Source organism: Streptodolium elevatio, from assembly GCF_040649515.1.
Classification (GTDB): Bacteria; Actinomycetota; Actinomycetes; order Streptomycetales; family Streptomycetaceae; genus Yinghuangia; species Yinghuangia elevatio.
In genome coordinates this window covers 1-43,217 of record NZ_JBEZFP010000079.1, presented here as the reverse complement: position 1 = coordinate 43,217, position 43,217 = coordinate 1, and the positions used below count along the sequence as shown (strand labels likewise).

Sequence of the window (43,217 nt, the reverse complement as noted above, 5' to 3'; positions counted from 1 at the left end):
GGCACCGGCCTGGCCCCGGCTGGTCCGGGCTCTCCCGCGGGGGGTTAGTCCCCTCGGCCTGGGGCGCGCGGCGCGCCCCCCCCCCGGCCCCCCCGCCGGGCCGTTTCGCGGGCGGAGGGGAACGCCGGGTCGGTCGTCGGGGGGCCGGAGGCCGGGTGGCGGGTGGCCGGTCGCGCATCGGTCGAGGGCCGGTCAGCCCACGAACTCCCGGGCGCCGTAGTGGACCGCCGCCGCGGACCAGTCGGCGCCGAGGGTGGCGACGAAGCGCCGCACGACCTCGGTGTCGGTGCGGTCGGCGACGAGAATGAGCTTGCCGCCGCGTACGGTGACCGAGCCGCCGTACAGGACCTCGCGCGCCTCGGGATCAGCGAGCAGCCCGTCGTGCAGCCGGGTGACGTCCACGCCCGGCACCTCCACCTCGATCGCGGTCGCGCGCGGCGACGACGCGGGCAGGTAGTCGAACGTCAGGACGGATTCCTGCCGGAAGCGCTCGCGGACGATCTCCGCGACGGTGCGCAGTTGCTCGGGGGTGACGGCTTCGACGTCGAAGGCGCGGGACCGCTCGTACGTGGCCGCTTGCAGGTCGGTGGACCAGAACACCCCGTCCAGCAGCGACGATCCCTCCGGGTCCGCCCCGTGGGCCCGGATGATGCCGCGTACTTCGCAGGCGAATCCCAGCAGGTGCGCGTCGAGCCGGGGGTCGCCCGGGTCCGTGATGACCGCCGTGTTGTCCGTCGCGAAGATCTCGGCGTCCGGCAGTTCGGCACGGGTGTGCCCGGGTGACGCGTCCGCCGCGCAGCCGTACGGCGACGTGGCGGCCGACCGCGCGGCCGGCTCCGCCGCAGCCGTGCCCACGCTGCCCGTCGCGCCGGCCGTGACCCCCAGCGTCAGCATCAGCGCGGCGGACAGCCGCTTCGCCCTGGTCAGGCGCGTCGTCGAACTCATCGGCTGGTTCCCCATCCTGCGGTTGCGGGCGGACCGACGCGCAACGCTACCGACAAGTTGGGAGGTGGCCCGGGCAGCGACCCGGTATGACTAACGGGGAGCCGGCTATGTGTCGCGTGCGGGTCGACACCGACGGGCAGCCTGACGCGCTGTCAGTACGGCCGTTCGCCGAGGATGGCCGCGCGTTCCATCACGCGTACGTTCGGGTGGTAGTCGTTCGTGGCGTAGTGCACGGTGGCGCGGTTGTCCCAGATCGCCACCGAGTCGGGCTGCCAGCGGAAGCGGACCTGGTACTCGGGGTACGTGGCCTGCTTGCACAGCAGGGCGAGCAGTTCCTCGCTCTCGTCGTCGGCCAGTCCCACGATGTGGTCGGTGAAGACCTCGTTGACGAACAGGGTCTTGCGGCCGGTGACCGGGTGGGTTCGCACCACCGGGTGCTCGGCGGGCGGGTATTGGGCGCGCATCGCGGCAAAGCGGTCGGGGTCCATCGCCCGGCCGAAGGAGAAAGCGAAGTCGTGCACGGCGGTCAGGCCCTCGATGCGCTCCTGCACGTCGGCCGGGAGGTTGTCGTACGCGGCGGCCATGTCCGCCCACAACGTGTCGCCCCCGAATTCGGGTACCTCGACCGCGCGCAACACGGAGCCCAGCGCGGGTTCCTGACGCCAGGTCACGTCGGTGTGCCAGACGTTCTCCACGCCGACCATCGCGGCGTCCTTGGCGAATCGCACCACCTCAGGCACGTCGCCCTGTGCGAGGAACGGATGCACCTCCAACTCGCCCCACAGGCGCGCGAAGGCACGGTGCCGGCCCGAGTCGATCGGCTGGTCGCGGAAGAACAGCACCTTCCACTCCAGCAGTGCCCGGTCCAGCTCGGCGAACAGTTCCGGGCCGACCGGCTCGCGCAGGTCGACGCCGTGGACCTCGGCCCCGATCAGCGGTCCGCACGGCCGCAGGTCGAACAGCTCATACGGCGCCGACTGCGCGCCGATCGGCAGTCGGCGCAACACCCGTGCGCCCATGGACGTGCCGCGTTCGGCGACGCGATTGCGAATGGTCGTCATGAGAGTGCCCTCCAGGAGTGAGTGGAGCCGCCGAGAGCGCACGTTAAGACAGATGACTTAAACATGGAAGGGGCACGCATTCCTCGGTCGGATCTGATTCGACCGGAGTCGGTCGGGCGTCGCCTCGCGGCGACCCCCGGCTGCTCGGGCGACCGGGCTGGGCTGCGACCACCGCGTCGTCCCTGCGCCGGGGTCGTCGAGACGGTGGGATGAGGCTTGCATATATATGTAAAGAGTCTTTAGTCTTGTAAGCATGGCACTGACGGACAGAGAACGGGAGATCGTCGACCTGCTGCGCGGCGACCCCCGGCTCTCGCCTGGCGAGATCGCCGGGCGGCTGGGCACCACGCGTGCGGCGGTGAACGTCCACTTGTCGAATCTGACGCGCAAGGGCGTCGTGCTGGGGCGCGGCTACATCCTCAGCGAGGAGCCGTCCGTCGTTGTCGTCGGAGGCGCCAACCTCGACATCAAGGCGCGGAGCGCCGCCACCGCGATCCTCGGCACCAGCAATCCGGGCTCAGGCTCGATGGCGGCCGGCGGCGTGGGCCGAAACATCGCGGAGAACCTGGCCCGGCTGGGCACCCCCACGTACCTGATCGCCGCGGTGGGCGTCGACGCGACGGGGGAGCGGCTGCTCGCCGACACCGCGGCGGCGGGCGTACGGCTCGACCACATGCATCGCAGCAGGCATCCGACCGGCACGTACACGGCGGTGCTCGACGCGGGCGGCGAACTGGTGCTGGCCGTGGCCGACATGACCGCCACCGAGCACCTGCTGCCCGAACACCTAAGTCCACTGCGCGAGTTGCTGGCCCACGCGGGATTGCTCGTGCTGGACGGCAACCTGACCGCGGCCACCGCTTCGCATGCCCTGGACCTCGGGCAGGCGGCCGGAGTTCCGACGCTCATGGAACCGGTGAGCGTGCCCAAGGCGGCGACGCTCGCACCGCTGATCGCGGCGGACCGCCCGTTGTACGCCGTCACCCCCAACCGGGAGGAACTCACCGCGCTCACCGGCCTCCCCACCGGATCCGACGGTGAACTGCTGGCTGCGACGGGGAACTTGCACGAGCGCGGCGTCAGCCACGTCTGGGTCCGGCTCGGTGCCCGAGGGAGCCTGCTGAGCAGCCTCGACGAGGGACATGTGTTCGTTCCGGCACTGCCCGCCGGGGTGAAGGACGTCACCGGAGCCGGTGACGCCATGCTCGCCGCCTTCGCCCACGCGCTGTTGGCCGGACACCCGGTCCGCTCCGCCGTCGAACACGGTACGGCGGCCGCGGCCCTGACCATCGAGAGCGCGCACACTGTGCGTCCCGACCTCTCACCGCGTCTGCTGGCACAGGCCCTCGCCGAGCGCGGCGGCAGCGGCCGTCCGGGTGACCCGCGGGCCAGTGCCGCACCCACGGGCACGCCGCGTTCCAGCACGCCGCGTTCCAGTACGCCGAATTAGAGCAAGCCGGCTCAGAGCACGCCGACACCGACTTCGAGCACGACCACGAGCACCAGGAGCACGCAGTGACCAGCACCCCTCACCCCGACCTCGTGCTGACCGATGAGGTCCGCGACGCCCTGGCGGACGGGCGTCCCGTCGTCGCGCTGGAGAGCACGATCATCAGCCACGGCATGCCGTACCCGCAGAACGTCGCCATGGCCACCGAGGTCGAGGACATCATCCGCGGCCACGGCGCGGTGCCCGCCACCATCGCGGTGCTGGGCGGCCGCCCCTGCGTCGGTCTCACCCCGGCCGACCTGGAACTGCTCGCCACCAGCCCGGACGTGGCCAAGGCCAGCGTGCGCGACCTGCCGTACGTCATCGCCCGCGGCGGACACGGCGCCACCACCGTCGCCGCCACCATGCGCCTGGCCGCCCTCGCCGGGATCCGGGTCTTCGTCACGGGCGGACTCGGCGGCGTGCACCGCGGTGCGCCGGAGAGCTTCGACATCAGCGCCGACCTGGCCGAACTGACCCGCAGCGATGTCGCCGTGGTCAGTGCGGGCGTCAAGAGCATCTTGGATATCGGACTGACGCTGGAACACCTGGAGACCGGCGGCGTGCCGGTGATCGCCTTCGGCACCGACGAGTTCCCCGCGTTCTTCTCCCGCGTCAGCGGCTTCAAGGCCCCGATGCGCGCCGACTCTGCCGAGGAGATCGCGGCGATGATGCGGATCAAGTGGGACCTGGGCATCGCCGGCGGCCTGAACATCGCCAACCCCGTTCCGGAGGGCGACGAGATCCCGGCGGAGCGAATCTCCGCGATCATCGAGCAGGCGCTGACCGACATGGCCGCGCTCGGCGTCACGGGCAAGGACGCCACTCCGTATTTGCTCGGCCGGATCGTCGAGATCAGCGGCGGCGACAGCCTCAAGACCAACATCGCCCTGGTCAAGAACAACGCGCACCTCGGCGCGAAGATCGCCGCCGAGTACGCCGCGCACCCGGCGCGCTGACCGCCGCCACGCGGGTGGCGCCCGACAGGATCGGTTTTGTCGCGAACGGGGTATCCGGTCGGGACTGTCGGGGTGGTCGAGGATACGGCCGCCCGCATGCGAGGAGGACGAACAGATGCCCACGTCGATCCGCAGTGTCGTGGTCCCGGTGTCGGACCTGGAGGCCGCCAAGGCGATCTACACCGCACTGCTCGGGACGCCGCACACCGACGAGCCCTACTACGTCGGGTACAACGTCGACGGCTTCGAGGTCGCGCTGAACCCCCAGGGCCCCGCGGCGGACGGCCCGGTCGTCTACACCGACGTCGACGATCTCGACGGGGTACGCGCCACCCTGCTCGGCGCGGGCGCCACCGAGCGGACCGCCCCGATGGAGGTCGCCCCCGGGGCGCGCGTCTGCGTCCTCGAGGACACCGACGGCAACGCGGTCGGCCTGCGGGGCGAGTAGCCGTTCGTCGGACCCGGCGACCCGCGTCGGGCGACCCGGGTCGGGCGACCGGCGTCGGGCGCAAGGGGTCGGGTGCAAGGGGTCGGCCGAGCCCCGTTGAGCGTGCGGAGCCGGACGTCGGGCGCCGCACGGTTGAACGGCTTCCGGGACGGGGCCGCGTGGCGCCGCGCCACGCTGCCCCGGCCCGGCCGAAGGCCGCCGTACCGATCGACCGCTGTCGGCCCCCGGGCCCGGTCTCGGTCCTCGGCCTCGGGGCCCTGGTCCTCGGCCTCAGTCCGCGGCCTCACTCCTCCAGTGTCAGCAGCGGTGCCACCTCGGCGTCGTCCCTACGCGCGGCCGCCGGCGCGGGAAAGGCGTACTCGGCCACCGCCCCGTCCGGGCCGTGCGTGGTCATCCACGGGTTCCGGCTCACGTTGACGCGCAGGTCGAAGACGTCGGGGCGCGAGTACTGCCCGACGATGTCGATGAACGACTTCGCGGCGAGGATGTCGTTGAGATCGAGGTCGGCGTACACGATCCCCTCGGAATGCGGGTCGAGTTCCTTGGCGATGCTCATGCCGGTGGGGTGGAAGATCCGCGCGAATCCGCCGCCGGTGCCCAGCAGTTTGCGCTGGCCCGCGTCGTCGCCCACCAACATGTCGACGGCGTTCTGCGAGACCACCTGGGTGGCGCACAGGACAAACGATCCGGTCTCGATGGCGTGCATGCGCGTCGCCGCCTCGTTCGGTTCGATGCGGCCCAGGTAGAACCCGTTGGGGTTGGTGGACGCGAAGCTGGGCCAGCAGGCGACGTGGACCTGCTCGTGCATGGCCGCCAGCGTGAAGCGCTCCAGCGGCTGGAAGTGCTCCCAGCAGTTCAGGGCCCCGATCCGGCCGATCCGGGAGCCCCACACCTGGAGGTCGCCGCCGTTGCCGTCCCCGAAGATGCCGCGCTCCACGTGCGTCGGCTTCAGCTTGCGCCGGTTGCCCACGAGGTTGCCGCGGTCGTCGATGAACATCTGCGACATGTACGCGCTGGACCCGGCGATCTCGACGTAGCCCATCACGACGTGGATCGCATGGTCCCTGGCCGCTTCCATGACGCGACGCATGCGGGCGTCGCCCAGCTGCATGCCGTTGGTGAGGTAGGCCTTCGCCAACCCGGCCGCGGTCGTCTGGTCCTTGATCCACAACTGCCACGGATAGCCGGGGACGAAGATCTCCGGAAAAGCGATCAGGTCCGCGCCGTTCCCCGCCGCCTCGGCCATCAGGTCGATGCTCTTGCCGATGGTCGCGTCCGCGTCGAACCACACGGGCTCGGCCTGCACCGCCGCCGCTCTGATCTGGATGTCGTAGTCGATCATCACGTTGCTCCTTCCCATCGGCACCCGCGCCGGGAAGGCGGCCGCGAGTGTGTTCGAGAGCGTACGAGGCGAACACCGGTGGCGGTCCAGGCTTTTCGGAGCCGTTCTTCGGGGCGGTCGCTATCGGGAGGGTCGGGCGACCGACTCCTGGTAGCGCTGCATGCCGGCGATCCACCGCTCGTAGTCCGCGCCCTTGCGCCGGAAGAACTCCAGGACCTGCGGGTGCGGCAGGACGAGGAACCGCTCGTCGGCCACGGCCTCGACGACCTGGTCGGCGACGTCCAGCGGCTCCAGCAGCGCGCCGGCGTCCAACACGGCCTGCGCGGCGACCCGTTCGGCAGCGTCCTCGGAGCGGGTGCCGGCCATGAGCAGCTCGGTCCTGACGCCTTGCGGGCACAGGCAGCTCACCCGGACGCCGCGTGCGCCGTACGTCACCGCAAGCCATTCGGCGAACGCGACGGCGCCGTGCTTGCTCACCGCATAGCTCGCCGACCCGATCTGCGTCACCAGCCCGGCCGCCGACGCGGTGCTGAAGAAGTACCCCTCGCCGCGCTCCAGCCAGCCCGGCACGAGCAGCTTGGCGGCCCGCACATGCGCCATCACGTTGACGTCGAGGGACCGGCTCCAGTCGTCCTCGCTCGCGTCGAGCCCGGCGCCGCCGGTCACCCCGGCGTTCGCGAAGTACAGGTCCACTGCGCCGAACTCGCGCTCGGCTGTCTCGATCAGGCGGGTGATGCCGTCGGTCGACGCGGCGTCGCCCGCGACCGCCTCGACGCATCCGGGATGGTCGGCGGCGAGTTGTCTGCCGGTCTCGCCGAGCCGTTCGGCGTCGATGTCGGTGACGACGACGCCGCGGGCGCCGTGTTCGAGGAGGCGCTGCGCGATGGCGGCGCCGATTCCGCCGGCCGCGCCGGTGACGACTGCGACCTTTCCGGTGATCTGCACGCGGAATTCCCTTCGCTTGTCTTGTGCGGTGACCACAAACCTTCACCGGTGCTCGCCGCTCGGACACCGCGCCTCGCGGCGTTGCATGATCTCGCGAGTACGGCCGAGTACGAGCTTCGGCCCCGCGCCTTGCTCGGGAGGGCCGCCCGGCCCGGCGGCACGGCACCGAACGACGAGAACCGGCAAACGTTTGCGGCCACCGCACTAGAAGTTGTCCGCCGCTTCGCGGATGGCCTCGCGGATGCGGTGGTAGGTGCCGCATCGGCAGATGTTGCGGATCTCGTCGAGGTCGGCGTCGCCGATCTCGCGTCCGGCCGCGCGGGCCTGCTTGACCTTGGCGACCGCGGCCATGATCTGGCCGGGTTGGCAGTAGCCGCACTGCGCCACGTCGCGCGCGAGCCAGGCTTCCTGCATGGGGTGCAGCTCCCGGCCGACGGTGGCCGGCAGCCCCTCGATCGTGGTGACCTCGTCGTCCGGGCCGACGTCCGTGACGCGGACCGAACAGGGGTTGAACGCCTTGCCGTTGAGGTGGCTGGTGCACGCCTGGCAGACGCCGATGCCGCAGCCGTACTTCGGCCCGGTGACGCCGAGGACGTCGCGCAGGACCCACAGCAGCCGCACGTCGTCCTCGATGTCGACGGTGACCTGCTCGCCGTTGAGCTTGAAGGAGTGCTCGGGCACGGAAGGCTCCTAGTAGGCGCGGTCGCGGCCGTCGGTCGGGGACTGCGGGACAGGCGGGACGGTGGGCTTCGGCTCGAACGCGAGCGGCCCGTTGTGGTTGATCGGGAAGGTGGTCGGCATCGTCCCGGTGGCCCTGCGGTACGCGCACGCCACCGCGGCCATCGCGCCCGCGACCGCCAACTCCCCGGCGCCGCCCGGCTCGCCGGTGGTCGGCGGCATGACGACGATCTCCAGTTCGAGCGGGGTGTTCCACTGGCGCGTGTAGAAGTAGTTGTCCCAGCTCGCCTCCAGGAAGTGCCCGTCCTTCAGGTGCAGGCTGGAGGTCAGGGCCAGTGCGATGCCGTCCATGATCCCGCCCATCATCTGGGCTTCCAGGCCGCGCGGATTCACCGCGAGCCCGACGTCGACCGCGCACACGACCTTGGTGACGCGCGGGCCGGTGACGGCGTCCGGGACGTGCCGGCCGGTGGTCTGCGGGCGGCAGTCGATCTCCGCCAGCACGGCCACCACCGAGTGGTACTCGGGGTGCAGCGCGATCCCTTGAGCCATGCCCGAGGGCAACGCCCTTCCCCACGACCCGACTTCGGCGACCTTGTCCAGCACCGCCCGCGCCCGGGCGTTCTTCAGGAAGTCGCGACGGAACCGGTACGCGTCCCTGCCCATGTCGGAGGCGAGCTGGTCGACGACGAGTTCCTGGGCGCAACGCACGTTGGGGGAGTAGATGTTGCGCATGCTGCCGGTGTTGAAGCCCCGGTCGACCTCGTTCAGCAGTTGCGTGACCACGCCGAAGTTGTACGGGGTCTCCTGCGTCAGCGTGAAGATGGCCTGCGAGAACGCCAGGTCGCCGACCGGCAGTCCGGCGACCGTGGAGGTGAGCAACTCGCCGAGGCCGTGCCCGAAGTCGGTGACCGCCGAGGTGTGCCGCTGCTCGTAGCTGAGCACCTGTCCGAGCGAGTGCGTCGCGCGGACCCGGGAGATCGACATCGGGTGCGTGCGGCCCTGCCGTACGTCGTCGGCCCGGTGCCACATCAGCTTGACCGGCTTGCCCATCGCCCGGGAGATCTCCGCGGCCTCCAGGGCGGCGTCGAAGAACAGTTTCCGCCCGAACGATCCGCCGCCTTCGACCACGTGCACCTTGACCGTGTGCAGCGGCAGGCCGAGCTTGGCAGCGATCGTCTCCTGCGCGGTGACGGGGGACTTGAGGGACCCCCAGATCTCGGCGCGGTCCGCGCGTACGTCGGCGATGGCGCAGTTGGTCTCCAGCGCGCTGTTGCCGGCGAACGCGAACGTGAAGCGGATGTCCACGGCCTTGGTGAGCAGCGGCAACGGCGGGATGACGAGGGGCAGTTCCGCCTGCCGGAGTTTGGCGTGCACCGATGCGTCGGAAGCGCCTTCGGCGGTGCCCGGCCCCCAGGCCACGCGCAGGGCGCGGACCGCGTCGATGCATTGGCCGAACGTCCGGCCGCGCACCGCGACGCCGGTGGAGACGGGCACGACGTCGGTGATGCCCGGCATCGCCCGTACCTCGGGGAGGTTGGCGACCGAGCGTACGGTGCCGTTCACGGTCGGCGGGCGGCAGACCATCGTCGGGAGCGCCCCGGGCACCTGGAGGTCCATGGCGAACTTCTTGCGCCCTGTGACGGCGTCGCGCGCGTCGATGCGGTTGCGCGGAGTCCCGATGACGGTGAATTCGTCCGCCGGCTTGAGTTCGACGGAGACCTGGACGGTCGCCAGGCCCGCGGCTTTGACCGCGAGTTCGCCGTACGTCGCGCTGCGGCCGCCGGAGGAGGTGACCACGCCGAGCCGGGTCGTCAGGGCCGAGACCGCCTCGCCGAACTCGGTCGCCGCCGCCTCCAGCAGCCGCCCCCGGGCGATCGCGGCCGCCACGCGGATGGGGGTGTACGTCGAGAAGGTGGTGTTCGAGCCCCCGGTGAGTTGGTTGAACAGCAGTTCGGGTCGGGCGTCGGCCAGCGTGACGCGGACCTTGTCCAGCGGCAGGTCAAGCTCTTCGGCGATCAGCATCGCGCTGGACGTGGTGACGCCCTGCCCGACCTCGGCACGGGGCAGCGCGAACGACGCGGTGCCGTCCTCCTCGATCCGGATGCCGATCAGGTTCGCGGTGGGCAGCGCGGCGAGCGTCAGCAGTTCGTTGAGGTCGGCCAACTCGGACAGACCGGGGAGCGACGGTATCGCGGCGTCGGCCTCGGGCGGTGCGAGCACCTGCTCGGCGAGGGGCGCGGCGACCGTGAGCGTCGACGCGCCCAGGACGTACCCGAGGAATCGCCGGCGCGGGAGCCCGGAAGACGGTCCGGCGCTGCCGGCCACAGCCTCGGACGTGCGGTGCGCCGCGGTGTGCGGTGCGTTCTCGGGCGGGCTCTGGGGCGCGGGCGGAAGATCGGCCATCAGTGCTCCTCTGCGGTGAGTTCGCGCTCCGGGATCTTCTTCTTCCTGGTCTGACCGGCGCCGGTCCGGCGCGGATCGGGGGCCGTTCCGGGGTGGGGCCGTGGTCGGTTGGGCTCGGCTTGGGGGCGTCCCGGCCCGCCTCCGTGTCCGATGTCGCTACCGCGTGACGGCGGCGCGTTGCTCGAGGACGGTCAGGGTGCGTTCGCACCAGCCGATGTTCCCGCGTTCGAAGGACAGGCCCCGCATCAGCGTCAGGTAGGGGCCGATCCGGTCCGCGGCGGCGAGGTATTCGTCCTCCGACCGGCCGTCGAGCATGCGGGTGCGCATGGTCTCGTAGCGCGAGATCTTCGCCTCCGCCCGCTTCAGGCGTTCGCGTACGGCCTCCGCCACCGACGCGATGTCGCCGGCGTCGACGGCCTGCACCTTGACCAGGAGCTCGTCGCGGTAGGCGCCGGGGCGCGTCGGCTCCGCGGTGAACGCGCGGAGTGCGGCCCGACCGGTCTCGGTGAGGGAGAACAGCCGCTTGTTGGGGCGGCGTTCCTGCTCCACGACGCGGGCGGCGATCAGGCCGTCGGCCTCCATGCGGTCCAGCTCCCGGTACAGCTGCTGGGGCGTCGCCATCCAGAAGTTCGCCACCGAGGCGTCGAAGCTCTTGGCCAGGTCGTAGCCGGAGGCCTCGCCCCTGAGGAGGGTGGCCATGATCGCGTTGCGCAGCGCCATGCGTGGAGCATAGCCGGGGGTGATTAATCGCAGGCGCGACTAGTCAAAAGCATGACTGGGCACTAGCGTCCCCACTACCTAGTCAACAAATTGAGTATGGAGTGGGCCCGGCATGCACCCCTTCCGCAAGGCCGTCGAAGCCGACGACCACCGCGCCATCGAGGAACTGCTCGCCGAGAACGTCGTGTTCAGCAGCCCTGTCGCGTTCCGGCCGTACGTGGGGAAGGCCATCACCGCGGCCATCCTGCGCGGCGTCGGCCGGGTCTTCGAGGACTTCCACTACGTCCGCGAGATGTCCACCGCGGACGGCCGCGACCACGCGCTGGAGTTCAAGGCCAAAGTCGACGGCATGGACGTGCACGGCTGTGACTTCCTGCATGTCGACGAGCGCGGCCTGATCGACGACTTCGTCGTCATGGTGCGCCCGTTGTCCGCCGCGCAGGCGCTGTCGGCGGCCATGGGCGCCCAGTTCGAGCGGATCCGGCGCGAGGCCGCAGACTCGGCGCCCTGACATCCGCCCTGACCCCACCCCTACCGCGGGGCGGTCTCGGTGTCCGGCGGGCGTCGTAGGCTGCGTACATGGCGGGAAAGCGCGGTTCCGCAGGTGTGGGGGCGGATGCGGCATGCGCCGGCGGCGTTTCGCTGGTGGCGCGGCCGTCCGCGGCCGCGCTCAGGCCGCTGATCCGGTCGTTCGGCTACGCCGAGGCGCGTTTCGCGCACGCGGCCGAGATCGTCCTGCCGAACGGCGGCCCGCAACTGCTGGTGAACCTGGACCTGGACGAGCTGCGCTCGACCGTTCCGGCGGATCCGGGCGGCGACCGGCGTACCCGGGGCGCCGCGGTGCAGGGGCCGTCGACCGGGCCCGTCGTGGTCGATCCGGCCCAGCAGCGTGCCGTCGTGTGGGTGGCGTTCCGTACCGCCGGGGCGCATCCGCTGCTCGGCGTCCCGCTGTCGGCCGTACGCGACCAGCTCGTCGGGCTCGACGACCTGTGGGGCGGCGACGGCACGGTGCTGCGCGAGCGGCTCCTTGCCGCGCATGCGGCCGGCGGTCCGCAGGCGTGCCTGCGGGAACTCGAAGCGGCGCTGCTGGCGCGCGCGGCCGCGCAGGACGGGCCCGACCCGGCGGTGCTGGCGGCCGCCGCGCGGCTCGACCGCGGAGCGTCCGTGCGGACCGCGGCCGACCAGCTGGGCTGGACGCCGCGGCGGCTGACCGCGAGGTTCGACGTGGAGATGGGGCTGTCGCCGAAGCGGTACGCGCGCGTACGCCGGTTCCAGCGCCTGCTGGCGCGTGTGAACGCCTCGGCCGACCCGCCGGACTGGGCCCTGCTCGCGGCCGACGGCGGCTACCACGACCAGGCGCATCTGATCCACGAGTTCCGCGCCCTCGCCGGGATGACCCCGACCGCGTACGCGCCGCGCTCCGCCGCCGAGCCCAACCACGTTCCGCTCGACGGGTGACGGGACGCCCGGCCGCCGATTTCTACAATCCCCCGCGCCGGATCCTGCCGATCATGAAGACATGACAAACACCGATGACAAACAGGCAGTAAACGGGCTCTACCCCCGTCTCGTCGTCTCCGACGGACCCCGTGCCGTGGACTTCTACCGCTCGGTCTTCGGCGCCGAGGAGGTGGAGCGCTACACCGACCCGGACGGCCGGATCGTGCACGCGATGCTGCGCATCGGCGGCGTCCCGGTCGCGCTCAAGGACGAGGCCGACGGCGACCCCGCGCCGACGACGCTCGGCGGATCCCCGGTGATCATCGCCGTCGACGTCGCCGACCCGGATGCCGTCGCCGACGCCATGGTGCGCGGCGGCGCGACGGTGGTGCACCCGGTCGCCGACCATCCCTACGGGCAGCGCGGCGGCCGGCTGGCCGACCCGTTCGGCCACATGTGGATGGTCTTCCGGACCACCGAGGACCTGACACCGGAGGAGATTCAGGAGCGCACCACGCGCATGCACACCTGAGCGGCGTCCGGCGGGCCGACGAATGCCGGGCCGACGACGTCGGATGGGTGACGCCCGGGGTGACGCCCGGCGGGCCGGCGGCGTCGGGCGGCGTCAGTCGAGGCAGAACTCGTTGCCCTCGGGGTCGGCCATCACGATGAAGCCGGTGCTCATCGGCGGCTCGGGCTCGAAGCGCCGGACGCGCTCGGCACCCAGCTCGACGAGCCGGGCGCACTCGGCCTCCAGCGCCGCCATCCGGTCCTCGCCCTCGAGGCCGGGGGCGGCGCGGACGTCGAGGTGGACCCGGTTCTTGGCGGTCTTGCCTTCTGGCACCTGCTGGAAGAACAGCCGCGGCCGCCGGCCGTCCGGGTCCTCGAGCGCGGACCGCGTGTTGCGCTGGTCCTCCGGTACGCCCAGGCCCGCCAGGAATTCGTCCCACGCGGCCAGCGGGTCGGCGCCTTCGGGCAGGTCGACCCCGGGCGGGCCGGGATGGACGTAGCCGAGGACGTCGCGCCAGAAGGACGACAGCGCCCGCGGGTCGTGGGCGTCGAACGTCACCTGGAAGTCGCGGCTCATGGGGTTGCTCCAATCGTCGGGGTGGCCGTAGCGGTGTACCCGCCGACGCGCCGAGTGTGCATGTGGAGGTCGCGCAGCAGGCAGACCTCCGCCGTGTGGTGGATCAGTTCGCGGTGGATGTGCAGCACCAGGTCGGCCATCGGGGCTTCGGGGAACGGCTCGCCGTCGCCCATCGGGCGGCGCAGTCCCTCGTCGCCCAGGCGGCGTACCCCGTCCAGCCACACCGCGACCTGGGTGTCGAGCTGGTCGAGCGCGGCGGCGGCCGTGCCGGCGTACTCCCACGTCTCGTACGAGGCCGCGGGCGCGCCGAAATGTGCCGCGCTCCGCGCCGCGAGCACACCGACGGTCACATGCCCCAGCCGCCACGCGATGGTGGTGAACGGCGTGGGGTCCGACGGCGCGGGGTCGTAGTCGATCGTGAAGGCTCCGGCGCCGAGCTGTAAGGGGGCCGAGGACGTGCCGCGCGGGCGCACGCCCCAGGCGTCGGGGACCGGCGACCACGCGTACTCCTCGTCCGTGAGGCCGTCGAGTCGCGCTCGAACCTGGTGGTTCCAATGGAACTCCCACTGCGCGCGGAACGCCGCGTTCCAGTCGAATCCGTCTGCATCCATGGAGCCACCATGACACCGATAGCGGACAGGACACGTCCGCTATCTCTGGCAAAGTGGACACCATGAGTGCGCCGGAAGCGGAAGGGCTCGACACCACGGAGCGGGTGCTGACCCTGCTCGGCCTGCTCCAGCAGCGCCAGGTCTGGACCGGGGCCGAACTCGCCCGGCAGCTCGGGGTCACGCCGCGGACGGTACGCCGCGACGTCGAGCGGCTGCGCACCCTCGGCTACCTGATCCAGGCCGACCAGGGCGTCGGCGGCGGATACCGGTTGGGCCCCGGACAGGACCTGCCGCCGCTGCTCCTCGACGACGAGGAGGTCATCGCCGTGGTGGCCGCGCTGCTCGCGGGCGCCGGCGGGGCGGGCGGAGTCGGCGGCGCGGTCGCCGGGGATGCCGCGCTGCGGGCGCTGAGCAAGCTCGACCGACTGCTGCCGGTCCGGTTGCGGGACCAGGTGCGGGCGCTGTCCGGATCGGTGGAGTCCTTCGGCGGCGCATCCGCGGTGGTCGACCCGGGGGTCCTCATGCTGCTCGCGCGCGCCTGCCGGGACGAGGTCGAGGCGGCGTTCGCCTACCCCTCCGGCGGCGCGGCGCCCGGAAGCGGCAGGCGGCGGCGGGTCGAGCCCTATCGGCTGGTCGCGTCCGACCGGCGCTGGTACCTCCTGGCCTACGACCTCGACCGCGACGACTGGCGCAGCTTCCGCGTCGACCGGATGACCGACGTGTCGGCACGGACCTTCCGCTTCCGGCCGCGCCCGGCGCCGGACGCCGCGACGTACGTGCAGGAGGGCGTGGCGAGCCGGGTCTACCCGCACCAGGCGCGTTTCCTCGTGCACGCGCCCGCGGACACGGTGCGGGCACAGGTCCCGGCGTCCGCCGCGGTGGTCCGCCCGCACGGCCGCGGCAGCTGCGAACTGCTCAGCGGAGCCGACCGGTTGGACGCCGTGCTCATGCACGTGTTGTTGCTGGGACACGACTTCGAGGTCCTGGACCCTCCCGACCTCAAGGAGCAGTGCCGGACGCTGGCCGAACGACTGCGCGCGGCCGGTGCGCCCGACCGGTGACACCGCCTCGACCCGGGCAGCGCGGCGTACGCGGTCACCTCGGGGAAATGCCTATGCGCGACTGATTCCCCGGCCGCCGGGCCGCCGTAGGTTGTCGGGTGTCGGGTGTCGGCAGGAAAGCGGGCGCTCCGGCGGCACCGGGCGCCCCTCGGACAAGGAGACGCACACCATGACCGCGTACGCCATCGCCCACGTGCACAGCACCGAGTTCTCGTCGAGTACCTGGAGCGGATCGACGAGACCCTTGAGGCATTCGGCGGCCGGTTCATCGTGCACGCGTCGCCGAACAAGCGCGGGGTGGAAGGTGATTGGCCGGGAGACGCCATCGTGATCGAGTTCCCGTCGATGGCGGAGGCGAACGCGTGGTGGGAATCCCCGGAGTACCGGGAGATCCTTCAGCTGCGCACCGCGCACATGGTCGCCGACATCATCCTCATCGAGGGGGTGCCGGCGGGCTACCGGGCAAAGGACGCGGTCAAGAAGCTTGCGTAGTGCGGTGGTGGCCGTGGTGGCCAAAGTGGCCCCGGTGGCTGTGGAACGGTTGAACCGTTCCGGGCCGGCCCCCGGAAAACGAGCGAGCGGCTGACGTACGAGCGGGGGAATCCTGGGCCGAGCCGGTGGCATTCCCGTGGGACTGGGAAGCAGCACCGTATGACTGTCGCATCCGTGAACCCCGCCACCGGCGAGACGCTGAAGACCTTCGAGCCCCTGGGCGCGGACGAAGTGGACGGGCGCATCGCCGTCGCGCACCGCACCTTCCTGGAGTACCGACGCACGTCGTTCGCCGACCGGGCGCGCCGGATGAACGCCGCGGCGGATGTCCTGGACGCCCGGCAGGACGAGATCGCCCGCGTGATGACCGCCGAGATGGGCAAGCCGATCGCGGCCGCCCGGGCCGAGGCCGCCAAATGCGCGACGACGATGCGGTTCTACGCCGAGCACGCGGAGGGCTTCCTCGCCGACGACCCACTCGCCGACCCGTCCCGGGTCAAGGCCTCGGCGGCCATGGTCCGGTGGCAGCCGCTGGGCGTGGTGCTCGCGGTGATGCCCTGGAACTTCCCGCTGTGGCAGGTCGTCCGCTTCGCCGCTCCGGCGCTCATGGCCGGGAACACCGGTCTGCTCAAGCACGCCTCCAACGTGCCGCAGACCGCGTTGTTCCTGGAGGAGCTGTTCCTCGAGGGCGGGTTTCCGCGCGGCTGCTTCCAGACGCTGCTGATCGGCTCGGGCCAGGTCGAGCGCGTCCTGCGGGACGACCGGGTCGCGGCGGCGACGCTGACCGGCAGCGAGGCCGCCGGACGCTCGGTGGCCGCGATCGCGGGCGACGAGATCAAGAAGACCGTGCTGGAGCTGGGCGGCAGCGACGCCTTCGTGGTGATGCCGTCCGCCGACCTGGCGGCCGCGGTGTCCACGGCGGTCACCGCCCGGGTACAGAACAACGGCCAGTCCTGCATCGCCGCGAAGCGGTTCATCGTGCACGAGGCGGTGTTCGACGCGTTCGCCGACGCCTTCACCGCACGCATGCGCGACCTGCGGGTGGGGGACCCGGCGGACGAGGCGACCGACGTGGGTCCGCTGGCCACCGAGCAGGGGCGTACGGACGTCGCCGAACTGGTCGCGGACGCCGTCGCGCAAGGCGCCACCGTGCTGTGCGGCGGCGAGGTCCCCGACGGCCCCGGCTGGTTCTACCCGCCGACGGTGCTCACCGAGGTCACCCCGGCGATGCGGATGTACGCCGAGGAGGTCTTCGGGCCGGTCGCGCAGCTGCACCGGGTGGCGTCCGCGGACGAGGCGGTCCGGGTCGCCAACGCGACCTCGTTCGGCCTCGGCTCCGCCGCGTGGACCACCGACGCCGCCGAGCGCGAGTTGTTCGTCGGGGAACTGGAGGCCGGCGCGGTGTTCGTCAACGGCATGGTGGCGTCCTCTCCGGACCTGCCGTTCGGCGGGATCAAGCGCTCCGGCTACGGCCGCGAGCTCGCGGCCCTGGGGATCCGGGAGTTCTGCAACGCCAAGACGGTGTGGGTGGCCTGAACGGAACCGGCACAGGGCGGCGGCCGCGCGCGCCCGGGCCCAGGCCCGGCCGCGGCCGTCGCCTCGCGTACGGTCCTCCGCGCGTACCGCGCGTACCGCGCGCAGGTCGGGCGGCCGACGTGCACGCCGACCGCGGACCGGCCGAGATACGCGTACTCCCGGGCGCGCACACGCGAGGTCAGTGCTGTCATGTCCGCTCGTCTCCTTGTAGCCATCGGGCCACGGTCGCGGTGATCGGGGCGCGGGTGGCGATCTCCTGGAAGCCGAATTCGGGGTTCGCGTTGGCGTCCAGGAACCACAGCGTGCCGTCGGCGGCCTCGGCGAGGTCGAAGGCGACCAGGTTGAGGGCCGCCCGGCGGCGGTACGTGCGGAGCCGGGCCGCCGTGTGCTCGTCCAGGTCCTCGGCGCTGTAACGGCATTCGCGCGGTCGCGTACGCCAGTCGAGCTCCGCATCGGTGATCCGGCAGGCGAACACCTCGTCGCCCACCAAGGTCACCCGCCAGTCCGCGGCCTTCGGGGTGACCTCGCGCTGCAGCAGGCACAGGGCGCCGCCGATGCCGGTGAGGTCGTCACCGGGCGAGATGCGGAAGACGGGGGCGAACTCGGTGAAGCGCTGCGTGGTCGGCTTCACGACGGTGGGCCCGCCCGCGATGAACGCGGATGCCTCCTTCTCGTCCGTCGTCACCAGGGTCTGGGGGACCGCCAGACCGACCTGGTGGGCCAGTTCCAGCTGCACCGGCTTGGGGCGGACGCGTGCCACCGCGGCCGGGGTGTTCATCCAGCGCCCGGCCTCGGTGGCGTTGCGCAGCATGCCTTCCAGCAGGCTGGTCGTCTCGTCGGCCGCCCACGCCTCGTCGCCGGTCAGGTCGCGCGCCGGGGTTGGCTTGCGCCACCAGACGGACGCGCCGGGCGGCACGACGCGGTTGTCCACCAGGCACGGGCCGTCCGGAGCCGGCGCGTTCAGGAGCGTGCCGGGACGCAGGCGTCCCGGGTCGAGTCGGACGAAGCTGTCCCGCGGGAGTCCGCGTACGACCATGTCGGCCGTGTAGTCGTCGTCGCTGGTGACGACGACGAAGCGGACCTCCCGCGCGCCGACCGGCATTTCAGTCGTCGTCCTTCTTGGCCCCGATGGGCGGTGGATGATTGGTGATGGTGAACCCGAACATGACGGTTCCGACCGTCTCCACCAGGACGGATCCGTCGCCGTCGAGGATGTTGAGGCCGGCGCCGTGGTCGTAGTGGTGGGCGGGGAGCGCGGCCGGCGCGGGGTCGAATGACGGGCCTCTTTCGCGAAGTGCCAGATAGCTCATGGAGTTCTCCGTCTCGGTACGGGAATCGGGCCATCGGCTGCCCAGGACACCGCCCCTCGGGGAAACGGGGCGGTGTCCGGTCGTGTCGAGTGTTGTCGGGGTCTCTCCGGGGTCGGGATCGCATTCGCGGACCGGCGGCGGCTTACGCGGCAGATGCCGCGGACCTGGGTGGCTCATATCCAAGACGCGCGAGCACGGCCCGGGGGCTACTCGCGGATGTCCCGGCGTCGCGGTCGGCCGGACGCGGGTCGGAGTCGCCCTCCTGGCCGCGACCGCGTTCGCGCCGGTCGTCCGCTCGTACGCCTGCCGGGCAGGCGCCCCCGAACGCAGATGCCGGTGCCGGACATCGATCACTCCTTGTTCGGCAACAGACGTCCCTGTCAATGGTGTTCGTATGGACACCGGTTCCATACTGCCTGCCTGGAACCGTCGCCCAAACAGTTGCGGACGGCTACAGAAGCAGTGCCCGGAATTGTCCTGGGCAAGCCGTCACGGGAAACGCCGGTTGACGCGGCGTCAGGGGAACGCTCAGGAAAGGCCGTTCTGCGGGACGACCCCGGATGACCCGGGCGACCCGGGCGGCCCGGGCGACTCGGGCGACCTGGGCGGCCCGACCCGGACGACCCAGATGACCCGGGCAGCCCAGATGACCCGGGCGCCCGCGGTCGACTGCGGGAGTTGCGTACGCGCACATGATGCGCCGCCCACACGCGGCGATTCTTGCGCAACCGGTCCCGCTGGGTGCGCAAGCCGTTGCCGCCGACCGGACCGCATGGGTGCACTGGGGCTGTTCCCGCCGCATCGGCTCGCCGACGCGCGGAGCGCGGAACACCGCGTCGGCCCACCGAGAATCGGGGATCCCATGCTTGCTGCCCACCGCACCCTGCTCCCGCGCCCGGCACGTGTCGCCCTGGCCGGGGACCCCGGTCTCGGGGGCGGCAACCTGTGGCGGACCGCGTTGGAGCACAGCCGGGCCCCCGACGTACCGGTGCTGGTGTCGGACCCGCCGCTCGAATTCGGCGACGGTACGCGGCGCTCGGCTTTCAGCATCGCCGAACTCGACGCCCTCGCCGATGCCTGGGCCAGTCGCTATGTCGACCGGGGCGTCCGGCCGCGCGACCGGGTCGTGGTCTTCGTCGAGGACTCCTTCGAGGACCAGCTGCACTTGGCCGCGCTCGCCCGGATCGGCGCGATCGCCGTCGTCGTGAACGGCCGGATGCCGGCGGACACGGCGCTCGGTCTGATGGCCCGCGCCGCGCCCGTCGGCCTCTACACGGATCCCGCCCACCTCCAACTCCTCGACGGCCGTCATATGGAGCTGCCCGGTTTGCGCTGGGCGATCACCGCGGAGGCGGCGGCGGAGCCGGGCGACCCGGTCCTGCCGGACAAGGCCAGGTACCGGCACGACGACGCCGACCCGGTCTTCCTGTGCCACTCTTCCGGGACCACCGGCAACCCGAAGCTGGTCACGTGGACCCACCGGCAGAGCGTCGCGGGCGCACGCTTCCGGCTCGCGACCCAGCCGGAGCCCGAGGACTCCCTGCTGCTGTGCGCGGCGCCGCTGTCGCACGGAGCCGCCATCGCGGTGACGTCCTTCGCGCTGCTGGCCGGCATGCCGATCGTCGCCCTCGCCGACCGCAGTGCAGCCGGGCTGGCCCGGGGAGCGGCCACGCACCGGCCGACGACGGTCTTCGCGTTCAACCACTCGCTGGCGGAACTCGCCGTCTCGGAGGCCGACCCCGATGACTTCGCCTCGGTCCGGGACTGGGTGAACGTCGGCGACTCCGCTCACGAGGCGCACGTACGCTCCCTCGTCCGCCTCGGCCACCGCACTGTGGACGGCGCCGCCCGGCCGGGTTCGGTCTTCCACGACATCCTGGGCTCGTCCGAACTCGGCTGGGCCGCGCTGCGCCGCACCACGACACCGGACACCCCCTCCTCGCCGCGCCACCTCGGCCGACCGGTGTTCGCGATGAAGGCGGCGGTCCTGCGTGAGGACGGCAGCCACGCCGAGGTGGGCGAGGTCGGCATGCTGGGCGTACGCGGCGAATCGGTGACCACCGGCTACTGGAACGACTCCGACACCTCCCACCGCAGCCGCCTCGCCGGCTACTTCCTGTCCGGCGACCTGGTACGCCGCACCGCCATGAACGACTACTTCCACGTCGACCGCATCGTCGACGCGATCCACACCGCGACCAAGACGGGCCACTCGGTGCTCATGGAGGAGGTGATCCTCCTCGCCCTGCCGGAGGCCGCCGACTGCGCGGTGGTGGCGGGCGGTGCCGGCGGCGCGGGAGAGGGAGACGACGGAGACGGAGAGGGCCGCGCGGCCGTGCCCGTGGCGGTCGTCACGTTGCGGGCGAACAGCCCGGGCCGGGCGACCGGCCCGGACCGCACGCAGGCCCGGGACCGCGCGAACGCCGCGGACGCCGCGGAACTCCTGGCACGGGCCAACACCGCGCTCGCCGCGGTCGGCCAACCCGACCTGGGCGCGCTGGAGATCGCCGTCCACGAGGCGGATCTGCCGGTCGGCGCGACCGGCAAGGTCCTCAAGCGCCAGTTGCGCGAGAAGTACCGTGATCTGCCCGGCTATTTGGCCAAGGCACGCAACGCCGTGATCGCCGCCGTCCCGGCGGGGGTCCGGGAATCTGCGGGCACGGAGCCCGCCGCGTACGCCGGTTCGGACGACGAGGCGGCGGCGGTCGAGGGCCTGCGCGCGATCGCGGCGGCGGTGCTGGAGATGGAGCCCGACCGGATCACCACCGACGCCCCGTTCTACGCGCAGCTGGAGATGGACTCGCTGCAGAAGACGGAATTCGTCGCACGCGTCGAACGCGCCTTCCAGGCACGCTTCGACGCCGAGGAGGCGGCGGCGATGGACTCCCTGGGCGACGTGCTCTCCGCCTTGCGCCGTGCGGGCACGCCTGTTCGCGCCCAAGACGTGACGTCGGACGCCGGTGCGGGGGCAGGACTCGGTGCGAGTGCGAGTGCGAGTGCGAGTGCGAGTGCGAGTGCGAGTGCCGGTACCAGTGCCGTTTCCGGGGACGGAGGTTCGCGATGAATCCCGTCGATCTCCTCCTGCTCCGGCACGTGGCGGCGGGCCAGGGCGGCCGTACATGCGTCACCGACCGCGACGGCGCCATGACCTACGCCGAACTGACCTCGGCCGCAAAGGCCTACGCGGGGACGCTCGCGGCGGCCGGAGTGCGCTGCGGCTCCCGCGGCCTGGTGGTCTCCGACGACACCGCGGACGCCGTGGTCGCGGTGCTCGGCCTGTGGTGGCACGGCTGCGTCCCCGTCGTCCTCAGCCCGATGCTGCGCGACCCCGAACTCGCCTTCATCGCCGGGGACTGCGCCGCCGAGTTCGCGGACCTGCGCCTCCCGCCGGAGCGCCGCCGGGAGTTGAGCGCGGCCTTCGCCCGCCCGCCGGTGCTGCGGCACGAACTCCCGGATGCGGAAAGTCCGGACCTGGACCCCGGCGCGCCCGCGGAGTTCGACGGCGCGGCCGAGGTGCTGGTGCAGTACACGTCGGGAAGTACCGGCCGACCACGCGGCGTCCGGCATTCCCTCGACGGACTGCGGGCGGTCCTCGCCGGATTCGGCAGCGTCCTGGCCCTCTCCCCGGCGGACACCGTCCTGTCGACCGCCAAACTGTCCTTCGGCTACGGTTTCGGCAACTCCCTGCTCTTCCCCCTCGCGGCCGGCGCCGCCGCGGTCCTGCTCACCGGCCCCGTCGACGCGTTCTCCGTGACCGCGGCGATCCGACGGCACCGGCCGACCGTGCTGTGCGCGGTGCCGAGGGTGTACGAGTCCTTGGTCGCCGCCGCCGAACGGGGCGGACAACCGGACACCGCCTCCATACGCCTCGCCGTCGCGGCCGGTGAGCACCTGCCCGCGGACCTGTCCCGCCGCGCCACGGCGGCCTTCGGGTTCCCGTTGGTCAACGGGCTGGGCGCCACCGAACTCCTGCACATCGTCCTCGCCACCGCGCCGGACGCGCCGCTGCACGGCTCCACGGGCGAACCGGTGCCCGGCGTGACGGCGACCGTGCGCGACGACGACGGAACGCCCCTGCCGCCGGGGGTGCAAGGGCGTCTGCACATCGCCTCCGCGTGCGCCGCCCTCGGCTACATCGACCGGCCCGATGCCGAGGCACGGACGTTCGCCGACGGCGGCGTCTATCCCGGCGACGTGGTCCACCGCACGCCCGAAGGCGATTTCAGGCACGTGTGCCGCAGCGACGACCTGCTGAACATCGGCGGCCACAAAGTGGCCCCGGCGGAGATCGAGGGCCTGCTGAAGGGCGTCGCCGGGATCGCCGACTGCGCGGTGGTCGCGGACCGGGACGAGGCCGGTCTGCAACAGGCCGTCGCGTACGTCGTCCCGGGGCCGGACGCCGTCGACGCCGACGTACGCCGGGCCGCACTCGGCGTGATCCGCGACAAGCTGCCGCCCCATCGGCGCCCCTCGCGCGTCGAACTCATCGCGGCGTTGCCGACCACGTCCACCGGCAAGCTCGCCCGCTTCCGCCTGCGCACCCTCCAGCAGGCGCGATGACGACGGACATCATCGGCATGGGCGCGATCGCCTGCCTCGGGGACGAACCCCGTTCCATCCACCGGGCGTTGTGCCGCGCGGAGACCGGCGTCGGACCGCTCCGGGCCTTCGACAGCAGCCGCTACCGGGTGAAGAACGCCTACGAAATCGACGACCGCACCGGGCCCGACGGCGATCGGCCCGACGGCGGTCGGCCTGGCCGCGAAGAGCCCATCCGCGACGAGCCCGGCCGGGCCACCCGCTGGCTGCGCGCCGTCGTCGCCGATGCGCTCGCCGACGCGGGCCTGACGGACCCCGCGAGCCCGGACGCCTCCGCAGCCGCGGTCGCCGACATCCCGGTGATCGTCGGAACGACCCTGCGCGAGCTCCGCTCCGCCGAGCTCTGGTGGCGGGACGGCACCGAACTGGAGCCCGCGGACCTGCACTTCGCCGACGCCATGCGGGACGCCTTCGGGACGACGCGTACCCACACCGTGGCCAGTGCGTGCGCGGCCTCCTTGTACGCACTTGCCATGGCGACCGACCTGATCGACCTAGGCCTGGCCGACACCGTGGTGGTGGCCGGCTCCGACTCGATCGCGGAAAGCTCGTTCGGCGCACTCGACCGCGTGCAGAATCCGCCGCCGCAGTCGATCCGGCCGTTCGACCGGGCCCGGCGCGGCATGGTGATGGGAGAGGGCGCCGCGGCGGTCGTGCTGAGCCGCGGCGGCAGCCACCGGCAGCCGGCGCGGGCCCGCGTACGCGGCGTCGCCGTGAACTGCGACGCCGCCCACCCGGCCGTTCCGGACCCGGAAGGCGTCGCGGCAGTCGTCCGAGACGCGCACCGGCGCGCTGCCATCGCTCCCGACGAGATCGACCTCGTCGTGGTGCACGGCAGCGGCACGCACCACAACGATCTCGTCGAATCCGAGGTTCTGGGCAAGGTGTTCGGCACGTCGATCCCGGGGCCGCTGGTCACCTCGATCAAGTCAGGGGTCGGGCACACCTGCGGAACCTCCGGGCTGATGAGCCTCGTCGTCGCGGTTCTCGCCCTCCAAACGGGTGAACTTCCGCCCATCGGAGGCCTGTCCGACCCGATGCCCGAGGCCGGCAACCTGCGCTTGGTCGCCGACGGGCCCGCCCTCGGCAGCTTCTCCACCGCGCAGATCCACGCGATCGGACTCGGCGGCATCAACGCGGTGGCTGTGGTCGGGAGGGCGTCATGACTCTCTTGCCGACGGAACTACCGCCGCTCCCGGCGCCTTTGCCCGTCACGAGTCCGGTCCCGCTGTTCGCGTCGCGTCCGGTGATCACCGCTTGCGGACTCGCCGTCTCCGGTGTCGCAGACGAACGCGACCTATTGGGCGGACCGTTGGGCATCACGCGGGAGGATCCGAGTGCATCGGGACCGGGACTTCGGCACAAGGACCGTGCCTCCCGCATGGCCCTTCGCGCGGTACGACGGGCCCTCGACGCGGCGGCGATCGACGCTCCCGCGGCGACCGCGGTCGTCGTCAGCAGCAACTTCGGCAACCTCGACACCGTCTGCGACTTCACCGACACCATCGCGGCGGAGACCGTGACAGGCCTCAGCCCCTTGCGCGTTCCGCACATGTCGAGCCACGTCACCGCCGCCTGGGTGGCGATCGAGCACGGCCTGCGCGGGCCCAACCTCACCTTGTGCAGCGGCACGCCCGGCGGATTGGACGCGGTGTTCTGGGCCGCGGCACTGCTTGCCGCCGGACGCGCCGAGGTCGCGGTCGTCGTCGGCGTCGAGCCGGACACCGCACCGGTCGCCCGGCTGCACCGCGAACGCGGCGGCACCGCATGGCTGGACGGAGCGGTCTGCCTCGTGGTCGAGAACGCCGCCCACGCGGCGTCGCGCGGGGCGCGGGTCCGGGCTGCGGTCTCCGGCTACGGCAAGGCGACCGACCGTGCCGAGGCGGTCCGGCAGGCGTTGAAGGCGTACGACCGCCCGATCGGGCTACGGGTCGCGGCGGGCCGGGACAGGCCTGGGCCCGGGGCTCGGGCCGGGGTCGGGCCTTCGCCTCAGGACGGGCCCGTCCTGGACCTGACCGGCCGCCTGGGCCGGTGCTCCGGAGCCCTCGGCGTCCTGCAATGCGCGGCCGCTTTGGCGTGGTTCGACCGTCCCGCCTGGGAAGTGGAACGCAGCCGGGGCCCGGTCGCGGACTCGGTCCTGGCGATCGCGGGCGCCGGGCGGGACGTCTCGGCGGAGGCCGGCCCCGGGAGCGGGGTCAGGCCTGGCACTGGGAGCGGGACCCGGGCCGGGGGCGCCGCCGGGGCGGACGGCGAAGGCGATCCGAGCGGCGTGTCGGCGTTGTTGCTCACGCGGCCCGCACCCGACGGCTCGGGACGGGTGCCGTCATGACCGCCGCGAACGCCGATGACCGCAGGGTGGTGGTCACGGGCCTGGGGGCCGTCTCGTGTCTGGGGGCGGGAGTCCCGGCGTACTGGAGCGGCCTCGTCGCGGGCGGTACGTCGACCCGCGAGGTCGAACTGCGGCACATGAACATGAGGGCGACCCGGATGTACCTGGTGCCGGATGCCGCCGTTCCCGACCGTCCGCGCAGCCAGGGCGGCGTGCCGCTCGGCCGGGTTCCGCGGATGGCCGTCGCCGCCGCGTTCGAAGCCCTCGCCGATGCCGGGATCGGCGCACCCGAGCGCGCCGGGATGCCCGTCGTCATGGGCGCCGAGATGGGCAACGCCAGCGTGCAGGAGGAACAGCGCGGCGTGTCCGGCGCCGGCCGGCCGCCGTGGACGCCGCTCGCGGTCGCCGCCGCGGCGGTGGGTGGGGCCATCGGCTCCCGGCGAAGCAACATCAGTGTCGGAAACGCGTGTTCGTCGGGCGGCTATGCGCTGGGTGTCGCACTCGACATCATCCGGTCCGGTGAGGCACCCGCGGTCCTGGTCGGCGGTGCGGACGGGATCACCCGCGTCGGGATGGGCGGACTCGACCGGCTCGGCGCCGTCGACCCGCGCGACTGCCGCCCGTTCGCGCTCGACCGTTCGGGCACGGTCTTCGCCGACGGCGCCGCCATGCTGGTGCTGGAGTCGGCCGCGCACGCCGAGCGGCGCGGGGCGGTCGTCCACGCGGAGCTCGCCGGCGTGGCGTGGAGCTGCGACGCGTACCACCTGACCTCGCCGGATCCGGAGGCGGCGCAGTTGGTCCGCGCCATGGGCGAAGCCCTGGCGGACGCCGGACTGCGCCCGGACCGGATCGGCTGCGTCCTGCCGCACGCCACCGGAACCCCGGTCAACGACGCGGTGGAAACCCTGGCCCTGCGCCGGGTTTTCGGCGAACTCCGACATAAGATCCCGCACTTCGCACTCAAGGCGCTGGTCGGACACAACTCCTCGGCGGCCGCGGTCTTCGCGTGTCTGACGGCCGTGCTGATGGTCGCCCGGGGGCAGATTCCCGCGAACGCTCCCGTACGTCAGGACCCCGCGTGCGACGTATGGCTGCCGCAGGAGGGCACGCTGCGCCTGGAGCATCCGGCGGTGCTGGTGAACACCTGCGCGTTCGGCGGCAACAACTCCTCGTTCGTGCTGACCGGAGAGCGGGGGTGGACGGCATGAGCCCCGGGGCGACCCGCATCCGTGTCACCGGTCTGGGCCTGACGGCCCCGGGCGTCGATCGTCCGGACCGGGCCCTGGAGATTCAACCCGATGCACCCGCAGGCTGGTTCGACACCGCGACCGCTCTGCCGGGCCGCGGCTACCGCCGACTCCCGCCCGGTGCCCTCTACTTGCTGGCGGCCGCACGTGCCGCATGGGCGGACCGCGGGCCGTGGATCGCGGCGGTGCCGGCGGCGAGCCGGGGAGCCGTGGTGGGGACCAACAACGTCGGGGCTTCCCTCATCGAGGAGTTCGACCGCACGATCATCGACCTCGGCGCCGCGGAACTGTCTCCCGCGCGAGCGCCGTACATGGCCATGAGCATGTTCGCGGCCCGCCTGGCGCCGGAGCACGAGCTGCGCGCGTTCGACCTCACCACCAACTCACCGGCCGTGGCGGGGCTGGACGCGCTCCAGGCGGCCGCACGTGCCCTTGCCGCCGGACGCGCTTCGGTCGTACTGGCCGGGGCCGTCGAGGAACCGCCCGCGCCGGTCCAGCGGTTGGACCACCCGCGGGGAAGCCGGGCCGACGGCGCGGACCCGGGAGCCGCGTTCGACGCGGGAGCGGCCGTGCTGGTCTGCGAACCCGCGGAGGAATCCGCGGACGGCGGATTCGGGTACGGGCACTGCTCGGTGCGCAGCGCGTTCCTCCCGGAACAGGACTCGGACACGGTGTCCGCGGTACTTGACGCACTTTGGGACGAACTCGCCGACGAGGGGCCGCCACCCGCCCGCATCGACACCGTGCTCGACGACTCCGCTACCGGCCGAGCGGTGGCCGCGTGGCTCGGCAGACGCGTAACGCGCGGCAGCATCACGGCCGTTCCCACGGCACCCGGGGGCGGATGCCTGACCCCGGTCCGCCGCGTCCTCGGCCGACTCGCCACACCCGGCGAGAACCCGGCGCGAACCGCGGTCCTCGCCGCCTCCGCGCACGGCCACATCTCGATCGCGGACGTCACCCCGACGCGCCAGGCACTCACCAGCCGGCACACCCTCTGACCGCAAGCAGCTACCGCGGTCAGCAACTGCACGCAACGACTGCACGCAACGACTGACGCACTGCCCGCAAGTACTGCCCGCAAGTACGGCCCACATGCACTGACCGCGAGCACTTGACCGCGAGCACCTGACCGCGGGCAACCGACCGCGAGCTCTGGCCGCAACTGGCGGAACCAAGCTCGGCGCCCGAAAGGAACCTGTCATGGCCAAGAACGCCCCCACCCGCGAAGAACTCCGCGCCTTCTTCGTCGAGGAGCTCGAACTCCCCGACGAAACGATCGCCTACGAGACGGAGTTCGCGGCCGACCTGGGCATCGACTCGCTCACCACCATGGAGCTGATGGTGCAGTTGGAGAAGCGCTACGGCGTGCGCCTGGAGGAGTCCGAGTTCGCGGCACTGACCTCCGTCAAGGCCGTCCATGAACTCCTCACCGCCCGGCTCGACGCGGCGGCCTGAACATGGCCGACGACCCGCGGCCGGTCGCCGTCGTGACCGGTGGATCGCGCGGCATCGGCCGCGCCGTGGTGCGCCGTCTGGCCGCGGACGGCTTCGACGTCGCGTTCTGCTACCGGTCGCGGCCGGACGCCGCGGCGGAGGTCGTGGACGAGGCCACCGCGGTCGGCGGCAAGGCCGCGCGCGTACTCGCGTACAAGGCCGATGTCGCCGATCCGGGGGAGGCCCGCGCGCTCGTCGAGGCGGCCGAGGCGGAACTTGGACCGCTCGCTGTCCTCGTCACGTGTGCCGGAATCACCCGCGACGGCCCGCTGGTGCGGATGTCCGACGCCGACTGGAACGAGGTGGTGCGCACCAACCTCGACGGGACGTACCACGCCTGCCGCGCGGCCACCCTCGTGCTCATTCGGCACGGCAGCGGCCGCATCGTCACCATGTCCTCGGTCGCCGGCAGGACGGGTAGCGCCGGACAGAGCAACTACGCCGCGTCGAAGGCCGGGATCATCGGTTTCACCGCGTCATTGGCCCGCGAGCTCGGCCGCTACGGGGTGCGCTCCAACGTGGTGGCGCCCGGCCTGATCGAGACCGAGGTGACCGCGCAACTCAAGGCCGCGGCACGGAAGTCCATCGAGGACCGGATTCCGCTGCGCCGACCGGGCGTACCCGAGGAGGTCGCCGACGTCGTCGCCTTCCTCGTGTCGGACCGGGCCCGGTACGTCAACGGCCAGGTCATCGGAGTGGACGGAGGTCTCGTCCTGTGACCGCCTGCACGGCACCCGTACCGGGTCGAACGTCCGTGCGTCGCCGCGGGTGCCTCGGCAAACCCCATGCCGGGAACAGGAGTTCGCCGTGTATGACGTGATCGTCGTGGGGGCGCGCTGCGCGGGGGCGCCCACGGCCATGCTGTTCGCCCGTGCGGGCTACCGCGTCCTCATGCTGGAGCGGGCCCGGTTTCCACGGGACACCTTGTCCACTCTCTACATCCACCAGCCGGGCGTCGCGCTGCTCGACGCCTGGGGCGTACTGGACCGCGTCAAGGCGACCGGCTGCCCGCCGATCACCGCCGCGATGCACCAGTTGGCCGACGTACGGCTGGAAGGCACCCCGACGCCGGTCCGGGGGATCGCCGCGGCGTACGCCCCCAGGAGGTACCTCCTCGACAACGTGCTCGCCGAGGCCGCGGTCGCGGCGGGCGTGGAGTTCCGCGAACAGTGCCAGGTGACCGGACTGGTCTTCGCCGGAGACCGGGTGGCGGGCGTCAGCTGGCGGGCGGGGGCGGCGACCGGCACCGACACCGCCGCCCTGGTGGTCGGCGCGGACGGGATGCGGTCGGTCGTCGCGGAAGGGGTCGTCGCTCCGGTGACGCTCGAACACCCCTCGCTGAGCTGCGTCTACTACGGCTACTGGGACGGCGTGCAGGCGGACCGGTTCGAGGCGTACGCGATCCGGGGACGGTGGGTCGGGTGTGTGCCGACCAATGACGGACGCACGCTCATCGGCGTGTACTTCCCGCAACGGGAGTATCCGGCGATCCGGACGCGCGCCGAAGCGGCCTACCTGGAAGGGCTTCAGGCCGCCGCGCCCGAACTCCACGAGCGCGCCCGCGCCGGAACGCGTACGGAACGCCTCTTCGGCTGCGGCGCGCAGCCCAACTTCTTCCGCCGCGCGGCCGGTCCGGGGTGGGCGCTGGTCGGTGACGCCGGCCACCACAAGGACTCCGTCACCGCGGACGGCATCACCGCCGCGTTCCGGCAGGCCGCGCTGCTCACCGCGAGCATCGGCGGCGACCTGCACGACGGGTCTTTGCTGTGCGCGGCGTTGGCGCGCTTCGCCCGGCAGCGCGACCGGGTGCTGGCCGAGCGCTACACGGATGCGCTCGCGCTCGCCCGGCTGCGGCCCGACCGGGGGCAGACCCGTCTGGCCGCGATCGCGGCCGATCCGACCCAGGTTCAACGGTTCTTCGACAGGGCGGCCGGTCCCGACCCGGGCCAGGCGGACGCGCTCCAGGAAGGGTGGGTGCACTCATGACGGACTACGGAATCGCCTTTCCGGGGCAGGGGGCCAAGGAGGATGCGCTGACCGGCGCGCTGCACTCGTACCGCACACATCCCCTGGTGGCACGGCTGCTGGAGACGTTCGGCGCGGTCGACCCATATGCGCTGGACCTCGCCGACACCGCGGTCAACCAGCCGGCCACCTTCGCGGCGGGGATCGCCGCCGTCGAGGCGGTGTTCGGGCCGGAAGCCCGGCCGGCGGTGACGGTCGGGCACAGTCTCGGCGAACTGGCGGCGGCCGCCTGCGCCGGATTCCTCGACCGCGACGCGGGTTTCGAACTTGCCGTGGAACGCGGTGCGTTGTGCCGCGAGCAGAGCCTGCGCAGGCCCGGCGCCATGGTCGCGGTGATCGGCGCCGAGCCTGCCGACGCGGAATGGCTGCGCCGCCAAGTGCTGGCCGAGCGCGGCGGCATCCTGGAGGTGGCGGGGCTCAACAGCGCGCGCCAAATGGTCCTGTCCGGGGATTCCGAGGCCGTGGCGCACGCGGCCGCGCTCGCCGCCGAGCAATGCCTGAGGGCGGAACTCCTGCCCATCGCCGGGGGATTCCACAGCCCTTTGATGATGGACGCCGTGCCACGGTGGCGCGTACGCCTGGCCGCGGCCGACTTCAGGACGGGATTCGCGCCGATCGTCTCCGCCATCGACGCGCGGGCCCACAGCGATCCCGACGAGGTTCGTGAGCGCCTTGCCCAGGGGTTGGTCCTGCCGGTGCGCTGGCGCGACGCCGTGCAGGCGGTCCGTGGGCTGGGCGTCCCCGCACTTGTCGACGCGGGCCCGGGGGACACCCTGCTCAAGCTCGGACGCCGGGACCGCTCCATGGCGTTCGTCGGGATCGAGGAAGTGGCCGGGCGGCTCGACGGGGGAGCGGGGGCGGGAATCGGGGGCGGGGCCGGTTTCGGGGCCGAAGTCGGGGCTGCTCTCGGGGCTGGTCTCGGGGCCGGGACATGAACCGCCTGCGCGCCCCGGGTGCGGATTTGACGACGGGGCCGGGCGCGGGGCTGGGCGCGGGGCCGAGTACCGACGTGGGCAACCGGCTGAGCACCGACATCGTGCTGGCTCCCGACATCAGGCCCGTCGTCCGCAACCGTCCTCGCACCGCGCCCGACCGCCGCGTGCTGCTCACCGGCGCCACCGGGTTCCTCGGCGCCTTCCTGCTGCGCGAACTCCTGGACCGGACCCCCGACGACGTGTGGTGCCTGGTCCGCGCCGACACGCCGCAGCAGGCCCGGCAGCGCATCCAGGACACCATGCGGCGGTACCTGCTGTGGGACAGCCGTACCGCGGCCCGCATCGTCCCGGTCCCCGGCGACCTGACCCGTCCCCGGCTGGGCCTGCCGCCCCGGCAATGGGCGCGGCTGGCCGAACGGGTCGACGTCATCCAGCACAGCGGGGCCCGGGTCAGCCACATCGCACCGTACGGGCTCCTGCGGGACGCCAACGTACGCGGCACCGCCGAAGTTCTGCGGCTGGCCTGCGCGGACCACACCAAGCCCGTGCACTTCGTCTCCACCGCGGCGGTGGGCGCCGACCCAGCCGGGGGTCCGCCGCCGCGCGGGACCGCGGGGGCCGGCTACGTGACGAGCAAATGGGCCGCGGAACGGCTGGTGTCCGAGGCGGGCGAGCGCGGGGTGCCGGTGCGGATCTACCGTCCCGGGCGCATCAGCGGCCATTCGGTCACCGGCGCGTGCCAGGTCGACGACGCGGTGTGGAACCTGATCCGTGCGGTCGTGCTGCTCGGTGCGGCCCCGAACACCGCCGACGCCGAGGTGTCCTTTGCCCCGGTGGACTACGTGGCGCGGGCGATCGTCCGCATGTCCGCGCCGGATTCGCCGGATGCGCAGGGTGCGCGGGTTCCGCCGGGCACGCCGGTTACGGCGGTTGCGGCGGTCACGCCGGTGGCGCCCGACACGCCGGGCACGCCCGCTGTTCCCGGCAACGGTCTTGCCGCGCGCGTGCGTTACCTGCTCAACCCGTCCCGGATGCCGCTGCACGTACTGCTCGCGCACGTCGCGGAGCGCTTCCCCGTCGAGACCGTCCCGTCCGATGTCTGGCTCGCCCGCCTGTGGGACGCGCGGCACCGGCAGGACGGCGCACTGGCCCGGGCGGCGCTGCTGCTGCCGTCCTACCGCGCGCTGCTGACGGGTGCGGGACGGCCGCCGACGGGCGACCTCACGGCGGGCATCGCGGGGCCGGACGACGCCGGGGCGCCGTGCCCGCCGATCGACGGCAGGCTGATCGCGGTCTACCTCGACTACTTCGAGTCCGTCGGATTTCTGCCGTCCGGCGCTCCGCAATTCCTGGCATAAGGGACACCGATAACACGGACATAAGGAATTCCGATGACTGCGCAAAGAACCCTCACGGGGACTTCACGTGATTCTTCCTAGTCTTCATGGGAATCGATCCACGGGGAGGCCGATCATGGCTCAGTCGTCCACATTACCGACCGCTCCTGTTGTTCTTGTCGTCAGCGACGCCGCGGAGCATTCGGACTGCGGTGCCGCGTCCTTCGCGGCCTTCCGGGACATGATCGGCGCGGCCGCGGGCCGGCCTCCGGAATGGTTCCAGGTGCGGCCGGCGGGCCGTGGCGTACGCGAGCAACTCCGGGCCGCGGCCGGGCAGGCGCACGCTCTGGTGCTGCTCACCGAGGTGCGCAACAACTCCTGCTCCGGGGAGATCACGCTCGCCATCGACGAACTCGCCGGCGGGCCGGTGCGCCGAAAGCCGGTGGGCCTCGTCGCGGTGGGCGCGGGCCACGGCAGTCACGCGGTGGACCATCTCCGGGTCGTGCTGGCGGCGTTGGACGCGGTCGTCATACCGACCGCCTTGGTCCTGCCCGGCCCCGCGCGCACCGGGTGGCCGCGCCTGCGTCCGGCGGCCTTCGCGGACGCGGCCGGAGCGGTCCCCGGCGAGGAACCGGCACCGAACCGCGCGCTCAAGGGCTTCGTCGACGAGTTGTTCTGGTTCACCGGCCGACTGCGCGCGGACCCGCCGAACGGAAACTCCCGGCCCGGGGGCGCCGGCCCCGACGCGGTGGCCGAGCAGGTCGACGCCGCAGTGGCGTTCATCCGGGAGAACTTCGCCGACAACGAGTTGACGCTCGGCCTGGCGGCGCGTGCCGCGCACATGAGCAAGTACCACTTCTCGCGCACGTTCAAGAAGCGCACCGGGCAGCGGTTCATCGACTTCGTCACCGAGTTGCGCATGGAACGCGCCCGCACACTGCTCCTGGAAAGCGGACTTTCGGTGGCCGATATCTGCCTGGGCGTCGGGTACCGGGACCTCAGTCATTTCCAGCGCACTTTCAAGGCGGCACACGCGATATCACCCACGGCATTCCGCGCCGCCGCGGCCGAAAAGAGCGCGCAGGTCCGGGGCCGGGATCGCGGCACGACGGAATTCCGCGCGGACGCGGCGGCGCTGTGCGGGCCGGGGGAGAGGAGCCGGCTGTGACGGGTCCCGTGCCCCACTACCTGTGCGGGGAGTGGCGCATGCCCGCCGACGCGGGGAGCGTACGCCGACACGCCGTGCACGGCCACGAGGTCTACCGGGTCACCACGACCGCGGTCGACGCGGCCCCCGCGTTCGCGCACGCCCGCGCAGTCGGCATCCCCGCGTTGCGGCGCCTGGACTCCGCGCAACGCGCCCGGCTGACGACCCGTCTGGCTCGGCATCTCGCGCTGCACCGCGAGGAGTTCGTACGCCTGCTCGCCCATCTGGGTGCATCGCGGGTCGACGCCGCGCATGACGTCGCCGGCGGCCTCGACGCCATGCGCCACTGCGCCGCGACGGTCACCCGGCACCTCGCCGGGGAAGGGGACGCGGGCTGGGACGGGGCCACGGCGGACGGCCGCCTCTTCGTGCACGGGGGGTCCGGCGCGCCGAGCGGCGTGAACGGCGTGCCGCTGCGGGCAGTTGCCGCGGCACCGCCTGGTGTCGCGGTCCACATCAGCGGATTCGCCTTGCCCGTCACGACCCTGCTGGATGCCTTCGCACGCGCCTTCGTCGCCGGTGTACCGGTCATCGTGCGGCCCTCCCGCCGGAGCGCCCAGATCGCGGTCCACCTGGTCCGGCGGATCGCCGAGTGCCCTGGCATACCCGACGGGGCGCTGCAAATCCTGTCCGGGCCAGCCGACTTGATCCGTCATCTCGGCGCTCATGACCTGTTCGGCTTCACCGGGACCTCCGCCACGGCCCGGCACCTGCGCGGCCGGATCGCGCAGTTCGCCGCGCCGCCCTGGCAGGACTTCGCCGCGGACGCCCTCGGCTGCGCGGTGCTGGGCGCCGACGCGGCGCCGGGGTCGGCGGCTTTCGACCTGTTCGTGTCCCGTTTCGTGGCGGGCATGACCGCACACGCCGGGCAGACACCCGCGGCGGCGCGGCGCGCCTTCGTTCCGGCGACGCTCTTGGACTCGGTTGCGGATGCAACCGCCGCGGCACTGGACGGAATTCGGCTCGGCGACCCGTACGCGACCGGGGTGGACATGGGGCCGCTCGTGGACCAGGCCCACCGGCGCCGCGTGTTGTCGAGCGTCGCCCGGTTGCGCGGCGTGGGGCGTACCGTGCGTGGCACGCCGGGCGCGGTCGACGCCGTGGCCCGGGACGAGCGGTTCGGCGCGTACCTGCCCCCGATCCTCCTCGCCGCCGACCACGCGGAGTACCACGAACCGCACCAGGTCGAGGCGTTCGGACCCGTCGGCACCCTCATCCCCTACCGCTCGTCCGACGACATCGCGCACGCACTCGCCCTCGGCGCACGCGGGTCGCGTGCCTGGGTGGTCACCGGTGAGCCGGCGAGGGCGGCCGACCTCGTACGCCAACTCGCGCCCACCCAGCGACATATCGAGGTGATCGACAGCTCGGCCTCGCCCGGCGGGCCCGGCGCACCCGTCGACGAACCCCGACAACGTCCGCCGCTCGACCACCTCACCACCACGACCGTCCAGGCCTCGGCGCGGCACCTGGCAGCGGCCACCGACCGGTGGATCCCCGGCGCGGCACACGTACACAGCTTCACGCACCCGCTCCGGCGCCACCTCGGCGACCTGCGCGTCGGCGACACCATCACGGTAGGGCCGCGCACGGTGACCCGCGCCGACATCGCCTGCTTCGCCGAACTCACCGGAGACCACTACTACTTGCACACCGACGACGCCGCGGCCGCGGAACACCCGTTCTTCCGCGGGATCGTTGCCCACGGCTTTCTGGTCCTGTCGCTGGCGACGGGCCTGTTCGTGCCGCCGGAACCCGGCCCGGTGCTCGCCAACCGCGGACTCGAGAACCTGCGATTCCTCGCCCCGGTACGCCCGGACGACTCGCTGACCGCCACCCTGACCGCCCGCCGCATCACCCCGCGCCCCGGCGCCGGAAACGGCGACGTGTGCTGGCACGTCGAGGTCGTGAACCAAGACGGCCGCCCTGTCGCGGAGTTCGACCTCATCACTCTCACCGCAGACCGGCCCGCCGCCGGGGACAAGGACGTTCCGCATGCGCGCCACCACCATTCACAGCCCGTATGACATCCGCGTCGAGCACGTACCCGACGCATCCGTCCGGCAGCCCGGCGACGCCGTCGTCCAAGTGCTCCGCGCCTGCGTGTGCGGCACCGACCTGTGGGCCTACCGAGGCGAGTCCGCGCGGCAACCGGGCCAGCGGCTCGGCCACGAGTTCCTCGGCACGGTGACGGACATCGGGCCAGAGGTGACCTCCCTGCGCCCGGGCGACCTGGTCATCGCACCGCTCAGCTGGTCCGACGGCTCGTGCGTCTACTGCACCGAAGACCTGCCCAGCGCGTGCCCCAACGGCGGGATCTGGGGCGCGGTCGGTTCCGACGGCGGCCAAGGGGAGGCCGTCCGCGTCCCCTACGCCGACAGCACACTCGTCCAACTGCCCGCGGACGCCGCCTCCGACGACCGCCTGCTCAACGCGCTGCTCACGCTGGCGGACGTCCTGGGCACCGGCTACCACGCGGCGCTGAGCGCCGGCGCGCGCCCCGGCGCGTCGGTCGCGGTGGTCGGCGACGGCGCGGTCGGCCTGTGCGCGGTCATGGCGGCCAGGATGCTGGGCGCGGAGAACATCGTCATCCTCGGCCGCCACCCCGCGCGGCTCGAACTCGCGCAGAAATTCGGCGCCACAGCCGCGGTCACCGAGCGCGGCGACGCCGCGGTGGAAGCCGTACGCGAACTGACCGGCGGCCATGGCGTCCACGCCTCGATCGAGGCCGCGGGTACGGCGGAGGCGCGGAACACCGCCATCGCCGCGACGCGGCCCGGCGGCGCGGTCGGATGGGTCGGCGCCCCGCACGGCAGCCCGTTGGACACCGCCATGCTCTTCATCCGCAGCATCACCCTGCGCGGCGGCATAGCACCGGTCCGCGCCCACATCCCCACGCTGCTCCCGCGCATCCTCGACGGCACCATCGACCCGTCCCCGGTCTTCGACGGCACAGTAGCCCTCGACGCAATAGCCGACGCCTACCAGGCGATGAACACCCGCACCTCCCTGAAAGTCCTCATAACCCCCTGACCCCCGCCGCCTGCACCCCGCAGCAGACAGAAGCGCCACCATCCCCCCACCACTGCCCCGAGTTCCACCGCGCGTTCCCACGCTTGGGCCGAACGGGTGATGCGAAGTTGTTCGACTGAGGACGTGGAGTGTTCGAACTAGCCTGAGGCGGTCGGCTGTTCCCGGATCGGCCCGGCGGGGACAGCGTGTCTTCTTTAGTAACAGGCCCTTACTGCACGAGAGTTCACCTCAACATCAACTGCCGCATCAGACGGGCGCATCAATCGCCTGATCGCATCCGCTGCGCCAGATGGGGGCAGCGCCGCACCCTCATGGACGCAGCAACAGAGCGTGGCGCCGGCTCAGGTGGACTGTCGTGAGGCGGCGGGTCTGTTCGGCAGGACTGGACGTTTCCTGGGGTGCCGGTGGCAGGCGGTGCGGGGTGGAGGGGTGACCCCGCCGATTTCTGGGCGTCGCCTTGTTTGACGAGGGAAGCGTGGAAAGCGGCGGGGTCGGTGTGGAGGTGGCTTTGTGGGGGCGGGGGTCAGCCTCCGGACCAGTGTTTTACGCCGTGTTCGAGGGCTTCGATGATGCGGGGGCGCATTTCGGCGGCTCGGATTACCGCGTCGACGGAGCCCACCTCGACGGCGCGCCGGATGCTGTGGACGCGGTCGAACTCCGCTGCCACCTCGCCGAGCTTCTCCGCCCGTACGGCGGGCTGGAGTTCGACGAGCTGTGCGTGCAGCGCGGCCCGCTCCGTGCCGCCCGCGGCGGAGACGCGGGCGTTCAGCTCGGTCACCCGCGGGTCGGTCGCCGTACGCTTGTCGACCTCGCCGGCGAAGACCACCGCCGCGGCCGGAGCGCCGCCCAGGACCGAGGCGAAGGAGCCGTCCAGGGCCAGGACCGTCATGTTCGGGTTCAGGGCCTTGGAGAACACCACGAAGGCGCCGCCGTGGTAGCGGGAGATGACGCAGAAGACGATCGGCCCGTCGAAGTTCACGATGGCCCGGCCGATCTCCGCGCCGTACTCGAGCTGGAGCTTGCGCATGGACTCCGGTGAGCCGTCGAAGCCGGAGAGGTTGGCCAGGACCACGAGCGGCCGGTTGCCGGAGGCCGCGTTGATCGCCCGGGCGGTCTTCTTCGACGACTGCGGGAACAGCGTGCCCGCGGTGTAGGTGTCCGGCCCGTCGGTGGGCGGGAAGCCGCGCCGCGGTACGGCCCGGGACTCGATGCCGATCAGGCACACCGACTGCCCGCCCAGGTAGACGTCCTGGACGACCGCGGTGTCCGCGTCGGCCATGCCCGCCCATCGCTCCAGCACCGGGTGGTCCTGGTCGGACAGCGCGCGCATCACGGTGCGGATGTCGAACGGCTTCTTGCGGTCCGGGTTGTGCTCCGCGGAGAAGATCTCCCCGACGCTGGTGAAGTCGCTGCCCTCGACCATGTGCGGGAAGGGCGAGATGTCGCGGTCGACCGGGTCCTTGGTCTCGGCCCTGCGCGGCGCGCTCTCGCCGGGTGCGATGTACGTGTGGTCGTAGTGCGCCATCAGGATGTTCCGCGCGCTCGCCAGGTTGGGCGCCCAGTACTGCGCCTGGCCGTTCGGGCCCATGACGCGGTCGTAGCCGCCGATGCCGAAGTTGTCCTCGGCCGAGACGCCGCCGGAGAAGTCCAGCGACTGCTTGCCGGTCAGCACCATCGCCGAGTCCGGCGTCATGATGAGAACGCCCTTGGTGTGCATGAGCATTGTGGCTTCGGCGTTCCAGTACGGCTGCGCGCCGACCGTGATGCCGGCCACCACGATGTTGATCTCGCCGCCCTGCTGGGTGAACTCGACGATCCGCTTGAGTGCCGCGGCCACCCAGTCCATGTTCTCGGTGCCCGAGTCCATGGAGATCCGGGCTCCCGCGGACAGCGCGTACCACTCCAGCGGCACCCGCATGCGTTCGGCGAGGTCCAGCGCCGCGATGACGCGGCGGCATTCGGGCTCGGACAGCGCGCCGAGCGACTTCGTCGGGTCGCCGAGCAGCACGACGCGGGTGACGCCCCGCCGGTGGCGCGGCGTCCGCGTGGTGACCACGCCCGCCACGATCGCCGCGGAGTTGCGTCCCTTCGGCCGGTCGGCGGGCACCAGCTGGTGTGCCTCGTCGAGGTCGTACTCGACGAAGTCGCCCAGGAGGCGAGTCAGTTCGTACGGGTATACGGTGTTGCGGGCGCTGGCCTGCAGCACCTTCTGCCGGTAGTCGTCGACCGGTTCGACCGGCTCGACGGGCGGCTCGCCGACGACCAGCTCGGCGCCGCCGGCCGCGTCGAAGACGAACCGTACGGCGACCTTGGCCAGTTCGCCGGTCTCGCGGTCGCGCTGCCGCGCGATGAACTGGATCTCCTCCAGCCCCGCGCCCGCGGTGGTCGGCAGCACGCGGCGGCCGATCGTCTCCACCTCTTCGCGGGTGAGCTCTATGGCCGGCCAGACGTAGACCACGATGCGGTTGGTGTGGAACCGCTTCTTCGACGGCCGCTGCGACTGCGCGCCGCGGATCGAGTCGAGGCAGGCCGCGACCGTGTCCTCGGTGGTCGGCAGTGCCACCAACTTGCCGTCATGTTCGCGGAGTTCGGTGAGGTCCCGGACTTGCGCGAAGGCGACAAGGCGGTCGTCCGAGGGGTTCTCGCGGGCCACGCACCGGAAGAGGTAGACCTCTTCGTCCGACGACGGCAGCCGGGTCAGGTCGAACCCGCTCAGCCGCTCCATCTGCATCCGCTCGGCGATGTACGGGTGCAGGCCGCGGATCAGGCGTTCCTCGGTCATCCCGGTGACGAGCGACGGGCGGTACGTGAAGTGGTGGTGCATCACGGCGCCGCCGCGGCCCGCGACGGTCATGGTGATGCGGCGGACCGAGCGGGGCAGCGCGTGCGCGACCAGCACGTCGTGCAGGGCCGCGGCCATGCTGTCGAAGTCTTCCGGCTGGTTCTCCCAGGCCAGGTAGATGTCGGCGTCGACGGCGGACTCGTCGGCGGCGAGCGCGGCGAGCCCGCGCAGCGCGTCGTCGAGCGCGTCGAAGCGCACCGCGGTCGAGGCGACGCACGAGTCGGCGCGCTCGGCGACCACGAAGGTGCAGCCGGTGAACTCGCGGGTGTGGATCGCGGTCAGGCCCTTGTTGCCGTAGTACCGCCGGGTCAGCACCTCCAGCATGACCGCGTGGTCCAGGCCGGCGCGGATCAGGCGCTGGCCGAGCAGCCGTACGAGCGGCTCGGTACTGCGGACCATCTCGGCCATGCGCTCGGCGCGGTCCGGGGCGTCCGGGAACGCGTCCAGGTGCCGCAGGTGCTTGCGCACCCCGGCGTACACGCGCGCGCGGTTGCGGCGCAGCAGCGGCTGGGCGAACCAGGCGAAGACCACGCCGCGCGCGAGGTCGGCGACCGCGGGGAAGCGGACCTGGGTCGCGGTCACCAGCCGTTCGAGTGCCAGGCCGACGGGCTCGCGCAGGGCCTCGCCGGGCGGGGGCTCGCGCAGCCACTCGCGCAGCAGGGCGGTGACGATCTTCGCGTCGGCGGACGCCCGGCGCTGGGCGAGGAAGACCCGGAACACCGCGGCTTCCAGGTCCGGGGAGCGGTCCAGGTCGGTCACGCCGTAGCGGCCGAGCGCCTTGCCGAGCCGGGCGCGGAACGCCTCGGGGAGGGCGGCGCGTTCGGCGTCCAGGCTCTGCAGGTACAGGTGGAAGTACTCGCGGGCGCTGTACGCGTGGCCGTCGTCGCCGTCCTCGCTGGCCGGCCGGTTGCGGCTGAGTTCGGAGAGGTCGGCGAACGCGCCGATGAGGTCGACCTCCTCGGCGAGCAGCCGGTGGCCTTCCTCCGCGGCGGCGGCGCGTGCGGTGAGGAAGTCGCCGAGCACCCGCCCCTCGTCGTACGGGTCGACGTCGAAGCCGAGCACCACGCTGTGCAGGTCTTCCAGGCCGCGTACGGCCCGCTCGCGCGCCGCGACGTCCGCGGGCCGCTCGGGCAGGTCCAGTTCGACCGGCGGCGCGGCCGCGGTCTCCTCGGCCTCCTCGTCGGCGAGCGGCTCCAGCTTCAGCAGCGGCGCCCCGGTCTCGACCTGGCTGCCGACCGAGACGACGCACTCCTTGAGCCGGGCCTTGAACGGCGCCCGGAGCACGGTCTCCATCTTCATGCTCTCCAGCACCAGCACGGGCGCGCCGGCCTCCACCTCGGCGCCGACCGCCAGCGGGGTGGCGACGACCAGGGCGGGTGCGGGGGAGCGGACCACGCCGCCCTCGTCGCGGCTGATGCGGTGGGTGACACCGTCGACCTCGACGAGGTGGGTCGGGCCGTGGGTGCCGATGAGCAGGCGGAAGCGGGTGCCGTTGACGACGATCCGCCCGGAGTGCCGGTCGAAGCGGTCGAGTTCGACGTCGGCGGTGCGCACCGAGTCGCCCGCCTCGATGCCCACGTGGAAGCGGTGTGCGCCGACGCGCGTGACCCGCACGCGGTAGCCGACGCCGCGCAGCCGCAGGTCCAGCGGTCGGCCGGACTCGTGCCGCACCTGCGGGCGGCCGCCGAACGCGGTGGACAGCAGCCGTGCCCGCTCGACGCGTTCGTCCTCCTCGTACGCCTCGACGGCGGCGGCCGCGAGGGCGACGCCGGAGTGCCGGTCGCAGACCAGGCGGCCTTCGCCGCGCACCCGGTCGATCCAGCCGGTGTCGGCGGTCGCGCCGACCACCTCGGGCTGGTCGAGGAGGTCGAGGACGAAGCTCTTGTTCGTGGTGCCGCCCTCGATGACGACCGTGGTCTCGGCCATCGCGCGGCGCAGTCGGCCGAGGGCCTGCTCGCGGTCGGCGCCGTACGCGATGATCTTGGCGATCATCGAGTCGAAGTCGGCCGGGATGGTGTCGCCCTCGCTGACCCCGGTGTCCACCCGAATGCCGGGTCCGGCGGGCGGCACGAAGCGTGCGATGCGGCCGGGTGCGGGGGCGAAGTCGCGGTCCGGGTCCTCGGCGTTGAGGCGGGCCTCGACGGCGTGCCCGATCTCCGCGGGGCGGGTACCGGTGAGTTTGCCGCCGTCGGCGACGTGCAGTTGCAGCCGGACCAGGTCCACGCCGGTGGTGACCTCGGTGATCGGGTGCTCGACCTGGAGGCGCGTGTTGACCTCGAGGAAGGCGAACAGCTTCTCGCCGGGGTGGTAGAGGAACTCCACGGTGCAGGCGCCGCGGTAGCCGACGGCCAGCGCGAGCCGTTCGGCGGAGGCCTTCAGTTCGGCGGTCTGCGCGGGGTCCAGCACCGGGGAGGCGGACTCCTCGATGATCTTCTGGTTGCGCCGCTGCACCGAGCAGTCGCGTACGCCGAGCGCCCAGGCGGTGCCCTGCCCGTCCGCGATGACCTGCACCTCGACGTGCCGGGCGCCGGTGACCAGGCGCTCCAGGAAGACCACGCCGGAGCCGAAGGCGCGCAGCGCCTCCTGGCTGGTGCGCTGGTACGCGTCGGCGAGTTCGTCGGGCGAGGCCACCATCCGGATGCCGCGCCCGCCGCCGCCCGCGGTCGCCTTGAGCATCAGCGGGTAGCCGATCTCCTCGCCGGCGCGCAGTGCCTCGTCGAGGGTGGCCACCTCGCCGCGGCTCCAGGGTGCGACGGGGACGCCGACCTCCTCGGCGAGCAGCTTCGCGCCGATCTTGTCGCCGAGCCGGCGCATGGCGTCGGGGCTCGGTCCGACGAAGGTGACGCCGATGCGCCCGCACAATTCGGCGAACTCGGCGTCCTCGGCCACGAAGCCCCAGCCGACCCAGGCGGCGTCCGCGCCGGTCTCCTGGAGCGCCCGGGCCAGCACGGCGTGGTCGAGGTACGGCCGGGCCGACGCGGGGCCCAGCGGGTACGCGAGGTCGGCTTCCCGGACGAAGGTGGCGTTGCGGTCGGCGTCGGTGAAGAGGGCGACCGTCTCGATTCTTGTCCCGGTTTCTGCCGATAGATCCCGCACCGCGTGGATCAGCCGCATCGCGGCTTCTCCGCGGTTGACAATGGCGATACGACTGAACACCGGTCGAGCCTCCCAAGAACCTACGCACCGCAGGCGACGTCCGGCTGGAGCGTCGCCTGCACCTGGTTATCACCCTGCTTGATCACCGTATGCCCCACCAATGCGCCGCGCCGCACGGCCCAGGGCTCCCATTTTGTAGGAACCCCACAAACGTGTGCGGGGTCCTACGCCGTCCCGAGCCGCCGGAACCGGCTCAGGCCTCCGCCATGCGGTCGGGCGCGCCGGGGACGGCGGCGTCCTCGGCGGGCGCCGGCTTGGGCGCCGCGCCGTTCTCCGAGCGGGCCGGGGCCGGGGGTTTCGCGACGGGACGGGTCGGGCCGGTGCGCGCGTGCGTGGCGTACATCGTGAGCCCCACGAAGGCCAGGCCGCCGATCAGGTTGCCCAGCAGCGTCGGGATCTCGTTCCAGATCAGGTAGTCCATCACGGAGAAGTCGCCGCCGAGCATCAGGCCGGACGGGAACAGGAACATGTTCACGATCG

The 43,217-nt window shown here is 72.3% G+C and carries 36 protein-coding genes; 23 read left to right on the top strand and 13 right to left on the bottom strand.

Features of this window, described 5'->3' with window-relative positions; translation table 11 throughout:
• Positions 1–192 precede the first annotated feature (192 nt).
• Both AB0C36_RS26805 and AB0C36_RS26800 read right to left on the bottom strand, forming a co-directional pair.
• Entirely contained in the window at positions 193–945 is a 753-nt protein-coding gene (locus tag AB0C36_RS26805) for a hypothetical protein (RefSeq protein WP_358358530.1), read from the bottom strand.
• Between the two features lie 152 nt (positions 946–1,097).
• On the bottom strand, positions 1,098–2,006 hold the full coding sequence (locus AB0C36_RS26800) for a TauD/TfdA dioxygenase family protein (RefSeq protein WP_358358527.1): 909 nt from the start codon (positions 2,004–2,006) through the stop codon (positions 1,098–1,100).
• Between the two features lie 253 nt (positions 2,007–2,259).
• On the opposite strand from AB0C36_RS26800, the gene AB0C36_RS26795 reads away from it, so the two are divergent.
• The 3 genes from AB0C36_RS26795 (at position 2,260) to AB0C36_RS26785 (ending at position 4,902) form a co-directional block, all read left to right on the top strand.
• Positions 2,260–3,456 carry a carbohydrate kinase gene (locus AB0C36_RS26795; protein WP_358358525.1) on the top strand — a complete coding sequence of 399 codons (1,197 nt, stop codon included), beginning with the start codon at positions 2,260–2,262 and terminating at the stop codon, positions 3,454–3,456.
• 65 nt (positions 3,457–3,521) lie between these two features.
• A complete protein-coding gene (locus AB0C36_RS26790; RefSeq protein ID WP_358358522.1) occupies positions 3,522–4,454 on the top strand; it encodes a pseudouridine-5'-phosphate glycosidase in 933 nt (310 codons plus the stop codon).
• A 115-nt stretch (positions 4,455–4,569) separates the two neighbouring features.
• Positions 4,570–4,902, top strand: coding sequence for a VOC family protein (locus AB0C36_RS26785; protein ID WP_358358520.1), 333 nt, complete (start codon positions 4,570–4,572; stop codon positions 4,900–4,902).
• Positions 4,903–5,185: 283 nt separating this feature from the next.
• Here AB0C36_RS26785 and AB0C36_RS26780 read toward each other — a convergent pair whose 3' ends face one another.
• The 5 genes from AB0C36_RS26780 to AB0C36_RS26760 form a co-directional block, all read right to left on the bottom strand.
• Complete coding sequence (locus AB0C36_RS26780; protein ID WP_358358517.1) at positions 5,186–6,244, bottom strand: carbon-nitrogen hydrolase family protein; 1,059 nt, start codon at positions 6,242–6,244, stop codon at positions 5,186–5,188.
• Positions 6,245–6,364: 120 nt separating this feature from the next.
• Complete coding sequence (locus AB0C36_RS26775; RefSeq protein WP_358358514.1) at positions 6,365–7,189, bottom strand: SDR family oxidoreductase; 825 nt, start codon at positions 7,187–7,189, stop codon at positions 6,365–6,367.
• A gap of 204 nt (positions 7,190–7,393) precedes the next feature.
• Positions 7,394–7,870: a (2Fe-2S)-binding protein gene (locus tag AB0C36_RS26770; protein WP_358358510.1), complete on the bottom strand. Its 477-nt coding sequence runs from the start codon at positions 7,868–7,870 to the stop codon at positions 7,394–7,396.
• 9 nt (positions 7,871–7,879) lie between these two features.
• Positions 7,880–10,273 (bottom strand): molybdopterin cofactor-binding domain-containing protein, encoded by a 2,394-nt coding sequence (locus AB0C36_RS26765; protein WP_358358507.1) that lies wholly within the window; start codon positions 10,271–10,273, stop codon positions 7,880–7,882.
• Between the two features lie 156 nt (positions 10,274–10,429).
• The gene (locus AB0C36_RS26760) at positions 10,430–10,993 is read right to left on the bottom strand and encodes a PadR family transcriptional regulator (protein ID WP_358358504.1); all 564 of its coding nucleotides are present in this window, start codon (positions 10,991–10,993) and stop codon (positions 10,430–10,432) included.
• Between the two features lie 112 nt (positions 10,994–11,105).
• Here AB0C36_RS26760 and AB0C36_RS26755 point away from each other — a divergent pair, with 112 nt between their 5' ends.
• The 3 genes from AB0C36_RS26755 (at position 11,106) to AB0C36_RS26745 (ending at position 12,965) form a co-directional block, all read left to right on the top strand.
• Positions 11,106–11,504, top strand: coding sequence for a nuclear transport factor 2 family protein (locus AB0C36_RS26755; RefSeq protein WP_358358501.1), 399 nt, complete (start codon positions 11,106–11,108; stop codon positions 11,502–11,504).
• 68 nt (positions 11,505–11,572) lie between these two features.
• Positions 11,573–12,451, top strand: a complete 879-nt coding sequence (locus AB0C36_RS26750) for a helix-turn-helix domain-containing protein (RefSeq protein ID WP_358358498.1) — start codon at positions 11,573–11,575, stop codon at positions 12,449–12,451.
• Positions 12,452–12,512: 61 nt separating this feature from the next.
• Positions 12,513–12,965: a VOC family protein gene (locus AB0C36_RS26745; protein WP_358358496.1), complete on the top strand. Its 453-nt coding sequence runs from the start codon at positions 12,513–12,515 to the stop codon at positions 12,963–12,965.
• Between the two features lie 93 nt (positions 12,966–13,058).
• On the opposite strand, the gene AB0C36_RS26740 is transcribed toward AB0C36_RS26745, so the two are convergent.
• Positions 13,059–13,520: a VOC family protein gene (locus tag AB0C36_RS26740; protein ID WP_358358493.1), complete on the bottom strand. Its 462-nt coding sequence runs from the start codon at positions 13,518–13,520 to the stop codon at positions 13,059–13,061.
• Positions 13,517–14,131 (bottom strand): DinB family protein, encoded by a 615-nt coding sequence (locus AB0C36_RS26735; RefSeq protein ID WP_358358490.1) that lies wholly within the window; start codon positions 14,129–14,131, stop codon positions 13,517–13,519. Before AB0C36_RS26735 ends, AB0C36_RS26740 begins: the two co-directional genes overlap by 4 nt.
• A 62-nt stretch (positions 14,132–14,193) precedes the next feature.
• On the opposite strand from AB0C36_RS26735, the gene AB0C36_RS26730 reads away from it, so the two are divergent.
• The 3 genes from AB0C36_RS26730 (at position 14,194) to AB0C36_RS26720 (ending at position 17,220) form a co-directional block, all read left to right on the top strand.
• Positions 14,194–15,192, top strand: a complete 999-nt coding sequence (locus AB0C36_RS26730; RefSeq protein WP_358358488.1) for a helix-turn-helix transcriptional regulator — start codon at positions 14,194–14,196, stop codon at positions 15,190–15,192.
• A 105-nt stretch (positions 15,193–15,297) separates the two neighbouring features.
• Positions 15,298–15,684, top strand: a complete 387-nt coding sequence (locus AB0C36_RS26725) for a DUF1330 domain-containing protein (RefSeq protein WP_358358485.1) — start codon at positions 15,298–15,300, stop codon at positions 15,682–15,684.
• 159 nt (positions 15,685–15,843) lie between these two features.
• A complete protein-coding gene (locus AB0C36_RS26720) occupies positions 15,844–17,220 on the top strand; it encodes an NADP-dependent succinic semialdehyde dehydrogenase (protein ID WP_358358483.1) in 1,377 nt (458 codons plus the stop codon).
• 187 nt (positions 17,221–17,407) lie between these two features.
• Here AB0C36_RS26720 and AB0C36_RS26715 read toward each other — a convergent pair whose 3' ends face one another.
• The gene (locus tag AB0C36_RS26715) at positions 17,408–18,322 is read right to left on the bottom strand and encodes an MvdC/MvdD family ATP grasp protein (RefSeq protein ID WP_358358480.1); all 915 of its coding nucleotides are present in this window, start codon (positions 18,320–18,322) and stop codon (positions 17,408–17,410) included.
• Position 18,323: 1 nt separating this feature from the next.
• On the bottom strand, positions 18,324–18,530 hold the full coding sequence (locus AB0C36_RS26710) for a hypothetical protein (RefSeq protein ID WP_358358477.1): 207 nt from the start codon (positions 18,528–18,530) through the stop codon (positions 18,324–18,326).
• Positions 18,531–19,392: 862 nt separating this feature from the next.
• On the opposite strand from AB0C36_RS26710, the gene AB0C36_RS26705 reads away from it, so the two are divergent.
• The 14 genes from AB0C36_RS26705 to AB0C36_RS26640 all read left to right on the top strand — a co-directional run bounded on the left by AB0C36_RS26705 (position 19,393) and on the right by AB0C36_RS26640 (position 36,739).
• Positions 19,393–21,594, top strand: a complete 2,202-nt coding sequence (locus tag AB0C36_RS26705) for an AMP-binding protein (protein ID WP_358358475.1) — start codon at positions 19,393–19,395, stop codon at positions 21,592–21,594.
• Positions 21,591–23,090 carry an AMP-binding protein gene (locus tag AB0C36_RS26700; RefSeq protein ID WP_358358472.1) on the top strand — a complete coding sequence of 500 codons (1,500 nt, stop codon included), beginning with the start codon at positions 21,591–21,593 and terminating at the stop codon, positions 23,088–23,090. Before AB0C36_RS26705 ends, AB0C36_RS26700 begins: the two co-directional genes overlap by 4 nt.
• Positions 23,087–24,295, top strand: coding sequence for a beta-ketoacyl synthase N-terminal-like domain-containing protein (locus AB0C36_RS26695; RefSeq protein WP_358358470.1), 1,209 nt, complete (start codon positions 23,087–23,089; stop codon positions 24,293–24,295). Before AB0C36_RS26700 ends, AB0C36_RS26695 begins: the two co-directional genes overlap by 4 nt.
• Before the next feature lie 80 nt (positions 24,296–24,375).
• Positions 24,376–25,458, top strand: coding sequence for a beta-ketoacyl synthase N-terminal-like domain-containing protein (locus tag AB0C36_RS26690; RefSeq protein ID WP_435839121.1), 1,083 nt, complete (start codon positions 24,376–24,378; stop codon positions 25,456–25,458).
• On the top strand, positions 25,455–26,666 hold the full coding sequence (locus tag AB0C36_RS26685) for a beta-ketoacyl-[acyl-carrier-protein] synthase family protein (RefSeq protein WP_358358466.1): 1,212 nt from the start codon (positions 25,455–25,457) through the stop codon (positions 26,664–26,666). Before AB0C36_RS26690 ends, AB0C36_RS26685 begins: the two co-directional genes overlap by 4 nt.
• Positions 26,663–27,706, top strand: a complete 1,044-nt coding sequence (locus AB0C36_RS26680; RefSeq protein WP_358358463.1) for a beta-ketoacyl synthase N-terminal-like domain-containing protein — start codon at positions 26,663–26,665, stop codon at positions 27,704–27,706. Before AB0C36_RS26685 ends, AB0C36_RS26680 begins: the two co-directional genes overlap by 4 nt.
• Before the next feature lie 202 nt (positions 27,707–27,908).
• Positions 27,909–28,163 carry an acyl carrier protein gene (locus tag AB0C36_RS26675; protein WP_358358460.1) on the top strand — a complete coding sequence of 85 codons (255 nt, stop codon included), beginning with the start codon at positions 27,909–27,911 and terminating at the stop codon, positions 28,161–28,163.
• A gap of 2 nt (positions 28,164–28,165) precedes the next feature.
• Positions 28,166–28,921: a 3-oxoacyl-ACP reductase FabG gene (gene fabG / locus AB0C36_RS26670; RefSeq protein WP_358358458.1), complete on the top strand. Its 756-nt coding sequence runs from the start codon at positions 28,166–28,168 to the stop codon at positions 28,919–28,921.
• A gap of 88 nt (positions 28,922–29,009) precedes the next feature.
• Entirely contained in the window at positions 29,010–30,188 is a 1,179-nt protein-coding gene (locus AB0C36_RS26665; protein ID WP_358358455.1) for an FAD-dependent oxidoreductase, read from the top strand.
• Positions 30,185–31,162: an ACP S-malonyltransferase gene (locus AB0C36_RS26660; protein ID WP_358358452.1), complete on the top strand. Its 978-nt coding sequence runs from the start codon at positions 30,185–30,187 to the stop codon at positions 31,160–31,162. The genes AB0C36_RS26665 and AB0C36_RS26660 overlap by 4 nt, the downstream gene beginning before the upstream one ends.
• On the top strand, positions 31,159–32,520 hold the full coding sequence (locus AB0C36_RS26655) for an SDR family oxidoreductase (RefSeq protein WP_358358449.1): 1,362 nt from the start codon (positions 31,159–31,161) through the stop codon (positions 32,518–32,520). The genes AB0C36_RS26660 and AB0C36_RS26655 overlap by 4 nt, the downstream gene beginning before the upstream one ends.
• Before the next feature lie 115 nt (positions 32,521–32,635).
• Positions 32,636–33,667 carry a helix-turn-helix domain-containing protein gene (locus tag AB0C36_RS26650; RefSeq protein WP_358358446.1) on the top strand — a complete coding sequence of 344 codons (1,032 nt, stop codon included), beginning with the start codon at positions 32,636–32,638 and terminating at the stop codon, positions 33,665–33,667.
• Positions 33,664–35,733: an aldehyde dehydrogenase family protein gene (locus AB0C36_RS26645; RefSeq protein WP_358358444.1), complete on the top strand. Its 2,070-nt coding sequence runs from the start codon at positions 33,664–33,666 to the stop codon at positions 35,731–35,733. The genes AB0C36_RS26650 and AB0C36_RS26645 overlap by 4 nt, the downstream gene beginning before the upstream one ends.
• On the top strand, positions 35,702–36,739 hold the full coding sequence (locus AB0C36_RS26640; RefSeq protein WP_358358441.1) for a zinc-binding dehydrogenase: 1,038 nt from the start codon (positions 35,702–35,704) through the stop codon (positions 36,737–36,739). Before AB0C36_RS26645 ends, AB0C36_RS26640 begins: the two co-directional genes overlap by 32 nt.
• Before the next feature lie 523 nt (positions 36,740–37,262).
• Here the strand turns inward: AB0C36_RS26640 and AB0C36_RS26635 are convergent.
• Both AB0C36_RS26635 and AB0C36_RS26630 read right to left on the bottom strand, forming a co-directional pair.
• On the bottom strand, positions 37,263–42,737 hold the full coding sequence (locus tag AB0C36_RS26635; protein ID WP_358358438.1) for an ATP-binding protein: 5,475 nt from the start codon (positions 42,735–42,737) through the stop codon (positions 37,263–37,265).
• 193 nt (positions 42,738–42,930) lie between these two features.
• Positions 42,931–43,217: formate/nitrite transporter family protein (locus tag AB0C36_RS26630; protein WP_358358435.1), on the bottom strand; the 287-nt coding region annotated here is incomplete at its 5' end.

Bases quoted from the DNA above. Each gene is read 5' to 3' on its own strand.
- AB0C36_RS26805 (WP_358358530.1), bottom strand. From the start codon at position 945: ATGAGTTCGACGACGCGCCTGACCAGGGCGAAGCGGCTGTCCGCCGCG.
- AB0C36_RS26800 (WP_358358527.1), bottom strand. From the start codon at position 2,006: ATGACGACCATTCGCAATCGCGTCGCCGAACGCGGCACGTCCATGGGC.
- AB0C36_RS26795 (WP_358358525.1), top strand. From the start codon at position 2,260: ATGGCACTGACGGACAGAGAACGGGAGATCGTCGACCTGCTGCGCGGC.
- AB0C36_RS26785 (WP_358358520.1), top strand. From the start codon at position 4,570: ATGCCCACGTCGATCCGCAGTGTCGTGGTCCCGGTGTCGGACCTGGAG.
- AB0C36_RS26780 (WP_358358517.1), bottom strand. From the start codon at position 6,244: ATGATCGACTACGACATCCAGATCAGAGCGGCGGCGGTGCAGGCCGAG.
- AB0C36_RS26765 (WP_358358507.1), bottom strand. From the start codon at position 10,273: ATGGCCGATCTTCCGCCCGCGCCCCAGAGCCCGCCCGAGAACGCACCG.
- AB0C36_RS26760 (WP_358358504.1), bottom strand. From the start codon at position 10,993: ATGGCGCTGCGCAACGCGATCATGGCCACCCTCCTCAGGGGCGAGGCC.
- AB0C36_RS26755 (WP_358358501.1), top strand. From the start codon at position 11,106: ATGCACCCCTTCCGCAAGGCCGTCGAAGCCGACGACCACCGCGCCATC.
- AB0C36_RS26750 (WP_358358498.1), top strand. From the start codon at position 11,573: ATGGCGGGAAAGCGCGGTTCCGCAGGTGTGGGGGCGGATGCGGCATGC.
- AB0C36_RS26745 (WP_358358496.1), top strand. From the start codon at position 12,513: ATGACAAACACCGATGACAAACAGGCAGTAAACGGGCTCTACCCCCGT.
- AB0C36_RS26740 (WP_358358493.1), bottom strand. From the start codon at position 13,520: ATGAGCCGCGACTTCCAGGTGACGTTCGACGCCCACGACCCGCGGGCG.
- AB0C36_RS26735 (WP_358358490.1), bottom strand. From the start codon at position 14,131: ATGGATGCAGACGGATTCGACTGGAACGCGGCGTTCCGCGCGCAGTGG.
- AB0C36_RS26730 (WP_358358488.1), top strand. From the start codon at position 14,194: ATGAGTGCGCCGGAAGCGGAAGGGCTCGACACCACGGAGCGGGTGCTG.
- AB0C36_RS26720 (WP_358358483.1), top strand. From the start codon at position 15,844: ATGACTGTCGCATCCGTGAACCCCGCCACCGGCGAGACGCTGAAGACC.
- AB0C36_RS26715 (WP_358358480.1), bottom strand. From the start codon at position 18,322: ATGCCGGTCGGCGCGCGGGAGGTCCGCTTCGTCGTCGTCACCAGCGAC.
- AB0C36_RS26710 (WP_358358477.1), bottom strand. From the start codon at position 18,530: ATGAGCTATCTGGCACTTCGCGAAAGAGGCCCGTCATTCGACCCCGCG.
- AB0C36_RS26705 (WP_358358475.1), top strand. From the start codon at position 19,393: ATGCTTGCTGCCCACCGCACCCTGCTCCCGCGCCCGGCACGTGTCGCC.
- AB0C36_RS26700 (WP_358358472.1), top strand. From the start codon at position 21,591: ATGAATCCCGTCGATCTCCTCCTGCTCCGGCACGTGGCGGCGGGCCAG.
- AB0C36_RS26695 (WP_358358470.1), top strand. From the start codon at position 23,087: ATGACGACGGACATCATCGGCATGGGCGCGATCGCCTGCCTCGGGGAC.
- AB0C36_RS26685 (WP_358358466.1), top strand. From the start codon at position 25,455: ATGACCGCCGCGAACGCCGATGACCGCAGGGTGGTGGTCACGGGCCTG.
- AB0C36_RS26680 (WP_358358463.1), top strand. From the start codon at position 26,663: ATGAGCCCCGGGGCGACCCGCATCCGTGTCACCGGTCTGGGCCTGACG.
- AB0C36_RS26675 (WP_358358460.1), top strand. From the start codon at position 27,909: ATGGCCAAGAACGCCCCCACCCGCGAAGAACTCCGCGCCTTCTTCGTC.
- fabG (WP_358358458.1), top strand. From the start codon at position 28,166: ATGGCCGACGACCCGCGGCCGGTCGCCGTCGTGACCGGTGGATCGCGC.
- AB0C36_RS26660 (WP_358358452.1), top strand. From the start codon at position 30,185: ATGACGGACTACGGAATCGCCTTTCCGGGGCAGGGGGCCAAGGAGGAT.
- AB0C36_RS26655 (WP_358358449.1), top strand. From the start codon at position 31,159: ATGAACCGCCTGCGCGCCCCGGGTGCGGATTTGACGACGGGGCCGGGC.
- AB0C36_RS26650 (WP_358358446.1), top strand. From the start codon at position 32,636: ATGGCTCAGTCGTCCACATTACCGACCGCTCCTGTTGTTCTTGTCGTC.
- AB0C36_RS26640 (WP_358358441.1), top strand. From the start codon at position 35,702: ATGCGCGCCACCACCATTCACAGCCCGTATGACATCCGCGTCGAGCAC.